Source organism: Parviterribacter kavangonensis, from assembly GCF_056863335.1.
Genome location: NZ_JBXPJA010000001.1, coordinates 2,265,607 through 2,321,349, shown reverse-complemented (window position 1 = coordinate 2,321,349; position 55,743 = coordinate 2,265,607). Strand labels below are relative to the sequence as shown.

Here is a 55,743-nt window from a genome sequence, read left to right as displayed (position 1 = left end):
AGAACTGGAAGACGAAGCCGAGCCGGTCGCGGCGCACGCGCGTGAGGCCCTTCTCGTCGAGGTCGTCGTAGCGCTCGCCGGCCACGGTGACGGTGCCGCCCGTCGGCGTCTCAAGCGCGCCGAGGATGTGCAGCAGAGTGGACTTGCCGGACCCGGACGGGCCCATGATCGCGACGAACTCGCCGGGCTCGACGGTGAGCGACACGCCGCCGAGTGCGACGACCTGCGTGCCTCCCTCGCCGTAGACCTTGCGGACGCCGGTTGCCTGGATCGCAGCGGTGCTCATGCACCGACTGTCCTCCCGGAGCCGCCCGGCGGCGTCCGTGGTCTGCCGCAGCTCAGCTTCCCACGAGCACGGACCCGGTGACGTAGGCGGCGTACAGGGCGCAGAGCCCGATCCCCTCGGCGCGGCCGAGCCGCCCGCGGGCGAGCAGCAGCAGCGCCAGCGCGGTGGTGCAGAGCAGCGCGGGCAGGTGCCAGTCGCGGACCGCGTCGGAGATCGGGAGCGGCCGGACGAGCGCGACGACGCCGAGCGAGCCGGTGCACAGGAAGACGAGCGTCCCGAGCGCGTTGCCGACGCTCAGCTCCGGGAAGCCGCGGTGCGCGGGCAGCATCTCGAGCACGAGCTCCTCGAACGAGACGGCCGCGGCGACGATGAGCAGGCCGAACGCGGTCTCCGAGACGCTCAGCTCGTTCACGACGCGCTCGGTGCCGAAGACGAGCAGCTCGGCGCCGACCACGAGGCCCGCGAGCGTCACGAGCAGGCGCGGCGCGAGGTGGCGCGGCGCCCCACGGTCTCCGGCGGCCGCCTCCGGGCCTTCCTCGGCTGTCCCCGCGAGGTCTCCGGCCCCGCCGCCCTCTCTCCGCGAGCGCCAGATCGTCCAGACGAGCGGCGGGAAGACGACGACGAGGATCGCGCCGTCGACGCGCGACAGCTCGCCGTCGAGGCACAGCACGGCCGGCAGGACGGCGGCGTACGCGGCGACCAGCAGGACCGGCGTCGGCGGCCGGACCGCGAAGGGCGCGACGACGGCGGCGAGCCCGAGCCCGAGCGTCATCAGCAGGATCGCCGCCCCGATCGACGTCCCCAGCGCGGTGCCGGGGAGGTCGTCGAGCGTCGCCGCGACGCCCGCCGCCGTCGACTCGACGTCGAACCCGAGCACGAGCGCCGCCAGCACGACCCCCGACATCCCGGCCGCACCGGCCCACCCGCGCAGCGCCCCGACCAGCCCCTCGACCGACTCGACGAGCAGCCACGCGCCGCCGCCGAACGCGACCAGACCGACGATCAGGGACACCCCTGCATCACACACCAGGGGGATCCCCGGTGTACGTCCGCCCGCGCGCGCCTACCGTCGCCGCCATGCTCCGAAAGCGACTCCCGCGGCGACCCTCCGCCGCACTGATCCTCGCCGCCATCGCGCTGTTCGTCGCGCTCGGCGGCACCTCCATGGCCGGCTCCGCCGTGCGGCTCGTCACCGGCAGCACGGTCAAGGACAGCTCCCTCACCGGGCGCGACCTCAAGGACGGCAGCGTCCAGGCGCGCGACCTCGCTCCCGCCGTGCTGACCGGCGTCCGCAGCAGCTCCGACTCCTCCAACGGCCCGGGGCCGGCGGGCCCGCAGGGTCCGGCCGGCAAGGACGGCGCCACCGGGCCGGCGGGCCCGCAGGGTCCCGCGGGCAAGGACGGAGCGACCGGCGTCGCGGGCAAGGACGGCGCCACCGGCCCGGCCGGCCCGGCCGGCAAGGACGGCGATGACGGCGCCGCCGGCCCGGCCGGTCCCGCCGGTCCGCAGGGGCCCGCCGGCAAGGACGGCAAGGACGGCGCGGCCGGTCCCGCGGGCCCCACCGGTCCGCAGGGCGAGCGCGGCCCCTCGAACGTACGGTTCACGCGGTTCGGCACGCAGTTCCAGCCGGGCGGCGTGACGGAGGTCGAGGTCGGCTCGCTCAGCCTTCCCGCCGGCAAGTACCTGGTCCAGGCGTCGGCGACCGTCGCCGTGCTGAACACCCCGTGGACGAACACGGTCTCGATCACCGAGTGCACGCTCAAGGGCTTCGGCCAGACGTACACGGCGAACGGGACGACGCTCAACTACGCCGACCACTCCATGCAGATCGCCGGCGAGCTCGCCGCGCCGGGCACCGTGAAGGTCTACTGCTGGGGCACCGAGCGCCAGTGGGCGGTCTACGCGGGCGCCATCTCGGCGACGCAGGTGGCCAGCGTCAACTAGACCTCTCGCTCGTGGCCCGGCGAGCGAGCAGACGAGGTGGGCGGCGCCGCGAGGCGCCGCCCACCGTCGTTGAGGTGCGGACGGTGCACGCGCTCGCGCGCGTGGAACCGGACCCGCGACGACCGGGCGGGCGGCTGCTGACGCTCGACGACCACGAGACGTCGTACGTCGACCTCGACGATCCCTCGCACCTCGAGTGGGCCTACGTCCGGCGGATCGGGGACGTCATCGACCTGTTCCGCCCGCAGGGGACGGCGATCGACGCCGTGCACCTCGGTGGCGGGGCCTGCACGCTCGCGCGGTACGTGCTCGCGACGCGGCCGCGGTCGACCAACGAGGTCCACGAGCTCGACCCCGGCGTGCTGGATCTCGCCCGGATGCACCTCGGGCTGCGGACGTCGCCGCGGCTGCGGGTGCGGATCGGGCGCGCGGAGGAGCTGCTGCCGCGCCGGCCGGACGCGACCGTCGACCTCGTCGTCGGCGACGCCTTCGAAGGCCAGGACATCCCGGCCGGCCTGACCACGCCGGCGTTCGCCGCCGAGCTGCACCGCGTGCTCCGGCCCGCCGGCGTCTTCGTCCTCAACGTCGTCGACGACCGCGGCTTGCCGATCGCCCGGGAGCACGCGGTGACGCTGCACGAGCGGTTCCCGCACGTCCTGGCGATCGCGCCGCGCAGCATCGTCCGCCGCCGGGCGGGCGGGAACGTCGTGCTCGTCGCGGGGAAGCTGCCGCTGCCGGCCGCGGCGCTGACCGAGCGGACGGCCGCATCGCTCGATCGCGAGGAGGTCATCGCGCTGTGAGCGGAACGCCTCGGGTACTTGGCGCGAAAAGACTGGGGTGGACGTCAGTCACCGATCGGCCGATGGTTGGGTCCGACTCGCCGTCCCACCCGGAAGGACTCCAGGTTGCCCGTTTCCCGTCGCCTCGTCGCGCTGCTCGCAGCGCTCGTCGCCCTGCTCGCGGCCGGCCCCGCCGCAGCGAACACGCAGACCACCACGGACCCCGACGACGGCGTCCCCGAGTCCTTCGCCGGCAAGGCCCTGGACGTGCGGGCGGTCGAGATCTCGCAGGGCGGCGGCGACACGTGGGTCGACGTGACGATCGAGCACGACGCCAACCGCTCCGAGCAGGACGCGATCTGGGTCGCGTTCGACACGAACTTCAACGGCGTCGCCGACTACGTCGCGCGGCTGCGCGGCTTCAGCGACGGCGACCCGTCCTCGATCCTGACGCTCCACCCGACGGCCAACGCGACCGCCACGTGCCAGGAGATCGCCGACTTCACGCATGACGCGACGTGGACGGCGCCCGGCCCGGACGGCGGCGGCATGCAGAAGCTCGAGCTGCACTTCCCGACGGCGTGGATCGGCGGCGCGGCGAGCTACCGCTGGGCGATCTACGCCCAGAACGACTCGCTGACACGGTCCTCGTTCGACGTCGTGCCGGACGCGGCGAACCCGTCTCCGAGCCGCCCGAACCCGGCGCCGCAGAACCTCGACGGCTGCGACGACGACGGCGACGGGACGTACGGCAACGGCAGCGACCGGACCACGAGCGGGAGCCACCCGGCGGTGCCGCTCGCGATGGCGAAGGGCGTCGCGTACCCGGCCGAGCCGGCCACGGGCGGCACCGGCGGCGAGAAGCCCGCCGACCCGCAGCCGCAGCCCCAGCCGCAGCCCGGGCCGTCCTACAGCCCGCTGCTGCCGGCCGGGCTGGCCGAGGCGATCGCCGCCGCGCTCGCCGCCGAGAAGACGGCGACGCTGAAGAACTGGGTCCTCAGCTGCACGAAGGAGAAGAGCGACGGGACGTGCTCGAGCTCCTCGCGGTTCGACCGCAGCGACAACGACGCCGGCGACGTCGAGCACTTCTTCGAGAAGCGGATCATCCCGGTCAAGCTCGTCGTGCGGCCGGTCAAGCTCGCCGAGATCGCGTCCAAGCGCGGCAAGGCGGCCGCGGCGTTCATGGAGGACAAGGGCGAGGGGATGGACCTCGTCTACCAGCAGCCCGCGCCGGGGACGACGATCAAGTCGTCGATCCTCAAGCCGCAGCGGGTCGTCATCGAGTACTGGGACCCCGAGGAAGCCGCGGCCATCGAGCTGAAGAAGCGCAAGGGCTGCCGGTACGACGAGGGCTACAAGCGCAAGCGCGTGCAGGACGACCGCCTGCGCGACCACTTCCACGGCACGCCGCCGGACATCGCGCAGGAGATGCTGATCGAGGCCGACTGCCCCTTCCGCGTCGAGGTGAAGAAGGCCGCCGGCACCGACCGCGCGCAGGTCGTCGATGCGCACTGGGACGGCAAGGTCGTGGTGCTCGAGGTCCACCGGCCGGTGGGCACCGACCTCGTCCTGACCGTGCGCGAGGACCCGGCGAAGGTCAAGGACGCCAACGACCCGGGCATCGGCGAGGACGGCGCGATGCCGAAGGGCCAGTACGCGTACCTCACGGTTCAGGTGACGGAGCGGGCGACGGGCCGGCTCGTCGCGGGCGCGGACGTGTTCTGGAACGGCCAGCGCAAGCGCACCGACGGCAACGGCGAGGCGACCTTCCGCAGCAAGGCGCCGGACGACGGCCGGTTCCTGCTCTACGCCTCGTATGGCAAGGACCTCACGGTCGAGGGCTTCCGCGAGCTGCGCGTCGTGTCGCGTGCGAAGAAGGCGTTCCGCACGCTCAGCGGGCGGCTGATCACGTGGTCGGCGTCGAAGAAGGACTACACCGGGACGGCCGCCGATCTGGCCCGTGCGCGGAAGCTCGGCGTCGTGCCGGCGCTGATGGGGTCGGGCCTGACGGGGCCGGCGATCGGCATCCCGACGGTGCAGCAGTCCGCGGTCATCGGGTTCGTCGGCACCACCCCGGTGACGGGGCAGCACAACACGGTGAAGGTCGACAACCGCAACGTGCTGGTCGCCGCGGCGCCGGGGCTGATCCTGCTCGCGGGCGGCGAGGTCGGCCAGATCTCGACGGCGACGACTCCGTACGGCCAGGCGGGCAACTACCTCGGCGCGGTCGTCGGTCCGCTCGCGTTGGCGATCCAGCACAAGTCCGGCACCGTCGCACAGCTCCTGAAGCCCGACGCGCAGGCGAAGATCGCCTCGACCGCGTTGCAGCTGAAGAGCGACGGCGTCGTCCTCTCGCTGGCGTCGCTCATCTCCGACAAGGGGCTCGGCGTCATCGCAACGGGCGGCGGGAACGTCATCTCCACGGGCGGCGGGAACGTCATCTCGACCGGCGGCGGCAACGTCATCTCGACCGGCGGCGGCAACTTCGGGCCGCAGTCGCTCGGAAGTCTGATCGGGCCGGCTGGCGGCAACCTCGCGCTCCACGAGGGGCGGATGACGGTGGAGAACGGCTCGTCGATCCTCTCGCGCGACGGCGCCGGCGTCATCGCCACCGGCGGCGGGAACGTCATCTCGACCGGCGGCGGGAACATGTCGGTCTACGGCGGCGCTCCGCTCATCGGCCAGGCGGGCGGCAACTGAGACCGGTCTGACACTGACGCCGTCCTCCCGATCGGGGAGGGTCGCGCCATGACGATCTCCAAGATGCTCATCGTGGTGCTCGCGGCCGGGGCGCTCGGCGCCGCCGGCTGCGGGGACGACAGCACCGACAAGCTCAAGCAGCAGGGCGAGGAGCTGCGCCAGCAGGGCGAGGACCTCCAGAAAAAGGCCGAGCAGGCCCGAGAGGACGTGGCCTCCGGCAAGAAGAGCGCCGAGGACGCGGCCAAGGAGCTGCAGGACGACGCGAACGAGATCACGGAGAAGGCGAAGACCACCGCGTCCGACGCCCTCGACGAGGTAAAGGACAACGCCGACATCCCCGACGATGCCAAGGAGCAGATCGAGGAGGCCCAGAAGCAGCTCGAGGACGTCGACACCTCGACGCCGTAGGGCCGCTCTGGCAGAGTCGCTCCGTGACCCGGAGCATCGCTCTCGCCGCTGCCCTCTTCGCGCTCGCCGCCGCGCCGGCGGCGGGCGCGGCCCCGAAGCCCGACCTCCGCGTCTCCTCGATCGCGCCGGCCGTGACGACGATCATCGCGGGCCAGGCGCTCTCGGTCGCCACTCGGACCGTCAACGCCGGCCGCGGGCGGGCGGCGCCGTCGCGCACTGCGCTGTTCCTCTCCGGCGACGCGAAGCGCGACGCCCGCGACCGGCGCCTCGTGTCGCGGCGGCTCGGCACGCTGCGCGCCGGGCGGTCGGTTCGCGCAGTGGTCCTCGTCCGGATCCCGCCCGCGACGGCCGCGGGCACGTACCGCCTGATCGCCTGCGCGGACGTCCTGCGCCGGGTGCGCGAGCGGTCGGAGGCCAACAACTGCCGCGTCGCCTCGCGCGCGCTGACCGTCACGGTCCCCGCGCCCGCCGGCGGCACGACGACGCCGCAGCCCGGGTCGCAGACGACGACGCCGGGGAGCACCACGCCTGCCCCCGGCGAGACGACGACGCCCACCGCGCCCGCTCCGGCCGTGCCGCCGGCCGAGCAGATCGCGTCGGCGCGCGCCGCGGCCGACGGGACGACGTCGCTGCCCGTGGGCGGCGCGGTCGTCACTTACGTCAAGCCCGAGGACGGCGACCCCGCCGGGTTCTTCGTCCAGGCGCTGCAGACGGGCCCCGCGCTCTTCGTCGCGGTCGACCCGGCGGGCGCCGCCGCCGCCGGCGACCGGGTCTCCTTCACGATCACCGAGATGGCGACCGTCGCGTCGCAGCGCCGCGCGACCGCCGTCACCGCCCTGACGAAGACCGAGAGCGGCGTCGCCACCGCGCCGCTCATGCAGCCGCTGTCGACCGCAACCGACGTCGTCACGAACCTCGGCGCCTACGAGAGCGAGCTCGTCGGGGCGCAGGGCACGATCGCCACGGCGTTCGGCGCGGCGGGGCTCGGCCACCTGTCGGCGCGGCTCGACACCACCGGCATCAGCGGCGACGCCAACCTCCAGCTGCGGCTGCCGTCGACGGTCGTCGCGGCGATCGGCCTCCGGCAGGGCTGCGTCATCACGCTGCAGCGCGGCTTCGTCTGGCGGTTCAACGCGGTCGCCCAGCTCAGCGCGGCGTTCGCGGCCGACGTCGTGCCGGCGAGCTGCCCGGCGCCGCGGGTCGTCTCCGCCAACGCGGCGTCGCCGACGACGGTGGTCGTCACCTTCGACCGCCAGATCAGCGCGGCGAGCGTGAACCCGAACGGCTCGCAGTTCACCGTCGACAACGGGCTCGCCGTCACCCACGCGACCGTCTCGGGCACGCAGGTGACGCTGACCACGACGGCGCAGACGGCGTCGGTCGGCTACACGGTGACGGTCGCGCAGTCGGTCCAGGACACCCTCGGCGCCGGGGTCGACCCGGCGAACGACACCGCCTCGTTCAACGGCCACGTCCAGCAGGCCGTCCTGCGGATCAACGAGGTCGCTCCGAACATCAGCTCGTCGAAGGACCTCATCGAGCTCGTCGCGACCGCGGGCGGAACCCTCGACGGGATCACGGTCCGCCAGAAGGGCGGCGCGACCGACGACGTTCTGGCCACGCTGCCGAACGTCGTGGTCGCGAACGGCGACCTCGTCGTCGTCCACCTGAACCCGGCGACGACGACCTGCCCGAACACGGAAGCGCTCGCGAAGAACCAGTACTCCGCGGCGACCAACGCCGACTGCTACGACGGCGCCTGGGACGTCGCCGGGAACGCGATCGGCATCACCTACAACGCGCGCGTCTTGAGCGTCAAGACGCCGGTCGATGGCTTCCAGGACGCCGTTGCCTTCGCGCTGCCCGCCGGCACGCCGGCGGCGGGCTACGCGACCGCGGTGCAGGAGATCCAGGCGGCGGCGCAGTGGCTCCCCGCGAACTGCGGCGGCGCTCTCTGCACGACGTCGAGCACGCCGAGCGTCCTCGACGTCTCGGCCGACTGGACCGCGGCCGGGACGTCGAAGACCGGCGACACCGTGCGCCGGGTGTCGGGCACCGACACGAACGCGAAGGGCGATTGGGCGGTCGGCGCCCAGACGCTCGGCGCGGCGAACTCCTAGCGCGCGGCCGCCTTCCGGTACTTCGCGACCGCGACGGGCGCGAAGAGGGCGATGATCACGAGGCACCACACGACGGCGAGCCAGACGTCGTTGCCCGCCGGCGCGCCGAGCCACAGCGACCGCATCGCGTCGACGACCGTCGAGACGGGGTTCGCGGCGGCGACCTGCTCGAGGCCATCGGGCATCGACGACACCGGCACGAACGCCGACGAGATGAACGTGATCGGGAAGATCAGCGTGAAGCCGATCCCGTTCGCGGCCTCGGGCGAGCTGACGGACAGCCCGATCACCGCGAACACCCACGAGAACGCGAACCCGAAGAGCAGCAGGAGGCCGATCCCCGCGAGGACCTCGAGGACGCTCGCGTCGAACCCGAAGCCGATGATCAGCCCGGTCGCCAGCAGGACGACGATCGACACGACGTTCGTGACGACGTCGGCGACGGCGCGGCTGGCGAGCACCGAGGCGCGCGCGGTGGGCAGCGACCGGAAGCGATCGATGAGCCCCTTCGTCATGTCCTCGGCCAGGCCGAGCGCGGTGACGAACCCGCCGAACGCGATGTTCTGCGTGATGATCCCCGGGATCAGGAAGTCGATGTAGTCGTCGAACCCCGGCGTCTCGATCGCGCCGCCGAACACGTAGGCGAACAGCAGCACGAACATGATCGGCTGGACCGTGAAGCCGATCAGCAGGTCGGGGGAGCGGGGGAGGCGGACGAGGTTGCGCTCCGCCAGCGTGAGCGTGTCGGGCACCAGTCGGGTCAGGCTGCTCATGCCGCCACCTCCACGGGCTCGTGGTCCTCCACTTCGTCCTCCGTCGTCTCCGCGGCATGGCCGGTCAGCGACAGGAAGACGTCGTCCAGCGTCGGCCGCCGCACCGCGATGTCGTCGACGCGGACGCCCTCGTCGCGCAGCCGCGCCGCCGCATCGAGCAGCGCCCGGCCGCGGTCTTCGACGGCGAGCGAGACGACCGTGCCGTCGACGCGCGGCTCCGCGGCGACCATCCCGCGTAGCGCGGACACCGCGGCGTACGCCGACTCCGGGTGCACGAGCGTCACCTCGAGCCGCTGGCCGCCCACGCGGCCCTTCAGCTCGTCCGCCGTGCCCTCGGCGATCACGCGGCCGTGGTCGATGACCGCGATGCGGTCGGCGAGCCGGTCGGCCTCGTCGAGGTACTGCGTCGTCAGCAGGACGGTGGTGCCGTCGGCGACGAGGTGCTCGATCGTCTCCCAGAGATCGAGCCGGCTGCGCGGGTCCAGGCCGGTCGTCGGCTCGTCGAGGAACAGCACGGGCGGCTGCGCGACGAGCGCGGCCGCGAGGTCGAGCCGCCGCCGCATCCCGCCCGAGTACGTGCGCACGATCCGGTCGCCCGCGTCGTCCAGCGCGAAGCGGCCGAGCAGCTCCTCGGCCCGGCGGCGCGCCGCGCGGCGGCGCTCGCCGTAGAGCCGTCCGACCATCACCAGGTTCTCCAGCCCGGTCAGGTTCTCGTCGACCGCCGCGTACTGGCCGGCCAGGCCGATGCGCGACCGCAGCGCGTCCGCGTCCTCGACGACGTCGAGCCCGGCGACGCGCGCCGTGCCCGCGTCCGCGCGCAGCAGCGTCGTCAGGACGCGCACCGTCGTCGTCTTGCCGGCGCCGTTCGGCCCGAGCACGCCGAGCACACTTCCCGGCGCCGCCTCGAGGCTCACCCCGTCGAGCGCCCGGACCTCGCCGAACGTCTTGACGAGGCCCTCGGCGCGGATCGCCGGTCCCCCTGCATCCCCTCGGATCTCTCGCATGCCCGAGATGCTCCGGCACGTTGCGGTCAGTTTCTGTCCTCAATTGACAACATGCTTCCGGCATGGGTGAAGCGACCACCTCGAGCCGCCTGCTGACGCTCCTTTCCCTGCTGCAGCGGCGGCGCGACTGGCCGGGCCGCGAGCTGGCCGACCGGCTCGACGTCTCGCCGCGCACCATCCGCCGCGACGTCGACCGGCTGCGGGAGCTGGGCTATCCGGTCGAGTCGCTCACCGGTCCGGCGGGCGGCTACCGGCTGGCGGCGGGCGCGGCGATGCCGCCGCTGCTGCTCGACGACGACGAGGCGATCGCGATCGCCGTCGGGTTGCGGACCGCCGCCTCGGCGTCGGTGACGGGCATCGAGGAGACGGCGGTGCGGGCGCTCGTCAAGCTCGAGCAGGTCCTGCCCAAGCACCTGCGCGGCCGCGTGAGCGCGCTGCAGCAGGCGACCACGACGCTCGCTCCCCCTTCGAGCGGGCCGAGCGCCGATCCGCAGTGCCTCACGCTGCTCGCCGCCGCGTCGCGCGACCACGAGCGCGTCCGCTTCGCCTACACCGCCCGCGACCGCACCGCGACGCAGCGCGAGGCGGAGCCGCACTCGCTCGTCAACGCCGGCCGCCGCTGGTACCTCGTCGCGTGGGACTGCGATCGCATCGACTGGCGCACCTTCCGCGTCGACCGGATCAGCGACGCGGCCACGACACGCACCCGGTTCCACCCGCGGACGCTGCCCGCCGACGACGCCGCGTCGTTCGTGCGCCGGTCGCTGTCCGAGGCGACGTATCGCTACGAGGCGGTCGTCACGCTCCACGCGCCGGTCGAGGAGATGCGGCAGCGGCGCTGGCTCGGCGGAGCGGTGGAGCCGCTCGACGACCAGTCGTGCACGTTCCGCGCGAGCGACGACAACCTCGAGTGGCTCGCGATGCGGATCACGATGCTCGGCGTCGACTTCGAGGCTCACGAGCCGGCCGAGCTCGTGGACGCGCTGCGGGCGATGCGCGACCGCATCGCCCGCGCGATCCCCTAGCCGTTGACCGCCGTCGTCGTCGCCCCGGTCACCGGGATGGCGATGAGGCGCGCGTTGAAACCGTTGATCTGGGTCGCCCCGCCGCCGAGGTAGACGTAGCGGCACTGCAGGACCGCGTTGCCGGGGTTCGCGAGGGTCGTGGCGATCGCGTACGAAACCGGCTGACCCGTGTTGGTGGTCACCCACATGGTCTCGGTGTCGGTCACCCCGCCCGCCGTGAGCTGGCAGTCGCCATTGGCGATGTTGATGGTCGAGCCGAACGTCGCCACCGCGCTGATGACGTACGCGCCGGCCGGGAGGTTCGACATCGTCGCGACCGGCGTGTAGCCGGGAGTGCTCACCCCGAAGCTGCCGCGCGTGACGCTGCGTGCCGCCGCGATGCCGGGCGGCCCCTGGATGCCCTGCTCACCCTGCGCTCCCGCCGGTCCCGTCTGGCCCTGCGCGCCGGGTGCGCCGGCGGCGCCTTGCGCGCCGGCCGGTCCCGTCTTGCCGCGCAGCGAGGTCCGCGCGGCGCGGGAGAGCTCCTTCGCACCGAGCGATCCATCGCGCACCTGCGCCGGCCCGACGCTGTTCTTCGGCAGCTTGAGCGCGGCATACGCTCCTCCGCCGAGTGCCAGGAAGACCGCGATCGTCGCCATGACGTTCGCGTAGCTGAGGTGCCTGCGGAGCGTGTCCATGGCACACCCTACGTGCGATGCGCCACGAAATGGAAGGGCCCGGCGCACGCGCCGGGCCCCTTCGCGATGCCTACTTGATGAAGAGCATCTCCGCGTACTTGGGCAGCGGCCACAGGTCGTCGGCGACGAGCTTCTCGAGCTCGTCGGCGACGTCGCGGCACTCGTTCATCGCCGCGACGACCGTGTCTCGCATGTACTCGGCATGCTCGAGGGTCTCGCAGTTCTCCGGATGCTCGAGGTTCGCCTTCTCGAGCGCCTGGATCGACGCGACGAAGCGCTCGACGACCGGCTTGAGCTCGTCCTCGAGGACGTCGAGGTCGGCCTTGTCGAGCTCGCGCAGGTAGCGCACCGCGGCCGGGAGGATCAGCGTGCGCGCGATCGACGCCGCCGTCTCCGCCTCGATGTTCAGCTTCGTCACGTACTGCTCGAGCAGCACCTCGTAGCGCGACTCGAGCTCGCGCTCCGAGAGGACGTTGTAGTTGCTGAACGCCGTGACCGTCTGGTCGTTGACGATCCACGGCAGCGCGTCCGGCGTGGTGCGGAGGTTCATCAGCCCCCGCTGCTCGGCCTCGGCGTGCCATTCGTCCGAGTAGCCGTCGCCGTCGAAGCAGACCTGCTTGTTGGCCTCGTAGGTCCGCGTGACGACCTGCGACACCGCGTCCTCGAGCGAGGCGCCGCCGTTGATCGCGTTCTCGAGGTCCTCCGACAGCGAGTCGATGGCCTCGGCGACGATCGTGTTCAGCACCGTGTTCGGGAACGCGAGCGACATGCTCGACCCGAGCGCGCGGAACTCGAACTTGTTGCCGGTGAACGCGAACGGCGACGTGCGGTTGCGGTCGCCGCCGTGCTTCGGCAGCTGGGGCAGCACCGGCGAGCCCAGCTCGAGGTGCTCCTTGTCGAGCCCCTTGCCCTCGAACGCCTGCTCGAGCTCGTGGCCGAGGAAGATCGAGATGATCGCCGGGGGCGCCTCGTTCGCGCCGAGCCGGTGGTCCTGGCCCGCGTTTGCGACCGACGCGCGCAGGAGCGCCTGGTGCTTGTTCACCGCCGCGATGACGGCGGCGCAGAAGAACAGGAAGCGCAGGTTGGACTTCGGATCGTCGCCGGGCTCGAGCAGGTTCGAGCCGGTGTCGGTCCCCATCGACCAGTTGTTGTGCTTGCCCGAGCCGTTGACGCCGGCGAACGGCTTCTCGTGCAGCAGGCAGACGAGCCCGTAGCGGCGGGCCACGTTCTGCAGGATCTGCATCGTGATCTGCTGGTGGTCCGAGCCGACGTTCGAGTTCTCGAAGATCGGGGCCAGCTCGTACTGGTTCGGCGCGACCTCGTTGTGGCGCGTCTTGACCGGCACGCCGAGCATCTGCAGCTCGCGCTCAGCCTCGAGCATGCACGCGAGCACGCGCTCGGGAATCGACCCGAAGTAGTGGTCGTCGAGCTCGTGGCCCTTGGGCGGCTTGGCGCCGAAGAGCGTGCGGCCCGTGTTGATGAGGTCGGGGCGCTCGTAGAAGTACTGCTCGTCGATGAGGAAGTACTCCTGCTCGGCGCCGACCGTCGTGAACACGCGCTGGGCGCTGAGGTCGCCGAACAGGCGCAGGGCGCGGATCGCCGACTTCGACAGCGCGTCCATCGAGCGCAGGAGCGGGATCTTCTGGTCGAGCGCCTCGCCCGTCCACGACGCGAACGCGGTCGGGATACAGAGCAGCGCGCCGTTCGGGTTCTCGAGGATGAACGCCGGCGAGCTCGGGTCCCACGCGGTGTAGCCGCGCGCCTCGAACGTCGCGCGGATGCCGCCGGTCGGGAACGAGGAGGCGTCCGGCTCGCCCTGGATGAGCTCCTTGCCGCTGAACTCGGCAAGCGCCGTGCCCTCGCCGGTCGGGTTGTAGAAGGAGTCGTGCTTCTCCGCGGTCAGCCCGGTCAGCGGCTGGAACCAGTGCGTGTAGTGCGTCGCGCCCTTCTCCATCGCCCAGTCCTTCATGGCCGCGGCGACGGCATCGGCGAGCGTGGGGTCGAGCGGCTCGCCGTTGTCGAGCGTCTTCTGGAGGCGCTTGTACACGTCCTTCGGCAGTCGCGCGCGCTGCTCGGCGGGCGTGAAGACGTTGGCCCCGAAGATCTGGTTCGCGGGCGAGGTCAGGTCGGAGGTCCCCAGGGCGCCGCCGTTCGCGCTCCACTGCGCGGCGGTGACGTTGGGCGACCGGAGTCGGGTCGGAGGCATGAACGGCAGCCTATGGCCGCGCGTGCGAGGGGACCTTGTACGCGTGGCGAAAGAGCGTCGCGCCGGTTTCGCCCTGATGGCAGGGGACTCGACCGGTTGGAGAAACGGGCCGGTCGATCTTTCGACAGCGGGATGAGGAACCGTGGCGGCGCCAAGCCAAGACTGCTGCCATGCGCTCAACACGTACTCGCAGAGCGGCGCTCCTCGCGCTGCTCGCGCTTCTGATCCTGCCCACCGCGGCGTTCGGCCAGGACGAGCCGACCGTCGAAGACGCCCTGTCCCGGGTCGACACGACCTGGGTCATCGTCGCCGCCCTGCTCGTGATGTTCATGCAGGCCGGCTTCGCGTTCCTCGAGATCGGCTTCTCCCGCGGCAAGAACGTGGGAACGGTCGTCGGGAAGATCCTCACGAACTTCTCGATCGCCACGCTCGCGTGGTGGGCCGTCGGCTTCGCCATCGCGTTCGGTGGTGGAGCGAAGTTCGCCGGCGACTCCGGGTTCTTCTTCCACTTCGACCAGGCCATCAACCCGAGCTTCTTCACGGAGCTCTACGGCACCGAGACGGTGAACGGGCCCTTCGCCTCGTTCTTCTTCTTCCAGTTCGTCTTCTGCGCCGTCTCGCTGGCGATCGTCTGGGGCACGACGCTCGAGCGCATCAAGTTCATCGCGTACCCGATCTACGGCATCGTCTTCTCGGCGATCATCTACCCGCTGATCGCGCACTGGATCTTCGGCGGCGGCCTGCTGTCGACGGTCGGCTCCGGCGTGCAGGACTTCGCCGGCTCGACGGTCGTCCACCTCACCGGTGCGACGGGCGCGCTCGCCGCGCTGCTGCTCCTCGGGCCGCGCAAGGGCAAGTACGACGCGAACGGCAAGCCGCGGGCGATCCCCGGCCACAACATGCCGCTGTTCGGCCTCGGCGTGCTGATCCTGTGGCTCGGCTGGTTCGGGTTCAACCCGGGCTCCACCCTGGGCACCGCCGACGGGCGCTTCGCCGAGGTCGTCATCGTGACGAACCTCGCCGCCGCCGCCGGCGTGCTGGGCGCGCTGCTCACCTCGCGCCTGAAGCAGAAGACGCTGGACGTCGGCATGATCGGCAACGGCGCGATCGCCGCGCTCGTCGCGATCACCGCTCCGTCCGGCTACGTCGAGTTCTGGGCCGCGCCGATCATCGGCTTCATCGCCGGCGTGATCGTGGTCTACGGCGTGTTCTTCTTCGAGCGCATCCGCCTGGACGACCCGGTCGGCGCGCTGTCGGCGCACGGCCTCGCGGGCATCTGGGGCACGATCTCCTGCGGCCTGTTCACGAGCGACCGGCTGGCGGCCTACAACGGGATCGGCAAGGCCGGCCTGTTCGAGGGCGGCGGCCTGGAGCAGCTCGGCGTGCAGATCGTCGGCGTCGGCCTGGCGTTCGCGGTGGTGTTCGTGCTCTCGTACATCACGTTCGCGGCCATCAAGGCGGTCTTCGGCCTGCGGGTCGAGGAGGAGGACGAGCTCGCCGGCCTCGACATCTCCGAGCACGGCATGTACGGCTACCCCGAGCAGTTCATCCCGCAGTCCGAGCTGGAGGGATACGGTGCGGCCCCGGCGGCCCGTCCCGTGATGGCGGGAGCCAGCTACTCCGCCCCGAGCACCAGCCAGGAGGTCCCTGCGACATGAAGCTGATCAGCGCCTACATCCGGCACGAGTCGTTCGAGCCCATCCGGGCCGAGCTCCTCGAGCTCGGCTTCCCCTCGCTGTCGATCAGCGAGGTGAAGGGATCCGGCCGTCAGAAGGGCATCACCGAGCGCTACCGCGGCGCCGAGGTGACGAACTACCTGCGGCCCAAGATCAAGCTCGAGTGCGTCGTGGCCACCCGTGACGTGCAGACGATCGTCGACTGCATCCTCAAGCACGCCCGCACGGGCGCAGTGGGGGACGGCAAGGTGTTCGTCATGCCCGTGGAGGAGGCCTACCGCGTCCGGACCGGCGAGTCCGGCGAGGAGGTCCTCCAGGCCCACCCGGACGCCGCGACGGCCGCGGCGACCGGCTAGCTCCGTTGTTCGGCGGGGCGATGCCGGAAGGTGAGGGGACTCACCGCCATGAAGTCGCCCCGCTCGGCCTCGTCGAGCGCCTGCGCGGCGTCCACCTCGAGATGGTGGACGCCGTGCTCGGCGGGGAGGGCCTCGGGCGGGTGGCCGAGCTGGCGGCGGCGGCCGTCGACGGCCCGGTGGCCATCGTCGTCCCGCGGCACGACGTCGCGGTGGCGGCGCCGGCTGGTGGACCTGCGGCCTCCGCGCTGCCGGCGCTGCGCCGGTACGTGGGGGAGCGGGCGCGCGGGCGGCCGACGCCCGTGCCCGACCTCGTGCTGGCCGAGGCTCCGATCGAGCAGGGCGACGAGATGCTGGGCGTCGTCGCCCTCATCGGGTCCGGCGCTGCTTCACCGGAGGCGCGGGAGTTCCTGCACCTCGCGGCCGTCGCCGCGCTCACCGACGTCGCGGTCGAGATGGCCCGCGAGCAGGTCGAGCAGGAGGTCCGCGGCTCGTTCCTCGAGGACCTGCGCACGCGGCCGGACATCGAGCCGCGCGACATCGTCCGGCGCGCCGCACGGCTCGGCTGCGATCTGTCGCGAGGCGCGGTGATCCTCTGCGCCGAGCTGACGACCGACCGGCCGCGCCACGTCGTGGCGACGATCGCCGGCGAGGTGCCCGGCGCGCTCGCCCAGCACATGGACGGCCGCGTGTACGCGCTGCTGCCGGGTGCGGGCGGCGACGACGCGCCGGAGGAGACGCTGGCGCTGGCGCGCCGGCTGGCGGGCAAGCTGCAGCGCCACGGCGTCGTCGGCGTGTCGTCGTTCTACGCCGACCCGGCAGAGCTCCCGCGGGCGATCCAGGAGGCCGAGCTGGTGCTCGACGTCCTGCGCCAGTCCGACGGCGACGGCGGGATCGGGTCCGAGGACATCGGCACCGGCACGTACCGGCTGCTCTTCCGCGTGCTCGCGTCGCACCCGGAGGAGGTCCGGTCGTTCTACGAGGACACGGTCGCGCCGATCGTCCGCTACGACGACCAGTACCGGACGGACCTCGTCGGGACGCTCGAGGCGTACCTGGAGCAGAACTGCAACATGAACGCGACCGCGGCGGCGATCTACGCGCACCGCCACACCGTCGCGTACCGGCTCGATCGCGTGAAGGAGCTGACCGGGCTGGACCCCATGCAGTCCGAGGACCGCGAGCGGCTCGGCCTCGGGCTGAAGGCCTACCGGATCATCGCGCCCCGCCTGCCGCGCTGAGAGGGGCGGTCAGACGGGGCCGAGGCCCAGGAAGATCAGGACGAGCCAGAGGAAGAGGACGAGCAGCGCCCCGCCGACGGCGATGCGCGCGGGCGTCAGCGAGGCGGGGATCCGCTCCTCGAGCGACGCCCACCACGGCCGCGTCGCGATCTCGGTCGAGGGCTCGTCCTCGGGTTCGTCGTCCGAGGCGCCCCAGATCAGCCGGGCCTCGCGGTCGTCCGGCGTCTCGACGACCTCGGTGGCGACGGTCTCGGCCGCCGCGACCGTCTCCGCACCCTCCGTCTCCGGCCGCGCAGTGACCGTGCGGGTCTCGCGCGCGGTCTCGAGGGCGCCGCGGAGGTCGTAGGCCTGCGCCTCGGCGGCCTCGGCGCGGGCCAGCGCATCGGCGAGCTCGTTCTCCACCTCGTGCGCGCGCTCCTGGAGCGCGGCGAGCTCCGCCTCGGCGGCCTCCGCGCGCGTGCGCGTCTCGATGACCTCCGCCTCGGCGGCCTCCGCGCGCGTGCGCGTCTCGATGACCTCGGTCGTCGCGACGTCGGCGCGCTCGGCCACGTCGGTCAGCTGCGTGCGGACGTCGAAGAGCTCGGACTCGAGGATCTCGATGCGTGTGTGCGCGTCGTCGCGCTCGGCGATCGCGTTCGTCAGCGCTCCGTCGAGCTCGCGGAGCTCGGCCTCGGCGGTCTCCGCGCGCTCGGCCATCGCGGCGAGGCGGTGGCGCAGCTCGTTCGCCGTGCGGGCCATCCGGACGTAGCGGTCGCCGTCGCCCTCGGCCACCACGTCGGGCGTGGGGAGGGCGATGAGCGGGCCGCGGTCGGGGACGAGCGCGAACGTCGTGCCCTCGTCCTCGAGGACGTCGAGCGGGACGGCGAACGTCGCGGACCACGGGTCGAAGCGAACGCAGACGGCGGGCAGCTCGCGGCGCACGACCGACTCGACGAGCAGGTGCGGCCGGGCGGCCGGGCGGCCGGTGAAGCGGCCGTCGAGCTCGAGCACCGCGACCCCGCCGGCGACGGGAGCGGCCTCGAAGCGGAGGACCTCGAAGGGGGCGACGGTGGTCGTCATCGGATCTGCTCCATGTTCCAGTTCATCATGGCCGGCCGGATGCCGGCGGGTCGTCGGGCGGGTCCACCGGCGCGAACGCCTCGGTCGGCCGGTCCTCGGTGACCGGCCGCGCCGGCGCGGCCGGCGGGGCGGTGTCGGAGCGCCGGTCCACGGACGCGACGCGCGAGCGGGTCTCCCGCTCGCCGACGTTGACGGTCACCGACACGCGGGAGGTGCGCAGCAGGCCGCCGAGGAGGATCGCGAGCGCCGCGGCGAGGGCGAGCCACACGCCGGCGCCGCGATCGGTGTCGAGCACGGCGGGCGGCGGCTCGGCGATCTGCACGACGACGATCACGAGCGCGAGCGCGCCGAGCGGCGCCACGAACCGCGGGCCGAACCCGTCGCCCGTGCCGAGCAGCGCGGCGATCACCGCGAGGGCCAGCAGCGCCAGCACCAGGTCCAGGACCTCGAACGCCTCCCATGCGTTCAGGTCGCCGAACCAGGTGAAGAACGTCGCCACGAGCAGCAGGACCGCACCGAGTCCGGCCAGCACATCCCCTGCGTCAAGTCTCCGTGGCACGTCGCAGTCAGGTTCGACCCCGGTAGAGCGGGGCCTTCAGCTGCAACGCGGCTGGCGTCAGCGGCGGATGACCTCGCCCGTGTCCGGGTATACCCGGGCCTGGGCGGGCTCGCGCGAGATCGAGACGTCGAACTTCCCCTGGGGGCGGCCGCCGCCCGTCAGCTCGGCCTTCGCCTTGCCGTCGAGGCCGGCGGCGACGCGGTAGGTGATGTCGTAGGAGCCGGCCTTCACGGGCGTGACCTTCCACTCGAAGGTCTTAGTCTGGCCGGGCTCGATCCGCCCGAGCGCCCAAGTGTTCGTGTAGGCGGTCGTGCCGCCGCGCGGCTGGTCGTCGACGACCCAGACGGGGCGGTTCGCGTCGGCGAGGTTCGCCTGCTCGGACCGCGCGGAGAACGAGTCGACGGTGATGGCGACGTTCGGCAGCGCGCGGTCGTCGGCGTTGCGCACGCGGATGCGCATCGTCTCGGGCTTCGCGACGTGCTGCGACTTCGGGAACGCGGCCTCGACGACGTCGACCTTCCACGTGCCGCTCGGCTCGTCGGCGTCCTGGCGCTCGCCACCGCCGCCGCATCCCGCGGCGATCAACACGACGCTTCCCAGTACCAGGCTCCGGCCCCTCATCGCGGCGCGAAGGTACCAAGAGAACGGGCATCGCGCGCAGGTTCCCCCTCGGCCGCCGCGGGTGACGGTTCCCATTTGTCACCCAGACGGACGTTTGCGTACGCTGCCGGAGTGTGCGGGCCATCACGGTCCGCCGCTGTCCGCGAGGGAGAAGGGGAGAGGGTTGGTCCGAAGCGTCGCCGATCGCGGGTTCCTTCCGATGAAGAACCTGCTCGAAGAGGTCGGGGACATGATGATCCTCACGGGGAAGACGATCATGTCTGCCCTGCGTCCGCCGTACCCCTACGGCGGCGAGTTCATCGGCCAGTTCCTCTTCGCGCTCAAGCTGTGCTGGTTCCCCCTGCTCGTGAGCACGGTGGCCTTCGGCTACGGCGCCCCAGGGCTGCAGGCCGCGAACTTCCTCGTGCTGTTCGGCGCCCTGGATCGCCTCGGCGGCTTCTTCGTGCTCGCGTCGATCCGCGAGTTCGCGCCGTTCGTGACGGCGATCATCGTCGCCGGCGTCGCCGGCACGGCGATCACCGCCGACCTCGGCGCGCGCAAGATCCGCGAGGAGCTCGACGCGCTGCAGGTGCTCGGAGTCGACCCGGTCAAGAACCTCGTGGTCCCGCGCTTCCTCGCGCTCATGCTCATCACGGGCCTGTTCGACATCTACGCGCTGCTGTTCGGCATCTTCGGCGGCGTCATCGCGACGCTCGTCAACGGCGCGCCACTTGGCCCGTTCTGGGCGACCTTCTTCACGAACGCCTCGACGACGGACCTCTGGGGGTCGGTCCTCAAGTGCACGGGCTTCGGCGCCATCGTCGCCATCGTCTGCTGCTACAAGGGCATGACCGCGTCCGGCGGCGCCGAGGGCGTGGGCCGCGCCGTCAACCAGGCGGTCGTCATCGCCTTCCTCGGCGTCTTCGCGTTCAACTACGTCTTCACCCAGACGCTGCTGGCGACGCACCCCGAGATCCAGGTGATCCGGTGAGCTGGCTCGCGGTCCCGCGCGACTGGCTCGCGTCGTTCGGCGAGATCGCGAAGTTCTGCGGGCGGATCGTCGGGCTCGTCCTCACGCTGCGCGTCCTGAAGTTCTTCGGCGAGGCGCTGCGTCAGGCGGGCGTGCTGATCCTCTCCTCGACGCTCGTCATCTGGGGCCTGATCTTCATCATCGGCCTGCAGTGCGGCATCGAAGGCGCGTACTTCAACCGCGCCGTCGGCTCGCCCGCCTACGCCGGCGTCTTCGCCGCGTGGTGCGACCTGCGCGAGCTCGTGCCGTACGCGTTCGGCTACATGATGTCCGCGAAGATCGGCACCGGCATCGTCGCCGAGCTCGGCTCGATGCGGATCTCGGACGAGATCGACGCGCTCGAGGTCATGGGCATCGACTCGATCCTCTTCCTCTGCGCGACCCGTCTGCTCGCCGCCTGGCTGGTGCTGCCGTTCATGTACATCGCGGGCGTCGGCGCCGGCTTCTTCGCCAGCTACCTGGCGGTGGTCGAGCAGATAGGCGAGGTCTCCTCCGGCGGGTTCTTCCTGATCTTCTGGATGTTCCAGAACCCACCAGACCTCCTGTACTCCGTGATCAAGGGCATGGCGATGGCCACGGTCATCGTGCTGGTCGGGTGCTACTACGGCTACAACGCCTCGGGAGGCCCCGTAGGGGTGGGAACCGCCACCGCGAAGTCCATGGTGTTGAACATCGTGCTCGTGCACCTCATCGGGATGCTCGGCACGCAGCTCTTCTGGGGCGCCAACCCGCGCGCACCCATCGGAGGTTGACGAGAGACATGCCGCGTATTCCATCCGAGCGCCGGGGCGGCGGCGACGACCTGCCGCACGACGAGCAGGCGAGCCGCCCCTACGACCCGAACAGCGCGGAGGGCCAGGAGGCGTCCCGCGCCGAGGCGGATCGCCAGGCCGACGACCGCCCCTCCTTCACGCGCGAGCCCACCGGCTCGGTCAGCGCGTCGGAGCAGGAGACCGGCCGCGTGTCGGTCGTCGACGAGCGCGACGGCCGCGCCGACGACGACGAGTACCGCTGGCACACCGGCAAGCAGCGCCCGACCGGCGCGCCGGACGCCGTCGAGTTCATCGACGTGCACAAGGCGTTCGGCCGCAACCGCATCCTGCGCGGCCTGAACATGGGCCTGCCCGAGGGCAAGATCTCGATGATCCTCGGCCCGTCCGGCACCGGCAAGTCCGTGTGCATCAAGCACATGGTCGGCCTGCTGTACCCCGACGACGGCGACGTCCTGGTCCACGGCGAGTCCGTGCCGAACATGCAGGACGACGAGCTGTTCGAGATGCGCAAGAAGTTCGGCGTCCTCTTCCAGGACGGCGCGCTCTTCGGCTCGATGAACGTCTTCGACAACACCGCGTTCCCGCTGCGCCAGCACACGGACAAGGGCGAGGACGAGATCACGGAGATCGTCACGCGGCGCCTGACCGAGGTCGGCCTGGGCGACGCGGGCGACAAGATGCCGAACGAGCTCTCGGGCGGCATGCGCAAGCGCGCCGGCTTCGCGCGCGCGCTCGTGCTCGACCCGAGCATCGTCCTCTTCGACGAGCCCGACTCGGGCCTCGATCCCGTCCGCACCGCGCTCCTGGGCGAGCTCATCCAGGAGATCCACGCGGAGATGATGGAGGACTTCGGCAGCCGCGGTGAGGAGCACCCGCCCGCCTTCACCCTCATCACCCACGACATCATGACCGCCCGCCGCGTGGCCGAGCACATCTCCGTGCTGTGGAAGGGCCGCATCGTCGAGTCCGGCCCGGCGGAGGAGCTCTTCGAGTCCGACAACCCGTTCGTCCGCCAGTTCCTGAGTGGCGAGTCGCAGGGGCCCCTCGGCATGGAATAGCCGCTGCCCTAACAGCAAGTCAACATCCGGCGGGCAGCATCGGCCCGCCCGAAGAACCATCTTCCGGAAGCATCCCCCTGTCCCACCTTCCCGACCACCCGAACAACTGCCATAGGTGCCCTGCGTGAACGCCGGACGCGTGATCGCACTCGCCGCCCTTGCGCTCGCCGCCGTGCTCGTCGCGGTGGTGCTGCTCGGTGGCGACAAGGGGACGACGTACCGCTTGGAGTTCCAGAACGCGGGCCAGCTCGTGAAGGACGACGACGTCCAGGTGGGCGGGCGGCGCATCGGCTCGATCCGCAAGATCGAGCTCACCAACGACAACCGGGCCCGGATCGAGATCGCGGTCTCGAAGGAGTTCTCGCCCCTGCGCGAGGGCACGCGCGCGGTCATCCGCGCGACCTCGCTGTCGGGCATCGCGAACCGCTACATCCAGCTGACGCCGGGCCCGAACAACGCGAAGGCGCTCGACGACGGCGCCCTGCTCGACACGTCCAAGACGCAGGACATCGTCGACCTCGACCAGCTCTTCAACACGCTCGACCCGAAGGCGCGCGCCGACCTGCAGAAGGTCATCCAGGGCTCGGCGCAGCAGTACGAGGGCAAGGGCAAGCAGGCCAACGAGGCGGCGAAGTACTTCAACCCGGCGATCTCCACGACGCGCGAGCTCGTCAACGAGCTGACCTACGACTCGAAGACGCTGCAGCAGTTCATCATCGACGCCGCGAAGACGATGACCGCGATCGCCGCCAAGCGCGACACCGTCACCGACCTCGTCTCGAACGCGAACAACGCCGCGCAGGGCATCGCCGACGAGAACGCCGCGTTCTCCCAGACGCTGCAGCAGCTGCCGAACACGCTGCGCCGCGCCAACTCGACGTTCGTGAACCTGCGCGGCACGCTGGACGACCTCGACGTGCTCGTCGCCGAGTCCAAGCCGGCCACGAAGGACCTCGCCCGCTTCCTGCGCGAGCTGCGCCCGCTGGTCAAGGACGCGCGCCCGACGATCAGCGACCTCCGCGCGGCGATCAAGTCGCCCGGCCCGAACAACGACCTGATCGACCTCAACAACAAGGCGCCGCGCCTCGCGCAGGTCGCCTCGCCGTCGCTGCAGAACACGGTCAAGGCGGTCAAGCGGTCGATCCCGGTGCTCGACTTCATCCGGCCCTACACGCCGGACCTCGTCGGCTGGTTCCGCGACTTCGGCAGCTCGGCGGCGCCGTACGACGCCAACGGCCACATCGCGCGCATCCAGCCGATCTTCAACTCGTTCTCGTTCGCCGACAACGCGGCCGGCGGCCTGCTGACGCCGCAGGACCCGGACGACCGGCTCGCCGGCCTGCAGACGGGCATGTTCCGCCGCTGCCCGGGCGCCGCGGTGCAGCCGGCGCCGGACGGCTCGAACCCGTTCACCGACGACGGCACCCTCGACTGCGACGCGCGGCAGGTGATCCCGGGGCCGTGAAGCGCCTGATCGCCATCGGAGCGGTGCTGATCGCCGCCGGCGTGGTGCTCGTCCTCGGGACGGGCGCCGACGGCGACGACGGCGACTACCGCCTGCGCATCATCTTCGACAACGCGTTCTCGCTCATCGAGGGCGAGGACGTCCGCGTCGCGGGCGTGAACGTCGGCAAGATCGACGCGCTCGACGTGACGAAGGACAACAAGGCCGCCGTCACGGTGAAGATCACGCGTCCCGAGTTCGCGGACTTCCGCCGGGACGCGAAGTGCACGATCCGCCCGCAGTCGCTCATCGGCGAGAAGTACGTCGAGTGCTCGCTGACCGAGCCGCGGACGAACGGCGCGCAGCCGCCGCCCGCGCTCGGCGTCATCCCGGACGGCGAGGACGGCGAGGGGGCGCACCTTCTGCCCGTCGACCGCACCTCCAAGCCGGTCGACACCGACCTGATCAACAACATCAACCGCCTGCCCCAGCGCCAGCGGCTGTCGATCATCCTCAACGAGCTCGGCGCCGCCGTCGGCGGCCGCGCGGAGGACCTCAACGAGACGATCCGCCGCGCGAACCCGGCGCTCGGCGCGGTCAACCAGGTCCTCAAGATCCTCGGCGAGCAGAACCAGGTGCTGCGCCAGCTCGCGCGCAACTCGGACACCGTGCTCGCCCCGCTGGCGCGCGACCGCCGCCGCCTGACGAGCTTCATCGAGAACGCCGACGACGTGAACCGCGCGACCGCCGAGCGGCGCGCGCAGTTCGAGCGCAACCTGGAGCTGCTGCCGCAGTTCCTCGCCGAGCTCAAGCCGACGATGCAGCGCCTCGGCAGCTTCTCCGACGAGTTCCGCCCGGTGCTGAGCGACCTCGACGCCGCCGCGCCCTCCATCAACCGCCTCTTCAAGGAGCAGGGCCCGTTCGCGCAGGCGAGCATCCCGGCGCTGAAGTCGCTGGGCGAGACCGCGGACGTCGGCCGGCCGGCGCTGCTGGCGAGCAAGCCGATCATCGACGACCTGCGGCGGCTGACCGACGAGGCGGCGCCGCTCGCCAAGGACCTCGGCGACCTCACGCAGAGCCTGCGCGAGACCGGCGGCCTGGAGCGCCTGCTCGACTACATCTTCTACCAAGTGGGTGCCATCAACGGCTACGACCAGTTCGGCCACTACCTGCGCGCCGGCCTGATCGTCAACACCTGCTCGCAGTACTCGACCGACCAGCAGCCGGGCTGCGGCGCGCGCTTCACGCGCGGCGAGTCCGCGGCGGCCCGCGCGGCGAGCGTCGACCGCTCGAACATCCTCAGCGCGTTCGGCGTCGACAAGCTCCGTGAGAGCCAGTCGGCGTCCAAGCAGGCCTCCGATGCGCAGCGCCGCCAGACCGACGCGGCGAAGCAGCGCGGGGCCGCCACCGACGCGAAGGCGCTCAAGCTGCCGGCGCTCCTGCCCGGCCAGGACACGCAGGCCGCGGCGCCCACGACCGAGGCCGCGCCCGCGCAGTCCTCCGGCTCGGGCACGCAGAGCACGACCGACGCCACGCAGGAAGGGCTGCTCGACTACCTGCTCGGAGGGGACTCGTGAGGCGGCGCGGCGCGGCGTCCATCGCGGCGAACCCCGTGCTCATCGGCGCGGCGACGACGCTCGTCGTCATCGTCGCCGTGTTCCTCGCGTACAACGCGAACAACGGGCTGCCGTTCGTGCCCACGTACGAGCTGAAGGCCGACGTCCCGAACGCCGCGAACCTCGTGCGCGGCAACGAGGTGCGCATCGGCGGCACGCGCGTCGGCGTCATCAACGAGATCACGCCCAAGCGCCTGCGCGACGGCCGCACGATCGCCGAGCTGTCGCTGAAGCTCGAGACCGCGGTGCAGCCGCTGCCGAACGACTCGTCGGTCATCGTCCGGCCGCGGTCGGCGCTCGGCCTGAAGTACCTCGAGATCACGAAGGGCACGTCGCGCGAGGGCTTCGAGACGGGGTCGACGATCCCGCTGCGCAACGCCACGCCGGCGCCCGTCGAGATCGACGAGTTCTTCTCCACCTTCGACGAGCCCACGCGCGCGGGCATGCGCGCGAACACGAACGAGTTCGGCGGCGCGCTGGCCGGCCGCGGCCAGTCGCTCAACGCCGCCCTCGGGGTGCTGCCGAGCGTGCTCAAGAACCTCGAGCCGGTCATGAAGAACCTCGCCGACCCGCGCGCCGATCTGCGCGGGTTCTTCCGCGGGCTCGGCCAGGCGGCGGCGGAGACCGCGCCGGTCGCCGAGGAGCAGGCGTCGCTCTTCCGCGGGCTCGACACGACGTTCCGCGCGCTGTCCGACGTCCGCGGCGACATCCAGGAGTCGATCGAGACCGGGCCGGCGGCGCTCGAGGCGGCGATCGAGGGCTTCCCGACCCAGCGCGCGTTCCTCGCGAACAACGAGGAGCTCTTCCGGCTCCTGCGCCCGGGCATCCGCCAGCTGCGCCTCGCCGCGCCGGACCTCGCCGACGCGTTCGTGGTCGGCCAGAAGGTCCTGCCGCGCACGATCCAGCTCAACGAGGAGCTCAAGCCGACGTTCCGCGCGCTGCAGGACTTCGCCGAGGACCCGATGACGACGCTCGGCATCAACGGCCTGCGGACGGCCACGAAGATCCTGCGCCCGACGGTCGCGGACCTCGCGCCGACGCAGACCGTCTGCAACTACGCGTCGATCTGGTTCCGCAACGTCGCCTCGCTGCTGTCCGAGGGCGACAACAACGGCACGTGGCAGCGGTTCATCATCATCTCCGCGCCGCTCGGCGTGAACAACGAGGGCGGCCCGTCGAGCGCGCCGGCCAACGGCAAGACCGGCAACGGCGACGGCGGCTCGACCGAGGCGAACTTCCTGCATACGAACGCGCTCCCGAACACCCCCGGCGGCGACCGCATCACCGAGTGCGAGGCCGGCAACGAGCCGTGGCTCAAGGGCCGCACCGTCATCGGCAACGTGCCGGGCAACCAGGGCACGACGACCGAGAAGACGAAGATCATCCGCGACAGCGAGGGCAGCCTCCCGTCGCAGGACAAGCCCGCTGACCAGGTGGGAGGCGGCTGATGCGCAACCCGTTCCGGCGCGGTGGCGGCGACGACGAGGCGCGGATCCCGCGCAAGGACCGCCGCGGCGCGAGCCCGGTCACCGTCGCGATCGTGACGCTCGTCGTCGCGGGCGTCCTCATCTTCCTCGGCTTCACGAAGGACATCCCCTTCACCAAGGGCTTCCGGATGAAGGCGGTCTTCGAGACGTCGAACTCGATCCGCGCGAACTCGCCCGTCCGCATCGCGGGCGTCGAGGTCGGGCGCGTGAAGAAGATCACGCGCTACAAGGACACGAACATGTCCATGGTGGAGATGGAGATCCAGGACAAGGGCCTCCCGATCCACAAGGACGCGACGCTCAAGATCCGCCCGCGCATCTTCCTCGAGGGCAACTTCTTCGTCGACCTCTCGCCCGGCTCGCCGCAGGCGCCGACGATCGACGACGGCGACACCATCCGCGTCACGCAGACGAGCGCGCCGGTCCAGCTGGACGAGGTGCTCTCGGCGCTGCAGAACAACACGCGCGAGGACCTCAAGACGCTGCTCGCCGAGTACGGCACGGCGCTCGTCGGCGACCCGAAGGACTCCGACGCCCTCATGGCCGACGAGGACGACTCGACGAAGGGCGAGACGGGCGCGAAGTCCCTCAACGACACGGCGGACGACGCGGGTCCGGCGCTGAAGGGCGCGTCGATCGTCAACCAGGCCTTCCTCGGCACGGAGAAGCACGACCTGTCGAAGACGCTCGCCGGCCTGCAGAAGGTCAGCGCCGCGCTCGGCCGCAACGAGTCGCTGCTGCAGGACTTCCTCGAGAACTTCAACACGACGCTCGCGATCTTCGGCGACGAGAAGAGCAACGTCAGCGCCTCGATCCGCCAGTTGCCCGGCGTCCTGTCGACCGCCGACCGCACGCTCGCCGACCTCAACAGCTCGTTCCCGTCGGTGCGCGCCTTCGCGCGCGAGATCCTGCCGGGCGTCCGCGAGACGGCGCCGACGATCAACGCGGCGTTCCCGTGGATCGCGCAGGCGCGCGCGCTCATGCGGCCGTCCGAGCTGCAGGGCCTCGCGAAGGAGCTCAAGCCGACCGCGCACGACCTCGCCGTCGCCACCGACGCGGCCGTCACGTTCTTCCCGCTGCAGAACCTCTTCGCGCGGTGCCTGAACGAGGTCATCCTCCCGACCGGCGACATCAAGATCGTCGAGCCGGCGAGCCGCAAGGTGTTCGAGACCGGCGTCGAGAACTACAAGGAGTTCTGGTACACGATGGTCGGGCTCGCCGGCGAGTCGCAGAACTTCGACGGCAACGGCCAGTACGTCCGCTTCCAGCCGGGCGGCGGCACGCAGACGCTGTCGACCGGCACGTCGAACTCGAGCAACACGCAGCTGTTCGGCAACCCGGCCGCCACGCCGATCGGCGTGCGCCCGGTGTGGCAGGGCAAGCGCCCCGCCTACCGCCCGGACGTCGACTGCTACAAGAACGAGATCCCGGACATCAACTCCGCGCGCACCGGCCCGCCCAACTGGGGCCAGGGCCCGTCGGCGGGCAGCGCCGGTGACGGCACGCCCAGCGGCAGCCCGAGCACGCCGGTCGGCCCGACGCCCGCGCTGCCGCAGCTCACCGACCTGCCGTCGCTCGTGCCGGTGACCGGCGTGACCGCCGGCGCCCGCGCCCGCGCGGCGTCGAAGAGCGGCACGACCGCCCGCGCGGCGTCGAGCTCCTCGGTGACGTCCGAGCTGCTGAGCCGGCTCAACCCGTTCCGCGGCAAGGGGTCGAACGGATGAAGACCGCGATCCGCAAGCACCTCGGCGACTTCGCGGCGCTGATCGTCCTCGGGATCATCGCGGCCGGCGTCGCGGGCTACATCCTCTCCAACCAGCGCTTCTACCTGCCGCCGAGCGTGCCGCTGCTCGGCACCGACTTCTTCACGCTGAAGGGCGAGTTCTCGACGGCCAAGGCGGTCACGCCGGGCCAGGGCCAGACCGTGACGATCGCCGGCGTCAACGTCGGCGAGATCCAGAAGGTCGAGCTGAACGACGGCCGCGCGATCGTGACGATGAAGATCCGGCGCAAGTACGCGTCGCGGATCAAGAGCGACGCGACGCTGCTGCTGCGCCCGAAGACCGGTCTCGAGGACATGGTCATCGAGATGTCGCCGGGCAGCCCGAACCTGAAGTCGGTCGCCGAGGGCACGACGATCCCGGTCCAGAACACGCTGCCGGACGTCAAGTTCGACCAGATCCTGTCGGCGCTCGACCGCGACACGCGCGACTACCTGAAGCTGCTCGTCAACGGCGCCGGCGGCGGCCTGCGCGGCGCGGGCAACGACCTCGCGGCGACGTTCAAGCGCTTCGAGCCCGGCGCGCGCGAGCTGCGCCGCGTCTCGACCGCGCTGCAGGATCGCCGCCAGAACATCTCGCGATCGATCCACAACCTCCGGCTGCTCGTCGAGGCGATCGGCGAGAAGGACGACCAGCTCGCGCAGTTCGTGGACTCATCGAACGCGGTCTTCAAGTCGTTCGCGGCCCAGGACCGCAACCTCCGCTCGGCGCTCCAGCAGCTGCCGTCGACGCTGCAGGCGACGCAGACCGGCCTGTCGAAGGCCGACCAGCTCGCCCGCGTGCTCGGCCCGACGCTCGAGGACCTCCGCCCGACGGCCCGCGCGCTCGGCCCGACGCTGCGCCAGACGCGGCCGTTCCTGCGCGAGACGACGCCGGTCATCCGCGACCAGCTGCGCCCGTTCGCGCGCGACGTCCAGCCGGTGGTCAAGGCGCTGCGCCCGGCGGCCCGCGGCCTGTCGAAGCTGACGCCCGACCTCGTCCGCACGTTCGACGTCGTCAACTACTTCTTCAACGAGCTGGCCTACAACCCGCCCGGCGCGAGCGACGAGGGCTTCCTCTTCTGGGCGTCGTGGGCCAACCACCTCGGCGCGCTGCTGTTCGGCACGCAGGACGCGCACGGGCCGATCCGCCACGGCGTCGTCGTGCTCTCCTGCTCGACCGCCCGCGTGCTCGACTCGATCATCGCCGCCGACCCGCGGCTGGGTCTCATCACCCAGCTGTCCGGCGTGCCGACGAGCTCGACGGCGTGCCCGACCTCGACGCAGGCCGGCGGCTCGGGGACGAACGTGCCGGGGTCGAACCCGAGCGGCGCGTCCGGGCTGCCGTCGCTACCGGTGGGGGGCAAGTAGTGCAGAAGCAGGCACCCACCCTCGGTCGGATGCTCGTCATGGTCGGCTTCGCGCTGTCGTGCTTCGGGCTGCTGCTGTTCCTCTGGCTCGCGTTCGGCGGCCCGATCCCGCTGAAGCCGAAGGGCTACCAGTTCAAGGTCTCGTTCGCCGAGGGCACGCAGCTCGCGGTCGAGGCCGACGTCCGCATCTCCGGCGTGCCGGTCGGCAAGGTCAAGACGATCGAGACCGACAAGGCGACTGGCCGCAGCACGGCGACGGTGCAGATGGAGGAGAAGTACGCGCCGATCTCCAAGGACACGAAGGCGATCCTGCGGCAGAAGACGCTGCTCGGCGAGACGTACGTCGAGCTGACGCCGGGCAACCCGAAGACCGCCGGCCTCGTGCCGGAGGGCGGGGCGCTGCGCACGTCGCAGGTGTCTCCGACGGTCGAGCTCGACGAGATCTTCCGCGCGTTCGACAAGAAGACGCGCGACGCGTTCGGGACGTGGATGCAGACGCAGGCGGTCGCCACGAAGGGCCGCGCGCGCGACATCTCCGACGCGCTCGGCAACCTCGAGCCGTTCGCGCAGGACGCCGACGTGCTGCTGAAGATCCTCAACTCGCAGGCGCCCGCCGTCCGCCAGGTCACGCGCAACACGGGTGCCGTGTTCGACGCGCTGAGCGAGCGCCGCGGCCAGCTGCAGGGCGCGATCTCCAACGCCAACCAGGTCTTCACGACGACGGCGCAGCGCGACGCCGACCTGCAGGCGATCTTCCGGATCCTGCCGACGTTCAACCGCGAGTCGACCGAGACGGTCAACCGGCTGACGCAGTTCGCCAAGGACACGAACCCGCTCGTCAACCAGCTCAAGCCGGCGGCGCGCGAGTTCTCGCCGACGCTCGAGCAGCTGCGCCTGCTCGCGCCGGACCTCAAGGGCCTGTTCACCGACCTCGATCCGCTGATCACGGCGTCGAAGAGGGGCTTGCCGGCGACACGGCAGTTCCTCGCCGACCTGCGCCCCGCGCTGGGCGAGTTCGACCCGCTGCTCAAGCAGCTGAACCCGATCCTGAACTACCTGAGCGAGTACCGCGACGAGATCCGCTCGTTCTTCTCGAACGTGCCGGCGGTGACCCAGGCGACCACGCCGGACGGCGTGCACTACCTGCGCACGGAGAACCCGGTCAACCCGGAGAACCTCGCCGTGTACCCGCGGCGGCTCGGCTCGAACAGGACGAACCCGTACATGACTCCGCGCGGCTACGAGAACCTCAAGTCGGGTGGCCTGTTCAGCTTCGAGACGCGCCACTGCGGCAACGGCAACCCCGTCACGGGCGCCACGGAGGACCTCGCGAACGCGCTGCAGGCCGTGCTGCCGATCCTCCAGTCCGTCACGCAGCCGGACGACAACCCGCTGACGCCCGACCCGCCGACGCCGAACTCGCTGGCCACCAACATCCTGTCCTACGCGTTCAACAACGCCGGCCGCGAGACCCCGGCGCCGCCGTGCCGCCAGCAGCCGAAGTTCCAGGTCAGGGAAGGCAAGTTCGTGAGCTCCGGCGGCGAGGTCACGCAGTACCCGCACGTGCGCGAGGCGGCCTCGAGCACGCGCGTGCCGAGCGGCTGATCGGGATCGCCTGATGCTGCGTCGCGTCGTCGGCTTCGCGGCGCGCCGGCCGGTGCCGGTGCTGCTGGTGACGATCGCGCTCACGCTGCTGGGCGCGGGCCTGGCGCTGCGCCTGGAGCCGAGCACGGGCATCGACGCGCTCGTCGGCAAGAGCAGCGCGAGCGCGAAGGCGACCGACCGCTACCACCAGAAGTTCGGCGAGGACGCGGTCATCATCCTCGTCCGCGAGAAGCTGACCGACCTCACGCTGACGTCGGACCTCGCGCGCGTGCTCGGGCTCGAGGGCTGCCTGTCGGGCAACGTGCCGGCGAACGTCGTGCCGCGCGGCGGGCGGAACGGGCCGTGTGCCGAGCTGGGTCGGACGAAGCCGGTCAAGGTCGTCTTCGGCCCCGGCACGTTCATCAACGAGTCGGTCCGGCAGCTCAGCGAGGAGTTCATCCGCCAGAACCGCGACGCGGCGCAGCGCGCCGACCGCGCGGCCGAGGCGGCGCGCAAGCTCGCGAAGGCGAACGGGCGCAGCGACGCGGAGGCCAAGCGGCTCGCCGACCAGGCGCGCCAGCTGGTCAACGCGGAGTTCACGCGCAACGTCGTGCGGCTGGCGCTGAAGTACGGGCTGCGCAGCGAGCCGCGCCTCGATGACCCCAACTTCGTGTCGCGGCTCGTCTTCGACTCGGCGAAGGAGGCGGGGACGCCGAAGGCGCGCTTCGCGTACCTGTTCCCGAACAAGGACTCGGCGCTCGTCCAGGTGCGGCTGAAGTCCGGCCTCTCGGACGCGCAGCGCACGCACGCGCTCGAGCTGGTGCGCCGCGCGGTGGCGATGCCGGACTGGAAGCTCGAACGCGGCGGGCAGTACGTGGTGACCGGCGCGCCGGTCGTCCTCGTCGAGTTGGCCGCCGAGGTCCAGAGCTCGATCGTCGTGCTGCTGATCGCGGCGTTGCTCGTGATGGCGGCGACGCTGGCGCTCGTGTTCCGCGCGTCCCTGCGGCTGCTGCCGCTGGTCGTCGCGCTCGCCGCCACGGCGCTGACGTTCGGCGCGCTGTCGCTGGCGGGCGCGTCGCTGACGATGGGCTCGATCGCGGTGCTGCCGGTGCTCATCGGGTTGGCGGTGGACTACGCGATCCAGTGGCAGTCGCGCGTGGGTGAGGCGGGCGGCGACCTCGACCGGGCGGCGCGGTTCGGAGCCCCGACGCTGGTCACCGCCGCGGCGGCCACGATGGCGGGGTTCCTCGTGCTCGTGCTGTCGCCGGTGCCGTTGGTGCGCGGCTTCGGCCTCCTGCTCGTCGTCGGCATCGTGCTGGCGCTGGCGGTCGCGCTCGTCGCGGGGACGGCCGCGCTGGTGGCGGCGCGGCGCGGCATCGCCGCGCCCGAGGCGCTGGCGTCCGCGGGCCGCGGAGCGCGCGACCTCGTCGCCGCGCCGGTGCGGGGCGCCGGGCGGGCGATCGGGCGGTCGGCGCCGTGGCGCGGCGTGCGGTCCGGCGCGGGGCGCGTGGCGGGCGGCGCCGTGGGGGTCGCGCAGCGCCACCCGTCGCGGCTGCTGGCGGTGGCGGCCGCGCTGGCCCTCGGCGGCTGGGTGCTCGACACGCAGACGCGCGTGGAGTCCGACGTGCAGAAGCTCGTCCCGCAGGACCTGCCAGCGCTCGTGAACCTCGAGGCGCTGCAGAAGTCGACGGGAGTCGGGTCGAACCTCGACGTCATCGTCGACGCCGACGACGTCGCCGATCCGAAGGTCATCACGTGGATGACGACCTACCAGCGCGACGTGCTCAAGCGCTTCGGGTACTCGGCCAAGCGCGGCTGCGGGCAGGCCGAGCTGTGCCCGGCGTTCTCGCTGCCCGACCTCTTCAGCACGGCGCCGTCGTCGGAGTCGTCGGTCAAGGCGCTACTGGACGCGGTGCCGCCGTACTTCTCGCAGAGCGTCGTGTCGCCGGACCGGCGCACGGCGACGATGGCATTCGGCATCAAGCTCATGCCGCTCGAGCGCCAGCAGGAGCTGATCGAGACGATGCGGCGCGAGCTCGACCCGCCCGCGGGCGTGCGCGCGCAGCTCGCCGGCCTTCCGGTGCTGGCCGCCGAGGCGAACGAGCGGATCTCGTCGCACTGGCGCCGGCTGCTGCAGGTGCTCGTCGGGCTGCTCGCCGTGTTCGTCGTGCTGCGACTGGCGCTGAAGGAGACGCGGCGCGCGATTATCCCGCTCGTGCCGATCGTGCTCGCGACCGGGTGGTCGGCGCTCATCCTGTTCCTGACCCGCATCCCGCTCAACCCGATGTCGGTGACGCTCGCCGCGCTCGTGATCGCGATCTCCACGGAGTTCAGCGTGCTGCTGTCCGAGCGCTACCGGCAGGAGCGCGCCGACGGGCACGAGCCTTCGGAGGCGCTGCGGCGGACGTACTCGTCGACCGGCGCCGCGGTGCTCGCGTCGGGCGCGACGGCGATCGCGGGGTTCGCGGTGCTGATCGTGTCGGAGATCCGGATGCTGCGCGACTTCGGCCTCGTGACCGTGCTCGACCTGACGGTCTCGCTGCTGGGCGTGCTGGTGGTGCTGCCGGCCGTGCTCGTGCTCGCCGAGCGCGGCGTCGCGCTGTCGCTGCCCCGGTTGCGGAGGAGAACCGGTTTCGCCCTCCCGTCCTCGCAAGCTCGGACGTCCGGTCGACGTCACGGATGAGCGCCCCCTCGCCGCCGCCCGCGAAGCCGCCGGGTGCCAGCCGGTACACGTGGTTCCTCGGCGTCGTGGCGTTCCTGCTCGTCGTCCTCGTCACCGTCAACTCGTTCCGCACGGAGGGCGTGTCGCCGGGCGGGCCGAACGCGGGGGCGGAGCTCGCTCCCTTCGCCGTCCCGCTCGCCGCCTCCGACCTCGAGGGGGACGCGAACGTCGCGCGCGAGGACGGCCAGGACGACGCCGGCGAGATCGCGGCGTGCAAGGTGCGGCGGCCCGACGTGCTCAACGTCTGCCAGCTCGCCGAGCGCGGCCCCGTCGTCCTCGCGATCTTCCCGACGGAGGCCGAGCGCTGCCGCGGGATCCTGCGCCAGTTCGCCCGCGTCGCCCCCGCCGTCGACGGCGTCCAGTTCGCGGCCGTCGGCTCGCGCGGCAACCGCGACGACCTGAGCGGGAACTGGCCCTTCCCCGTCGGCTACGACGCCGACGGCGCGGTCGCGAGCATCTACGGCCTCGTCGGCTGCCCCCAGGTGACCTTCGCGCGCAAGGGCGGCAAGGTCGTCCGCACGACCCGCCAGTCGCTGCCCGACGAGGAGATCGCGAGGCTCGCGAGGTCGCTCCGGTGAGCGGCCCCGACGGCGACCCTCAGCCCGGCTGGGTCTCCCCGGACGTCGCGGAGGAGCTGCCGGACCTCCGCCTGTGGTCCCTCCGGGTGGAGGCGCGGCCGGGACGGTCGTCGGCGGGGATGAAGGAGCGGCTGCGGGTGCTCTCGAACCGCTTCGGCGGCGCACGGGCGATCGCGCTGCGCACCGATCCGATCCCGCACGCCTACCGCGTGTTCTTCCGCCACATCGGGCTCGATCCGGACGTCGAGCGGACGCCGGTCGAGAAGGCGGTCCTCGAGCGGCTCGTGCACGGCGGGTTCGAGGCGACGAACCGCGTCGACGACGCGCTGCTGGTGGCGGTCGTCGAGACCGGCGTGCCGGTGTGGGCGTTCGACGCGTCGAAGGTCGACGGGCCGCTCGGGATCCGGCTGACCGGCCCGCGGGAGTCGCTGGGGCGCGACGCGGAGGCGCCGCCGCTGCGCGAGGGGCGCCTCGTGGTGGCCGACGCCGCCTCACCGCTGGCCGAGCTGTTCGGCGATCCGGCGCCCGGTCATGGCGTCCACGACGACACCGAGGCGATGCTCCTCTTCACGGTCCAGCCCGGCGGCGTGCCCGCGATCCACGTCGAGGAGGCCTTGTGGCTGGCCGCCGAATCCTTGTCAGAAGGTCCCGGATAGCGCTACCGTTCAGGCATGGCCGCGCTTCCGGAGCAGATCGGGCTCCATCGCGTCGAGACCGTCGGGGTGGACGAGGCGGCTGCGCGTCGCACGCTGCGCCGCCAGATCGCCGACCTCGAGCGCAAGCTGGGCGAGACGTTCGTCTCCGCCTTCCCGCGCATGGCCCTCGAGGTCCGCGTCGGGCACGCCGAGCCGGGCCCGCGGATGCTGTCCCTCGGGGAGCTCGAGGCGCATCGCGACGCCCTGCAGGCGCGGCTGTCGGATGCGCGCCGGCACCTCGAAGTCCGGGGTTCGTACGAAGAGCGCAACCGCGCTCTCCTCGAGCGGATGCTGCTCGAGCCCGGCCGGTACAAGTTCGCCCGCCTCCGCAACGCGGACCTCGGCGAGGGCGGCTGCGGCGTCTGGCAGGTGCGCCCGCGGCTGGGCATCATCGGGATGCTCGCCGGCTGGTGGCACGTGAAGCTGTCCTCCGGCTGTCCGTTAGCCACCTGACATCCCGCCGGTCGCTGCGCTCGACGCGTCTCGTTGCCGTGCTCGAGCGCCCAAGAAGAAGCGGCGCGGAGGCGCGGCGGGAAGGGTGTCACGCGGCGGTTTCGCGGTCATCGATCGCGCCGGAAACCGACGGTGCCGCGTGAGGCGTTCCCGCGGGAACGCGCCGGAGCGTGTGGCTCGGCGACGCCGGGTGTCGGGGTAGGCTGCGGTCGCATGGGTCGGCGGAGCCGCAAGCGGACGACGGTGCCTCGCGCCGCGGCGACGCCGTCGCCGGCGGCGCCCGCTCCGGTGCCCGCGACCCCGCGGCCGAAGGCGCGGCTGGACGAGGCTCCGAAGGCGCCGTGGCATCCGTTCCCTCTGGTCGAGCTGGCGATCTTCTGCGGGCTGGTGCTCGTCATCGCAGCGTTCGCGGTGGGCGGGAGCGCGCGGCCGGTGCTGCTGTTCGGCGGGCTCGCGCTGGTGTCGATCGCCGCGCTGGAGCTGGCGATCCGCGAGCACTTCGCGGGCTACCGCTCGCACAGCGCGCTGCTGGCGGGGCTGACCGCGATCGGCGTCGCGATGCCGCTGTGGTGGACGCCGGTGCCGCAGGAGGCGATCCTCGTGGTCGCGCTCATCGCCGGAGGGTTCGCGTTCCGGGCACTGCGAAATGGCTTCGCCAAGAAGGCGGGAGGGCTGAAGTGGCGGGCATGAGTCCGGAGAGCGGCTGGAGCGGCGAGAGCGGCGCAGTGAGCGGCGCCGGTGGCACGAGCGGCGCCGAGAGTGGCGCGGGCGGCGCGGTGAGCGGATACGGCGGCGACGAGCCGCGGCGGATGCGGCTGACGGGCCTGCACCACCTCACCGCGGTCGTGCGCGACCTCGAGCGGACGACGGCGTTCTACCGCGACGTGCTGGGGCTCTCGCTCGTCCGCCAGGGCGTCAGCGACGACGACCCGAACGCGCGGCACTTCTGGTTCGCGCTCGGCGACGGCGGCCCGGGCAGGCTCATCTCGTTCCTCGAGTACCCCTCGCTGCCGACCGGGACGGTCGGGACGGGATCGGTGCAGCACTTCGCGTTCGCCGTCGGGTCCGCGGAGGAGCAGGACGCCTGGCGCGACTACCTCCGTGAGCGCGGCGTGCAGACGACGGACGTCTTCGACCGCGGCGGCCTGCGCTCGATCTACGTGCGCGACCCCGACGGCCACGTGGTCGAGATAGCAGTCGACGGGCCGGGGATCCTCCCCGGCCCGCCGCCACCACACGCCTCCTGAAGCCGGCCGCCCGGACGCCGGGACGGCCTCGGGGCCCCCTTACTCGCGGATGCTCCGCCCGGTCGTTCCGAGCAGCGCCGCCAGCGCCAAGCGCTGGCGTTCCGTCAGTGAGCCGATCGTCTTCGTCTCCGAGACGGGAAGCTGGCCGAGCACTCGGCGGCACCGCTGATGACCCCAGCGCCGCTGGCTCATGAGCAGGTCTGCTACGGCCATGCTCTCCGCCTCCCACGGTGACTCCAGGATGACGTCGCCCGCGGTGATCTCCCCCAGTGCCACGCGTCGCTTGAGCTCCGCGCGAGCCAGCCGCACCTCGTTGGCGCGGTTGAGCGCACGTAGGTGCTGCGGCGCAGGGGCGATCGTCGCTGTCGCGTTCATTCCCGTGTGTTCCTCCCCGCCGGCCAGCCGGGCCGGCTCCCTCATGTGTGAATTGCCTCTCGGCGCCGAGCGACGACGCGGGTCCCCGGGAGGTCGACCGGTCGGCACGGGATGCCCCCTCCCGTACTGCTCACCCGGCCGGCCGAAGCCTCCGTCCCACGTCTCGTCGACGCGATCGCGAAGGTACGCAGACGGTCACAACTCGTCAACATGACCTGGACCGGGACTTGTGCACAGAGCGGGCTTTTCGTGCGAAGTCTCCACCCCCGGTCGAGATGTCGAGGCTGGCGCCCCGACGGTCACGATCCGAAAACCGGTCTTAGCTATGAGGGAGCGGCCCGTGCTCCGCCTCGAAGGCCGCCTTGACGTCGGCGAACGTCTCGAGCGCGCGGTCCAGCGTGGCCGGGTCGTGGGTCGCCATGACGCTCGTGCGCAGCAGCGCCCCGCCGGGCGGCACGGCGGGGTGGATGGCGACGTTCGCGTAGACGCCGGCGTCGTAGAGCGCCTTCCACAGCAGCACCGCCTTCCAGTCGTCCTCGACGAGGACGGGGACGATCGGCGTGACGACGTCGTGCTCGATGACCTTGTAGCCCAGCCCGCGCAGCCCGTCGCGCAGGTGCGTCGCGTTGGCCAGCACCTGCTCCATGAGCGCGACGCCCTCCGGCGACCGGATGACGCGCAGCGCGGCCAGCGCGGAGCCGAGCGACGCCGGCACGTTCGAGGCGGTGAAGAGGAACGACCGCGCGTTGATCCGCAGGTACTCGAGGACCTCGGACGGCCCGGCGAGGAACCCGCCGCAGGAGGCGAGCGACTTGGAGAACGTCCCCATGCGCAGGTCGACGCGGTCCTCGACGCCGAGCAGCTCCGCCGCCCCCGCGCCCCGCGCGCCGAGCACGCCGGCGCCGTGCGCCTCGTCGACCATCAGCCGCGCGCCGTGCCTGCTCGCCAGGTCGGCGATCTCGGCGAGCGGGGCGACGTCGCCCTCCATCGAGAACACGCCGTCAACGACGACGAGCACGCCGCCGCCGTCGCCCTCCGCGCGCTCGAGCTGCTTCTCGAGCTTGTCGAGGCGCCCATGGCGGAACGGCCGCAGCTTCGCGCGCGAGAGCAGGCAGCCGTCGAGGATCGACGCGTGGTCGGCCGAGTCGGCGATGACGGTGTCGCCCGGCGCGAGGATCGTGCCGAGCGTCCCGAGGTTCGCCTGGTGGCCCGTGGAGAACACGATCGCGTCCTCGGTGCCCATCCACTCGGCGATCTCCCGCTCGAGGTCGAGGTGCAGCGGCGTCGTGCCGTTCAGCAGGCGCGACCCGGTCAGCCCCGTGCCGTACCGCTCCACGGCGTCGAGCGCGCCCTGCTTGACGCGCGCGTCGCCCGTCAGGCCGAGGTAGTTGTTCGACCCGAGCATGATCCGCTGCCGCCCCTCGACCTCCATGACCGGCATGGCGGGCGACTCGATGAGCCGGAAGTACGGGAGGAGGTCCGCCTCGCGCGCCGCGCGAAGCTGCTCCTCGCGCTCATGACCTCGGACCTTGGCGAAGACGTCGACCTGCGTGGGCATTCGGATAGGGTCGCACGCCCTGTGGCCGTCACGGTCGAACCAGTCACCTCGCGCGCCGGGCTGAACGAGTTCATCGAGCTCCCGTTCCGGCTGCACGGCGACCATCCGGCGTGGGTCCCGCCGCTCCGGCTGGAGCGCCACCAGTTCCTCTCGCGGCGGATGAACCCGTTCTTCAAGCACGGCGAGGCGCGGTACTTCCTCGCCCGCCGCGACGGGCGCGTGGTCGGGCGGATCTCCGCGCAGGTGGACCACGCGTTCAACGCGTACCACGGGTCGCACTGGGGCTGGTTCGGGTTCATCGAGCTCGAGGACGACCCGGAGGCGTTCGCGGGCCTCATCGGGGCGGCGGAGGCATGGCTGCGGGCACGCGGCTGCGACAAGCTCGTCGGGCCGGCCGACTTCACGATGAACGACGAGAGCGGCATCGTGATCGAGGGCAACGACCTCGAGCCCTACATCCGCCAGCCGTGGCACCCGCCGTACTACCAGCGGCTGTGCGAGGACGCGGGCCTGACGAAGGCCGTCGACCTCCTCATGTGGCACCTGCACATCGGCGACCGCGGCAAGATCCTGCCGATCATCCACGACCTCGACCGCGCGGCCCGCGAGGAGCACGGGATCACGATCCGGCGGATGACGCGGCGCACGCTGCGGCGCGACATGGACGCGTTCGCCGAGGTCTACAACGCGGCGTGGTCGCGCAACTGGGGCTTCGTGCCGTACTCGAAGGAGGACCTCGACGCCTACGCGGCCGAGCTGCAGCTCGTCTTCGACCCGAACTGGTTCATGATCGCCGAGACCCGCGACGGCGAGGTGGCCGGCGTGGCGATGAGCCCGCTCGACGTCAACCAGGTGCTCAAGAAGACGAACGGGCGGCTGCTGCCGTTCGGCTGGTGGCACTTCCTCAACCGAGCGCGCCTCATCGACCGCGTCCGAGTGGGGTTCCTCGGCGTCCACCCCGCGCATCAGCACACCGGCGTGGCGGCGTGCTTCTACATCGAGCACTTCGACACCGCCGAACGGCGCCCCCAGAGGGAGGGCGAGCTCGGCTGGATCCTCGAGGACAACCCGATCAACCAGGGGATGGCGGCGCTGGGCGGGCGCGTCGTCAAGCGCTACCGGGTCTACGAACGACCCATCGCGGCGACCGACTAAGCTCCGCCGGACGTGAGCGACGTCGAGCACATCGAGACCGCCGAGGTCGTCGCCTCGGAGCCGCGGCCGGTCGTCGCGGCCAAGCCCGTGGGCACGGTCGTCAAGCAGGCCGCCGCCCTCGGCGCGACGACCTTCGTGGCCGGGGCCGGGATCGCCGCCCTGCTGCGCGGCCGCAGCAGCCGCAAGGCGATGCGCCGCTTCAGGCGCGGCCGCCGCGACCTGCCGGTCGTCGCCACGCGGTCGTTCCTCGTCGACGTGCACCTGCTCGACCCGCGCCGCTAGACGGCGGCGGGACCGGCCGTTCGGCCGTCAAGGCGCGCGCGCAGCGTCCGACCACACGGGGTGCGCATGTCCCCCCGCGTCCTCAACCGCGCCCTCGTGGTGCTGGCCATCTTCGCCGTGTCCGGAACCGTCTGGCTCGTCGGCCGCACGCAGCGCGAGACCGTCTCGCAGTCGTTCGCTCAGACGCAGGCGGCCGAGGGGATGCTCACCGCGATGCTCGACCAGGAGACCGGCCTGCGCGGCTACCTGCTGAACGCCAAGCAGGAGGAGTTCCTCGAGCCCTTCAACAACGGGATCGAGCACTACGACGACGCGCTCCTGCGTCTGCGCCGCCTGACCGATCCCGAGGACCGCCGGACGCACGCGCTCATCGACGACACCGACGTCGCAGCGCGGGCCTGGACGGCGAAGGCCGAGCGCCTTCTCGCCGACGTGCGGGCCGGCGTCGAGCCGGAGGCGCCGCTGACCGAGTCGATCTCGCGCAAGGCGGTCATGGACGGCTTCCGGCGCGCCGACGCCACGCTGTTGGGACGGCTGGCGGAGCGCCGGCAGAGCGCGCTCGACAGCGCCACGCGCTCGTCCGCCTTCCTCGTGCTGCTGCTGGGCGGCGTGTTCGGCTTCGTGGGCTGGCTCGTGTTCGGCCGCCGCGCGTCCGCCCGGGCCCGTTACGACCGCGCCGAGTCGCGCCGCCGGGAGGCGCAGGCCTCCTTCGCCCGCGCGCTGCAGTTCATGGACAGCGAGTCCGACGCGCACGATCTCGTCAAGCGCCACCTCGAGCGCACGCTGGACGGCACCGACGTCGTAGTGCTGCAGCGCAACAACAGCGCCGACCGGCTCGAGGCCGTGACCGCCGTCGGGGCCGGCTCCGCGCTGGCGGCCGAGCTCGTCGACGCGGCGCCGCGCGACTGCCTCGCCGTGCGGCTGGGCCAGACGTTCTCGAGCGCGGAGAACCAGCTGCTCGAGTGCTCGCTGTGCGGCAAGGCGGCGGCCGAGCTGACGACGTGCACGCCGCTGCTCGTCCAGGGCGAGGTCATCGGCGCGATGCAGGTCAGCCACGACGAGCCGCTCGACGACATCTCCCTGCAGGTCCTCGACGACACGGTCGCCCAGGCAGCGCCGGTGCTGGCGAACATGCGCAACCTCGCGATCGCGGAGCGGCGCGCGGCGACGGACGCGCTGACCGGGCTGCCGAACCGGCGCGCGATCGCCGACACGCTGCGGCGCATGGTCGCGCAGGCGGCGCGGTCCGGCCTGCCGATGGCCGTCATCGCCGTCGACCTCGACCACTTCAAGCGCATCAACGACCACTTCGGCCACGACAAGGGCGACGACGTCCTGTCGGCGGCGGCGCGGACGTTCGCCGCGACGCTGCGCGCGAGCGACTTCGTGGGCCGTCAGGGCGGCGAGGAGTTCATCGCGCTGCTGCCCGACACCGACCTGGCCGGCGCGGTGCAGGCGGCCGAGCACCTGCGTGCCGCGACCGAGGCGATCGCGGTCGACGGGGTCGGCGTCCCGATCACCGCGAGCTTCGGCGTCGCGTCGCTCCCCGGCGACGGCGGCGACGCCGACCAGCTCATGCGGCGCGCCGACCGCGCGCTCTACGCGGCGAAGGAGCGGGGGCGCAACCGCGTCGAGACCGCCGCCGCCGTCGCGGCCGAGTTGCCGCAAACTGCGGCCTGATCGCACGCCTCGTTGCCGTCCCGCCGGTCACGGCCGTAGGTTGCGGGCCGATGGTCGAGCAGCGCATCGAGGTGGAGCCGAGGTGGGCGTTCCGGATGCCGGTGATGAACGGCGCGGACGGCGTCGTCGTGCGCCGCGGCGGGGCCATCATGCGGCTGCTGCACGTCGAGGGCGAGCCGGTCGTCGTGCGCGCCGCGCAGACCGGCGTGAAGCGGGTCCTGCTCGGCGCCGAGGCGGAGACGGCGGACCTGTGCGACGAGGGGCTCGCGCGGATGCGCTTCGCGCTCGGGCTCGACGACGACCTGCGCGAGTTCCACGAGCGCTTCCGTTTCGACCCGCTCATCGGGCCCGTCGTGCGCCGGACGCCGTGGCTGCGCGCGATGCGCCGCGCCGAGCCGTTCGAGGCGCTCGCCTGGGCGGTCACCGAGCAGCTGATCGACTTCCCGCGCGCGGCGCGGATCCAGCGGCGGATCGTGCGGCGGCTCGGGCGCCGCTGCGAGCGCACCGGGCTCCTCGACCTGCCGTCGGCGGCGACGCTGGGCGGCCAGTCGCCGGCGCTGCTCGAGTCGTTCGACCTCGCCGCGCGGCGCTCGATCGCGATGGTCCGCGTCGCTCGCGAGGTCGCGGCGGGCCGCGTCGACCTGCGCGACCCCGACCACGAGCGCGGGTGGCGGCGGCTGCGGACGATCCCGAACATCGGGCCGTGGACGACGGAGATCCTCGCCCTGCACGGGCAGGGCCGCCACGACGTCGTCCCGGCGGGGGACCTCAACTTCATCAAGCTCGTCGGCCGCCTGCAGACGGGCAGCCCGCACGCCCGCGCCACCGAGGACGAGGTGCGGGAGTTCTTCGCGCCCTACGGCGAATGGCAGGGGCTGGCCGCGACCTACGCGGTCAGGAGTCCGGTGTCGGGCCCTCTCCGGGCAGGAACTCGTTCGTCAGCGCGCCCGACTGGTCGCGTCGTTGCTGCGTGAGCAGCTGGTTGTCGCGCATCCAGCGCGCGTAGGCCGCCCACTCGCCCGGGTCCTGCCAGCCGTACGGCTTGCCGTCGTCCTCGGGGAAGAAGACGGGCAGCGTCGCCTTCAGCTGCGCCTCCTGCAGCTTGCGGTCCAGGTCGGGGTTGGCCTTGACGAGCGGGTCGATGCCCGCGTTCGGGTCGTCCTGCAGCGCGGCCGCTCCGCGTGACAGCGCGTAGAGGAACCGGCGCAGGACGGCGCCCCGGTCGCGGGCGTCGGCGCGGCGGGCGACGATGACGAGCTCGTCGTAGGGCGGCACGCCGAGCTTCTCGAGCCGCAGGATCGAGGGGTCCTTCTTGCGGCGCTCGAGGTCGACGCCCTCGATGTTCCAGAACGCGCCGAGCGTCGCATCGACGCGGTCGTTGAGCATCGCCGGGACGAGGTTGAAGCCCACGTTGACCGTCTTCACGCGCGCGGGGTCGACGCCGGCCTCGTCGAGGATCGCCTTGAGGTAGGCGTCCTGATACGGGATGCCGGCGGTGCCGACCGTCTTGCCGTCGAGGTCGCGCGCGCTCTTGACCGCGTCCTTGCCGACCGACATGACGGAGGTCAGTGGGCTCTGCACGAGCGCGCCGATCGAGACGACGTCCGCGCCCTTGTCGCGCGCGAGCAGCACCTCGGGCTCGTAGGAGATCGCGAGGTCGACCTTGCCGGCCGCCAGCAGCCGCAGCGGCGCGGCCGGGTCGGCGGGGGTCTGGAACTTGACGTCGAGATGGGCGTCGCCGAACGCGCCCGTCCCCTGCGCCGCGTACAGCCCGGCGTGGTCGACGTTCGGCAGGTAGTCGAGCGCGAGCGTCAACCGGTCGGTCGCCGGCGTACCGGTCTGTTCGGGCTGCTCGCGCTCCCCGCAGGCGGCCAGGGCGAGCGCGAGGACGGCGAGCAGGACGGCAGGGACGGTGCGGTTCAAGGGACGGGTCCTCCGGAGGGTCGATCCAGCCACGGCGTGAGCCGGCGCTGGAGCAGGTGCAATGCGGCGAAGAGGGCGACGGCGAAGACCGCCAGGACGACGACGGCGGCGTAGGCCCGTGCGACCTCGAGCTGCGGCAGCGCCTGCAGCATGAGGTGGCCGAGGCCCTCGCTGGAGCCGGCGTACTCGGCGAAGACGGCGCCGATGACCGCCACGGCGACGGCGACCTTCGCGCCGCTGAGCGCGGCGGGCAGCGCGGCGGGCGCCTCGGCCCAGCGGAACGCCTGCCAGCGGCTCGCGTCGAGCGTGCGCAGCAGCTTGAGCTGGTCGGCCTCGACGCGGCCGAGCGCGTCGAGCGTCGTGACGACGATGGGGAAGAAGCAGACGAGCGCGATGATCGCGAGCTTCGGCGCGATCCCGAACCCCCACCACGTGACGAGCAGCGGGGCGATGATCACGATCGGGACGGCCTGGGAGGCAACGAGCAGCGGGTACATCGCGCCGCGCGCGGTGCGCGAGAAGTGCAGCAGCACCGCGAGGCCGAACCCGACGACGAGCGCCACGAGGATCCCCAGGCCGACCTCCGCCGCGGTGACGAGGAAGTTGTCCCACAGCAGCCCGCGGTCGTCGGCCAGCGTCTCGGCGATCGTCGTCGGCGCGGGGAGGACCAGCTCGAAGTCGGCGCCCTTCGCGCGCGCGTAGATCTCCCACACGGCGAGGAGGGCGAGGAAGAGCACTACTGCGGGGACTCTCCTCAAGTGACCATCTCCAGCGCCCGCTCACGAAGGGACACGACCTCCGAGTCGGTGCGGCGACGGGGACGGGGGGTGGTCACCGCGAGCTCTCCGACGATCCGGCCGGGCCGGGGGGAGACGATGACGACGCGGTCAGCGAGGAGCAATGCTTCCTCGACGTCGTGGGTCACGAGGATGACGGTTCTCGGTTCGCGCGCGAGCGCGCCTGCGAGCCAGCCCTGCATCTCCGCGCGCGTCATCGCGTCGAGCGCGCCGAAGGGCTCGTCGAGGCACAGGACCGGCTTGCCGGCGAGCAGCGTCCGCAGGAAGGCGACGCGCTGGCGCATGCCGCCGCTCAGCTCGTTCGGCCGCGCGCGCTCGAAGCCGGCGAGGCCGAACTCGGCGAAGAGGGGACGGGCGGCGGCGCGCGCGTCCTCGCGGCCGCGGCCGTGGATGCGCAGCGGCAGCGCGGCGTTGTCGAGCGCGGTCAGCCACGGCAACAGCGAGTCGCGCTGCGGCATGAGCACCGCGTCGTCGGCGCGGACGGCGCCGGCGGACGGCTCGCCCAGCCCGCAGACGAGCTCGAGCAGCGTCGTCTTGCCGCAGCCGCTCGGGCCGACGACCGCGACGACCTCGCCGCGCGCGACGGCCAGCGACACGCCCGCGAGCGCCTCGACCGCGCCGAAGCGCTTGTCCACCGCATCCAGCCGCACGGCCACCTCGCGGCTGCGCGGCGCGTCGTCGACGGCGGATGTCGTGATGGCTCCCTCCGCGGGCATTACCCCACAGGTTCGAAGGGTCGGCGCGGGTCGTCGCGCCCTCTCAGCCGGCCGTCTCCCGCCAGCCCCCCGTATCGCCTACAGGTGGTCAGACTACCGGCCCATGGCCTCGCCCATCACCGTTCCGCCGTACGACGTCGCCGACGACGTCCCGGTCGACCCTGACCGCACGGCGCTGATCGTCGTCGACATGCAGAACGACTTCGTCGACTCGCGCGGCTCGCTGCACGTGCCCGACGCGGCCGGCACCGTCCCGGCGATCGCGGGCCTCGTCGAGCAGGCCCGCGAGGCGGGGATCCGCCGCGTCTTCACGCGCGACACGCACGACGAGGGCGACCCGGAATGGCGCATCTGGCCCGAGCACGCCCGGCGCGGCTCGTGGGGCTGGCAGATCGTCGACGCCCTGACCCCGCGCGACGACGAGCTCGTCATCGACAAGGTCCGCTACGACGCGTTCTACGGCACGCACCTCGACCACCACCTGCGGCTGTGGGGCGTCTCACGGGTGATCGTCTGCGGCACCGTCGCGAACATCTGCGTCCACTACACGGCCGCCAGCGCGGCGCTGCGCTGGTACGACGTCGTCGTCCCGCGAGACGCGATCTCGGCGCTCGAGCCGTTCGACATCGAGTCCTCGCTGCGCCAGACCGCGTTCCTCTTCGCCGGCACGGTCACGACCGCCGGCGCGATCCGGGTGGCCGCGTGAGCGAGGCGGCCGAGGATCGCGAGGACCTCAAGGAGGTCCTCGACCGGCGTGCGCTGACGCTCGACGAGGCGCGGCCCGACGCGGTCGAGAAGCGCCATGCGACCGGCGGGCGGACGGCGCGGGAGAACGTCGCGGACCTCGTTGATCCGGGCTCGTTCGTCGAGTACGGGCGCTTCGCGATCGCGCCGCAGCGCCAGCGGCGGGAGCTCGACGACCTCATCCGCCGTACGCCGGCGGACGGGATGCTCGCCGGCACCGCGCGGATCAACGGCGAGCTCTTCGGCGAGCGGGCGGCGTGCGCGGTGCTCGCGTACGACTACACGGTCCTGGCCGGCACGCAGGGCGCGCTCGGCCACAAGAAGAAGGACCGCATGTTCGAGCTGATCGAGCGCATGCGGTTGCCGACGGTCTTCTTCGCCGAGGGCGGCGGCGGGCGGCCGGGGGACACCGACGTCCCGGTGGTGTCGGCGCTCGACACGCGCGCGTTCGCGCTGTGGGCGAAGCTCTCCGGGCTCGTGCCGCGGATCAGCGTCGTGCACGGGCGCTGCTTCGCGGGCAACGCGGTGATCGCCGGCTGCTCGGACCTCATCGTCGCGACGAAGGACGTCTCGCTCGGCATGGGCGGGCCGGCGATGATCGAGGGCGGCGGGCTCGGCAAGGTGCACCCGGACGAGGTCGGCCCGGCCGACGTCATGGTCCGCAACGGCGTCATCGACGTGCTCGTCGACGACGAGGCCGAGGCGACCGCGGTGACGAAGACGCTGCTCGCGTACTTCCAGGGCGTCACACCGCCGGGCGAGGCGCCCGACCAGACGCGCCTGCGCGACCTCGTTCCCGAGCGTCAGCGCCGCGCCTACAACGTCAAGCCGATCATCGAGACGCTCGCCGACGCCGGGTCGGCGACGTTCCTGCGCGAGAAGTTCGCGCCCGAGATGGCGACGGCGTTCATCCGGCTCGCGGGGCGGCCGGTCGGCGTGATCGCCAACGACACGCGCTACATGGCGGGCGCGATCACCGCGGAGGCGGCCGACAAGGCGGCGCGCTTCATGCAGCTGTGCGACGCGTTCGGCCTGCCGATCCTCTCGCTCGTCGACACGCCGGGGATGATGGTCGGGCCGAAGGCGGAGGCGACCGGCCTCGTGCGGCACACGTCGCGGCTGCTCGTCACCGGCGCCGCGCTGCAGGTGCCGTTCGTCGCGGTGATCCTGCGCCGCGGGTACGGCCTCGGCGCCCAGGCGATGGTCGCCGGGTCGCTGCACGAGCCGCTCCTGACCCTGGCGTGGCCGACCGCCCACCTCGGCCCGATGGGCCTCGAGGGAGCGGTGAAGCTCGGCTTCCGGAAGGAGCTCGAGGCGATCGCCGACGATGAGGAGCGCGCCCAGCGGATCAAGGACCTCGTCGCCCTCGCCGAGCGCAACGCCCGCGCGCTCAACGCCGCGACGCTCTTCGAGCTCGACGACGTCATCGACCCGGCCGAGACGCGCGACCTGATCGCGGCGACGTTCGCGGCCGCCGCGCTGCCCGAGCGGCCGACGCACGGCCACCGCTTCGTCGACACCTGGTGACTCAGCGCGCGGCCCACGCGGCCGCGCCGTCGCGGAGCATCGCGGGGTAGACGATCCGGTGGCGGAACGGCCGGATCGCGGCCATGTACGCGTCGCCGAGCAGCCCGTTCGGCTTGACGAGCACCGCCATCTGGGCCCGGTACGCGCCGGCGCCGTCCGGCACCCAGCCGAGATGGAGCACGCCGTGCATGGTCCGGTTGGCGATCTCGGCGGCCCACTCGTCGTCGAGGAGGTAGAGGGAGCGGAACGGCAGGCCGTCGACGTCCGGCCCGCGCTTCGCGGTGCGGAGGTCGTCCGGCAGCCGGTCGTGCAGCGTCGCGACACGCCCGCCGAGGCCGCCCTTGTCGTCGTCGAGCCCGAGCATCCCACCGACCTTCCACCGCACGGCCCACAGGAGCCGGGCGAGACGGGAGGAGCTCTCCTGACCGCCGCGTCGCGCGAACAGCTCCACCAGGCGGGGGAACTCGTCCTCGCCGCCGCTCATCGGGAGCTGCCAGACGTCCTCCAGCCGGAAGTCGCGCGTGAGCTCGTGGATCCGCCACGGCCGCGACGTGTGGGCGCTGTCGGGGAGCTGCATCGGAACGCCTCCTTCGGTCGCCTCCATCGTCCCGCCCGTGAGCCGGCCCGGGTGTGCGATGCGTCGCTTTCCGGATCGTCAGCGCGCGAGCGCGCCGAGGCGCGTCACGAGGTCGTCGACGACCTCGCCGTCGAGGTGCGCGACGCCCGCGCTGCGGCCCGAGCTGACGCCGACCCCGACGCTCGCGAGGTTCGCCCGCCGCTGGAACGGCGACTGGCTCGACCGCACGAGCTGGACGCGGCGCGCGTCGGCGAGCAGCGTCATCCGCGCGAGCCGCCGCGACCGCATCACGACCCGATCACCCGAGAGGCGCCACCCCGCCGCCGACCACCGGAGGAACCCGACGAGCGCGCCAGCGAGGGGCAGGACGAGGACGAGCAGCGCGACCGCATCGCCCACGACCGCCAGCACGACGGCCGCGGGCACCGCCCCGAGGAGCAGCGGAGGCAGGACGAACCGACGCGCTGCGCGCCGCGGCGGCCGGGAGAGATCGTGGGCCGCCGCACCGCCGAGCTCGGGCAGGAGGGTCTCGAGGATCCTCGGGATCTCTCCGCGACGAGCGAGGGGGACGAGGGTTCGGGTCGTGGCCGCCTCGGTGCCGTAGCCGGCCGTCTCGAGGCGGACGGCGGCGAGGCCGAACGGCTCGCGAAGGAGGCCCTCGACGATCGTGACCGCGTGGACGCGGGCGACGGGGACCGACTGGTCGCGGCGCTCGACGATCCCCCGGCGGATCAACAGGCGCTCGCCGTCGCGGCGCACCGCGAAGCCGGCGAACGCGGCGATCGTGCCGGCGATTGACAGCGCCCACGCGACGAGCAGGACGCCGCCGACGAGCAGGGCGGCGGCGCCGGCGGAGTGGGGGATGAGCCGTCCGGCCTCGTCCTCGCCGAGGACATCGTCGCTCATCTGCGCCGCGGCGGCGAGGACGGGGACGAGCACGGCGAGCGATCCGGAGGTGAGCGCGGCGACGACGAGGCGCCGCATGCCGAGCGACCACGCCGGCCCGCCCGCGCTTGCATGGGGTCTGACCCCTGTCATGCGTGCCGCGGTGCGGAGCGCTTCCGCGTCCTCCACCGTCACCGCCTGGAGGACCAGCTCGCCCTCGCGCCCGCCGCCGGCGGCCTGGACGTGCAGGGCGACGACGCCGAACAGCCGCTGGACCGGGCCGCGGACGGTGTCGATCGCCTGGATGCGCTCGAACGCGATCGTGGTCTCGGTCCGCGTGAACACGCCGCGCCGGAGGTGGACGGCGCCGTCGGCGACCCACCAGCGCGCCGACTCCCAGCGGGCGAACGCGACGAGGACGGCCAGCGCGGCGCCGGCGACGCCGAACAGCAGCGCGCGGCCGGGCGCGTCGCGGCCGCCGAGGACCGCGGCGATGAGGATCGGGACGAGCAGGCCGCGGAGCTGGTCGAGCGCCTCGGCGCCGACCGCGGCGGGATGCAGGCGGCGCTCCTCAGACGTCATCGAGCGTCCGCGCGAGCTCGGCGACGCGGCGGCGCAGCGCGTCGGCGTCCGGCGCGCGCAGCGCCGGGATCGCCACGCCGCCGGCCGCGGTGTGGAACGTGACGGTCGCGAGGCCGAACTGGCTCTGCAGCGGCCCCTGCTCGGTGTCGACGTGCTGGACGCGCCGGATCGGGAGCAGCGTGCGCCGGACCACGACGACGCCGTGGCGCAGCTCGATCTCCTCGTCGCCGACCGCGAACGCCCAGCGGCGCCAGCGCACCTCGGGCACCGCCAGGACCGCGCCGAGCGCCGCCACGACCAGCGCGAGCACGATGAGCCCGCGCGGCAGGTCGGCCCCGTCGGTCGCGGCCATGACGAGGACCACCGCACCGAGCGCCTGCAAGGCGAGCTTGGCCCGCCAGTAGCTGCGCGCGGCGGTGGGCAGGCGCGTCACTGGTGCATGGGGCGCGTGAGCGCCTTGACGAAGTCCTCGAGCTGGGTGGTGGTCCAGCACTCGAAGGCCTCGCAGTGCTCCTCGTAGGAGGAGATGACCGAGTCGCCGTAGTTCCAGTAGAGGCGCGGTTCGGGGTTCAGCCAGAAGGTGCGCCCGGCCTTCGCGGCGATCTGGGCGAACGTGTCGGCGCGCGGGTCGCGGCCGTTCGTGCGCGCGTCGCCGAGGACGATGACCGTCGCGCGCGGGTGGAGGTCGTCCTCGACGAGGCCGCGGAACTCGCTCCACACGCGGCCGTAGTCGGTGTAGCCCGAGATGTCGGCGACGCCGGCGTCGCGGCCGATCGCGTCGGACACGGCGGCGAAGTCGCGCTCCTTCTCGAACACCTCGGTGACCTCGCTGACGCGCTCGATGAAGACGAACGAGCGCATCTTGCGGAACGCGTCGTGCAGCGCGTGCAGGACGCTGAGGAAGAACACGGAGGCGCTCGTGACGCTCGTCGAGACGTCGCAGAGCACGAAGATCTCGGGCCGCCGCGGGCGCATCGGCTTCGTCTTGATGACGACCGGGACGCCGCCGGTCTCCAGCGACGCGCGCATCGTGCGGCGCACGTCGACGTGGACGCGGCGCTTGCGGCCGCGGTGCTCCTGGCCCTGCGTCTTCAGCCGCCGCTTGAGCTGGAAGACGACGCGGTGCACGGCGGCGAGGTCCTGCAGCGGTCCGGTCGGCAGCGCGCGGTCGAGCTCGTTCAGGGGCCGCTTCGGCGGGAGGTGCTCCTGGCGCTCGATCTGCCCACGCTCGAGCTCGCGCCGCAGCATCGCCTCGAAGCGCCGCAGCTGGTCGCGGGGCAGCCCGTCGCGGCGCGGGTCGTCCTCGGGCAGGTCGGGCTGCGGGTCCGCGCGCAGCCCGAGCTGGCGGCGGATGCGCTGCACGTCGACGCCGATGACGCCCGACCCCGTCCCCTGCTGGCCGAATGCCGCGATCGCGAGCCGCGCCAGGTCGAGCATCCGGCTCTCGTCGGCGTCGCGCATCGCCGCGGCGATCTGCTGGCGCAGCTGCTCGAGATCGAGGCCGCCCTGGCCGTCCGGCTGGTCCATGTCTCCGCCGGCCTCGCGCTGCTCGCGCACGCCCGCGCGCAGCGCGGCCTCCTCGGCGGCGCGGAAGAAGAAGCGGTCGAAGACGAGGTCGAAGATGCGCCGGTCGTCCTGCGACTTGGCCATCGTCGCCGCCAGCGCCTCCTTGAACACCGCGGGATCCGTCCAGCCGATCTCCTCCAGGGCGGCGAACGCGTCCAGCAGCGCCGAGGTGCCGACGGGCATGCCCTCCGTGCGCAGCTCGTCGCCGAGCTCGACGATCCGCGCGGAGAAGCTGTCGTCCACGGCCTACGCCCCGAGCGGGTTCGTGAGCTTCACGCCCACGCGCTCGGCGACGACGTCGAGGTCGGTCCGGTGCTTGACGATGATCGACAGCGTGTCCCGGAACGTGGCCTCGTCGATGTCGGTGGCACCGAGGAGCAGCAGGGCGCGCGCCCAGTCGATCGACTCCGCGATCGACGGCGGCTTCTTGAGATCGAGGTCGCGGACCATGCCGATGACCTCGACGAGCTTGCGCGCCACCTGCGCGTCCAGCTCGGGCGCGTGCAGGCGGACGATCTCGAGCTCGTGGTCGAGCGACGGGTAGTCGAGCCAGAGGTAGAGGCACCGGCGCTTGAGCGCCTCGGTCAGCTCGCGCGTGTTGTTCGACGTGAGCAGGACGATCGGGCGGGTCTTCGCCTCGACGCGCCCGAGCTCGGGGATCGAGATCTGGAAGTCGGAGAGGACCTCGAGGAGCATGGCCTCGAACTCCTGGTCGGTCTTGTCGATCTCGTCGATCAGCAGGACGACCGGGTCGGGCGACGCGATCGCCGTCATCAGCGGGCGCTGGAGCAGGAACTCCTCGCCGAAGATGTCGTCCTGGACCTCCTGCCAGCCGGCGTCGCTGGCCTCGGTCTGGATGCGCAGGAGCTGCTTGCGGTAGTTCCACTCGTACAGCGCCTTGGCCTCGTCGAGGCCCTCGTAGCACTGCAGCCGCACGAGCGTGCGGTCGAGGTAGCGGCCGAGCGCCTTGGCCAGCTCGGTCTTGCCCACGCCGGCCGGGCCCTCGACGAGGACGGGCTTGCCCAGGCGGGCGGCGAGGAACGACACGAGCGAGACGGATTCGCTGGGCAGGTAGCCGACCGAGCGCAGCCCGCGGTCGACGTCTTCGACGGTGGTGGGGGCGGCGGCCATGCGGACCGAGCATGATACGGCGATGGTCCTCGCTGCCGACACGCTCCCCGCTGCGCCCGTCCTCGCGCTCATGGCCCTCGGGGTGCTCGTCGCCATCGCGGGGCACCTCTACGGCTCGCGCGGCATCGTCGCCGCCGGGCTGGCGATCCTCTTCCTCGCGACCGCCGCGATGGTGGTCGGCGGGTTCATCGCCTACAACAACGACGAGCCCGACGTCCGCAAGGAGCGCGACCCCCGCGAGCCGACGCTGTAGCGGTACCCGCTTGCTGCGAGACCGTTGAACTGGTGATGATGTCCCGATGTTCGCCGCTGCCGCCGCGACCGCGATGATCGCCGCCGCCCCGATGGTCACCACGCCGGATCCCGGTGGCGGGGCCGCCTGGACGGCCCAGCTCACGAAGGCCAGCGGCAAGCGCGAGTGCGCCGTCGTGGCGCAGGGCGGGGTCCGCAAGGACCGCTACTGCGCCCGCCTGGGCAGGAAGCAGCCGTTCCAGTACTCCGTCCGCTACGAGACCCCGCCGGAGACCGAGCGATGGCGCTCGGTCTACGTCGTCACGTTCACGAGCCTGGTCCAGCGCGCGACGCTCGAGACGCCCGACGGGACGGTGACCTACCGCAAGGGGCGAAGCCCGCGCGTGCTGCTCGCCGTCGTGACGGGCAAGGTCGAGCAGGGCGAGCTGCGCGCGACCGTCCGCGTCTCGTCGCGCACGTACGTCGCGACCGCCGGCCGCGCCCGCACCGCCGAGGTCGCCGATCCGCTCGGCGACACCGGCTGGCGCACCGCGGCCGACAACGTCACCGGAGCGAAGCGCGTGTGCGTCGCCTGGGAGCGCACGCCGCCGCGGTTCTCGAAGACCGAGCCCGCGAACCCGTTCGGCGACGAGCGCTGCGGCGCCGCCACCGCGACCGCGCCGGTCCGCGCCGTCGAGACGGTCGACGGGCGGCTCGTGGCCTACGGCCTCGTCAACGCGAAGGTCATGGGCGTGGCGCTGCGTGCGGGCGACCGCCCGCTCGACGTCGCGTTCGACCGCCGGTCGCGCTCGTACCTCGCCGTGCTGCCCGCCGGGGACGACCCGGCGTCGCTCGTCCTGCGCCTCACGACGGCGACCGGCACGAGCGAGATGCCCGCCGCCGGCGGCTGATCAGCCCTCGCCGCGGTAGCGGTGGGGCCGCGCGGCCGGCGTCGTCGGCGCGGTCGGCGGCTCCGCGGGAGGCTCGGCCGCCATCGGGTTGGCCGGCTCCGGGATGTGCGCGGCGCGCATCCGCAGGCCGGCGGCCGCGAGCGCCGCGGCGGCGAGGAAGGCGAAGAAGAAGCCCCAGGTGATGCCGACGGTCACCGCGTGGTCGCGGTCCGGCCGGTCGAAGACGCGCCAGAGCAGCAGCAGCGCGACCCACAGCCCGGCGCCGCAGATCACGGTGCCGTCCCCGCCGGGCAGGTGGAACGGCTTGCCCTCGCCGCGCTTGAAGAGCAGGTAGAGCACGCCGAGGGAGACGAGCAGGATCGCCGCCTCGACGAACGTGAAGACCTTGAAGGCGCTGAACGAGGGCGAGGTCGCCTTGCCGTTCTGGACGACGGTCGCGTCGTACCACGGCAGGAACATCGTCACCAGCAGCGCGAGCGCGGCGATGCCGGCCTGCCGCTGCTCGCGGTCGAGCGCCCTGGCGTCGCGCTGGATCCGGGTCAGCACGGCCTCACCCGGTGAGGTCGTCGAGCCCCGCGAGCCGCCGCTCGACGAGCTCCCGCACGCGCGGCTCGATCTCCGGGTCGCCGGCGAGGTCGCGCGCCTCCTCGAGCGCCTGGCGAGCGCGGCGGGCCCGGTCGGCCTCGTCGCCCGGGTTCTTCAGGACGTTGTCGGCGCGCAGGAGGAGCGTGCGGATGCGATCCGCCCTGTCCTGGCTCATGCCGCCGCGCCGGACGCCGCGCGCAGCCGGTCGAGCAGCAGGTCCGCGTCGTGATCGGAGATCGTCCGCAGCTGGCCCTGGAAGGCGAGCTTCCAGTGCTCCTCCGGCCACTTGCGGATGTGCTCGAGGTCGAGGCGGAGGTCCTCGGCGGGGATCCAGTCCTCCTCGGGAAGCGCGACCACCTTCTCGGTGGGGAAGCGCCACGGGTACGGATCGGCCTTGCCGGGCTTGCCGGGCCAGAGCTTCTCGCGGTCCTCGAACATGTCGCCGGTGACGCGGATCGCGCCCGCGAAGCGCATCACCTTCGTGAGGTACAGGACGATGACGTCGCCGGGCTCGATCTCGAGCGCGCGGTTGCGGTTGCGCTCCTTGACGCCGATGACGGAGAAGCCCCGCTCCTCGGTCACCGCATGGTTCTCCGGCGAGGCGGTCAGGATCCAGGTGGCCATGCCTCCACGATCGTACTTCCACACGTACGGCGACCACCCCGAGCAGGTCGCCGACCTCTTCTTGCCCGAGGTCGCCGAGGGCTCGCTGCTGCCGGTCGTCGTCCTCATCCACGGAGGCTTCTGGCGCGAGCGCTTCCGGCGCGATCTGATGGAGCCGCTGGCGCGCGACCTCTGCCGCCGCGGCGTGGCGGCGTGGAACATCGAGTACCGGCGCCTGGACTGCGACGGCGGCTGGCCGGAGACGGGGGAGGACGTCGGCGCCGCGATCGACCTCCTCGCCGACCTCGAGGCGCCGCTCGACCTCGACGACGTCTCGCTCGTCGGGCACTCGGCGGGCGGGCACCTCGCGCTGTGGGCGGCCGGGCGCCTCGCTTCGCGCATCGACCTGCGGGCCGTCGTCGGCGCGGCCGCGGTCACCGACGTGCAGGAGGCGATCCGCTGCGACCTCGGCGCGGGGGTCGTCGCGCGGTTCGCCGAGGGCGCCGAGTGGGACGAGATCTCGCCGATCTGCCGCGTGCCGACCGGCGTGGCGACGTTCCTGCAGCACGGGACCGAGGACGACACCGTCCCGGCGTCGATGAGCGAGCGCTACGCCGAGGCGGCCGGCGACGAGGTCACGCTGTCGCTGCGCGAGGGCGAGGGGCACTACGAGCCGATCGACCCCGGCT

General features: G+C 72.4%; 55 protein-coding genes (2 of these 55 cut by a window edge). 33 read left to right on the top strand and 22 right to left on the bottom strand.

Annotated elements, in window-relative coordinates; genetic code table 11:
* Window positions 1-286, bottom strand: partial view of an ABC transporter ATP-binding protein gene (locus tag AC1UE4_RS11860; protein ID WP_482917434.1) — the beginning only. Its footprint begins 479 nt before the window's first position; the window shows 286 of its 765 coding nt (coding positions 1-286); its start codon is at window positions 284-286; its stop codon lies beyond the left edge, outside the window.
* Window positions 287-338: 52 nt separating this feature from the next.
* Window positions 339-1,298, bottom strand: coding sequence for a sodium:calcium antiporter (locus tag AC1UE4_RS11855; RefSeq protein ID WP_482917433.1), 960 nt, complete (start codon window positions 1,296-1,298; stop codon window positions 339-341).
* Between the two features lie 65 nt (window positions 1,299-1,363).
* Between AC1UE4_RS11855 and AC1UE4_RS11850 the strand changes: the two genes are divergently transcribed.
* The 5 genes from AC1UE4_RS11850 to AC1UE4_RS11830 all read left to right on the top strand — a co-directional run bounded on the left by AC1UE4_RS11850 (window position 1,364) and on the right by AC1UE4_RS11830 (window position 8,237).
* Window positions 1,364-2,230, top strand: a complete 867-nt coding sequence (locus AC1UE4_RS11850) for a collagen-like domain-containing protein (protein WP_482917432.1) — start codon at window positions 1,364-1,366, stop codon at window positions 2,228-2,230.
* A 74-nt stretch (window positions 2,231-2,304) separates the two neighbouring features.
* A complete protein-coding gene (locus AC1UE4_RS11845; protein ID WP_482917431.1) occupies window positions 2,305-3,030 on the top strand; it encodes a spermidine synthase in 726 nt (241 codons plus the stop codon).
* 105 nt (window positions 3,031-3,135) lie between these two features.
* The gene (locus AC1UE4_RS11840) at window positions 3,136-5,709 is read left to right on the top strand and encodes a hypothetical protein (protein WP_482917430.1); all 2,574 of its coding nucleotides are present in this window, start codon (window positions 3,136-3,138) and stop codon (window positions 5,707-5,709) included.
* A gap of 48 nt (window positions 5,710-5,757) precedes the next feature.
* Window positions 5,758-6,117 (top strand): hypothetical protein, encoded by a 360-nt coding sequence (locus tag AC1UE4_RS11835; RefSeq protein WP_482917429.1) that lies wholly within the window; start codon window positions 5,758-5,760, stop codon window positions 6,115-6,117.
* 23 nt (window positions 6,118-6,140) lie between these two features.
* Window positions 6,141-8,237 (top strand): Ig-like domain-containing domain, encoded by a 2,097-nt coding sequence (locus AC1UE4_RS11830; protein WP_482917428.1) that lies wholly within the window; start codon window positions 6,141-6,143, stop codon window positions 8,235-8,237.
* Here the strand turns inward: AC1UE4_RS11830 and AC1UE4_RS11825 are convergent.
* Window positions 8,234-9,010 (bottom strand): ABC transporter permease, encoded by a 777-nt coding sequence (locus tag AC1UE4_RS11825; RefSeq protein WP_482917427.1) that lies wholly within the window; start codon window positions 9,008-9,010, stop codon window positions 8,234-8,236. The genes AC1UE4_RS11830 and AC1UE4_RS11825 overlap by 4 nt on opposite strands.
* The gene (locus AC1UE4_RS11820; RefSeq protein ID WP_482917426.1) at window positions 9,007-10,014 is read right to left on the bottom strand and encodes an ATP-binding cassette domain-containing protein; all 1,008 of its coding nucleotides are present in this window, start codon (window positions 10,012-10,014) and stop codon (window positions 9,007-9,009) included. The genes AC1UE4_RS11825 and AC1UE4_RS11820 overlap by 4 nt, the downstream gene beginning before the upstream one ends.
* Before the next feature lie 62 nt (window positions 10,015-10,076).
* Here AC1UE4_RS11820 and AC1UE4_RS11815 point away from each other — a divergent pair, with 62 nt between their 5' ends.
* Complete coding sequence (locus AC1UE4_RS11815; RefSeq protein ID WP_482917425.1) at window positions 10,077-11,039, top strand: helix-turn-helix transcriptional regulator; 963 nt, start codon at window positions 10,077-10,079, stop codon at window positions 11,037-11,039.
* Here AC1UE4_RS11815 and AC1UE4_RS11810 read toward each other — a convergent pair.
* Both AC1UE4_RS11810 and AC1UE4_RS11805 read right to left on the bottom strand, forming a co-directional pair.
* The gene (locus AC1UE4_RS11810; RefSeq protein ID WP_482917424.1) at window positions 11,036-11,716 is read right to left on the bottom strand and encodes a hypothetical protein; all 681 of its coding nucleotides are present in this window, start codon (window positions 11,714-11,716) and stop codon (window positions 11,036-11,038) included. The two genes, AC1UE4_RS11815 and AC1UE4_RS11810, sit on opposite strands and share 4 nt — an antisense overlap.
* Before the next feature lie 70 nt (window positions 11,717-11,786).
* Window positions 11,787-13,922 carry a glutamine synthetase III family protein gene (locus AC1UE4_RS11805; RefSeq protein WP_482917423.1) on the bottom strand — a complete coding sequence of 712 codons (2,136 nt, stop codon included), beginning with the start codon at window positions 13,920-13,922 and terminating at the stop codon, window positions 11,787-11,789.
* Window positions 13,923-14,092: 170 nt separating this feature from the next.
* Here AC1UE4_RS11805 and AC1UE4_RS11800 point away from each other — a divergent pair, with 170 nt between their 5' ends.
* The 3 genes from AC1UE4_RS11800 to AC1UE4_RS11790 are packed head-to-tail and all read left to right on the top strand — an operon-like array spanning window position 14,093 to window position 17,192.
* On the top strand, window positions 14,093-15,580 hold the full coding sequence (locus tag AC1UE4_RS11800; RefSeq protein ID WP_482917422.1) for an ammonium transporter: 1,488 nt from the start codon (window positions 14,093-14,095) through the stop codon (window positions 15,578-15,580).
* On the top strand, window positions 15,577-15,954 hold the full coding sequence (locus AC1UE4_RS11795; RefSeq protein WP_482917421.1) for a P-II family nitrogen regulator: 378 nt from the start codon (window positions 15,577-15,579) through the stop codon (window positions 15,952-15,954). Before AC1UE4_RS11800 ends, AC1UE4_RS11795 begins: the two co-directional genes overlap by 4 nt.
* 20 nt (window positions 15,955-15,974) lie before the next feature.
* Complete coding sequence (locus AC1UE4_RS11790) at window positions 15,975-17,192, top strand: PucR family transcriptional regulator (RefSeq protein ID WP_482917420.1); 1,218 nt, start codon at window positions 15,975-15,977, stop codon at window positions 17,190-17,192.
* A gap of 9 nt (window positions 17,193-17,201) precedes the next feature.
* On the opposite strand, the gene AC1UE4_RS11785 is transcribed toward AC1UE4_RS11790, so the two are convergent.
* The 3 genes from AC1UE4_RS11785 to AC1UE4_RS11775 form a co-directional block, all read right to left on the bottom strand.
* Window positions 17,202-18,251, bottom strand: coding sequence for a hypothetical protein (locus AC1UE4_RS11785; protein WP_482917419.1), 1,050 nt, complete (start codon window positions 18,249-18,251; stop codon window positions 17,202-17,204).
* A 25-nt stretch (window positions 18,252-18,276) separates the two neighbouring features.
* Window positions 18,277-18,783: a hypothetical protein gene (locus tag AC1UE4_RS11780; RefSeq protein ID WP_482917418.1), complete on the bottom strand. Its 507-nt coding sequence runs from the start codon at window positions 18,781-18,783 to the stop codon at window positions 18,277-18,279.
* Between the two features lie 84 nt (window positions 18,784-18,867).
* Window positions 18,868-19,398 (bottom strand): COG1361 family protein, encoded by a 531-nt coding sequence (locus tag AC1UE4_RS11775; protein ID WP_482917417.1) that lies wholly within the window; start codon window positions 19,396-19,398, stop codon window positions 18,868-18,870.
* Between the two features lie 232 nt (window positions 19,399-19,630).
* On the opposite strand from AC1UE4_RS11775, the gene AC1UE4_RS11770 reads away from it, so the two are divergent.
* From AC1UE4_RS11770 to AC1UE4_RS11700, 15 genes are all read left to right on the top strand, one after another.
* Window positions 19,631-20,401, top strand: coding sequence for an MlaE family ABC transporter permease (locus AC1UE4_RS11770; protein WP_482917416.1), 771 nt, complete (start codon window positions 19,631-19,633; stop codon window positions 20,399-20,401).
* On the top strand, window positions 20,398-21,192 hold the full coding sequence (locus tag AC1UE4_RS11765) for an ABC transporter permease (RefSeq protein ID WP_482917415.1): 795 nt from the start codon (window positions 20,398-20,400) through the stop codon (window positions 21,190-21,192). The genes AC1UE4_RS11770 and AC1UE4_RS11765 overlap by 4 nt, the downstream gene beginning before the upstream one ends.
* Before the next feature lie 8 nt (window positions 21,193-21,200).
* Window positions 21,201-22,271: an ABC transporter ATP-binding protein gene (locus AC1UE4_RS11760; protein WP_482917414.1), complete on the top strand. Its 1,071-nt coding sequence runs from the start codon at window positions 21,201-21,203 to the stop codon at window positions 22,269-22,271.
* A 124-nt stretch (window positions 22,272-22,395) separates the two neighbouring features.
* Entirely contained in the window at window positions 22,396-23,736 is a 1,341-nt protein-coding gene (locus tag AC1UE4_RS11755; RefSeq protein ID WP_482917413.1) for an MlaD family protein, read from the top strand.
* Window positions 23,733-25,292, top strand: a complete 1,560-nt coding sequence (locus AC1UE4_RS11750) for an MlaD family protein (protein WP_482917412.1) — start codon at window positions 23,733-23,735, stop codon at window positions 25,290-25,292. The genes AC1UE4_RS11755 and AC1UE4_RS11750 overlap by 4 nt, the downstream gene beginning before the upstream one ends.
* Window positions 25,289-26,779, top strand: a complete 1,491-nt coding sequence (locus AC1UE4_RS11745) for an MlaD family protein (RefSeq protein WP_482917411.1) — start codon at window positions 25,289-25,291, stop codon at window positions 26,777-26,779. Before AC1UE4_RS11750 ends, AC1UE4_RS11745 begins: the two co-directional genes overlap by 4 nt.
* On the top strand, window positions 26,779-28,542 hold the full coding sequence (locus AC1UE4_RS11740; RefSeq protein ID WP_482917410.1) for an MlaD family protein: 1,764 nt from the start codon (window positions 26,779-26,781) through the stop codon (window positions 28,540-28,542). The genes AC1UE4_RS11745 and AC1UE4_RS11740 overlap by 1 nt, the downstream gene beginning before the upstream one ends.
* Complete coding sequence (locus tag AC1UE4_RS11735) at window positions 28,539-29,948, top strand: MlaD family protein (RefSeq protein WP_482917409.1); 1,410 nt, start codon at window positions 28,539-28,541, stop codon at window positions 29,946-29,948. The genes AC1UE4_RS11740 and AC1UE4_RS11735 overlap by 4 nt, the downstream gene beginning before the upstream one ends.
* A gap of 29 nt (window positions 29,949-29,977) precedes the next feature.
* Entirely contained in the window at window positions 29,978-31,552 is a 1,575-nt protein-coding gene (locus AC1UE4_RS11730) for an MlaD family protein (protein WP_482917408.1), read from the top strand.
* Window positions 31,553-31,565: 13 nt separating this feature from the next.
* Window positions 31,566-34,214 (top strand): efflux RND transporter permease subunit, encoded by a 2,649-nt coding sequence (locus tag AC1UE4_RS11725; RefSeq protein ID WP_482917407.1) that lies wholly within the window; start codon window positions 31,566-31,568, stop codon window positions 34,212-34,214.
* Window positions 34,211-34,831 carry a TlpA family protein disulfide reductase gene (locus AC1UE4_RS11720; RefSeq protein ID WP_482917406.1) on the top strand — a complete coding sequence of 207 codons (621 nt, stop codon included), beginning with the start codon at window positions 34,211-34,213 and terminating at the stop codon, window positions 34,829-34,831. Before AC1UE4_RS11725 ends, AC1UE4_RS11720 begins: the two co-directional genes overlap by 4 nt.
* Window positions 34,828-35,487, top strand: coding sequence for a phenylalanine--tRNA ligase beta subunit-related protein (locus tag AC1UE4_RS11715; RefSeq protein WP_482917405.1), 660 nt, complete (start codon window positions 34,828-34,830; stop codon window positions 35,485-35,487). Before AC1UE4_RS11720 ends, AC1UE4_RS11715 begins: the two co-directional genes overlap by 4 nt.
* A 15-nt stretch (window positions 35,488-35,502) precedes the next feature.
* Window positions 35,503-35,979: a hypothetical protein gene (locus AC1UE4_RS11710; protein WP_482917404.1), complete on the top strand. Its 477-nt coding sequence runs from the start codon at window positions 35,503-35,505 to the stop codon at window positions 35,977-35,979.
* Window positions 35,980-36,192: 213 nt separating this feature from the next.
* Entirely contained in the window at window positions 36,193-36,669 is a 477-nt protein-coding gene (locus tag AC1UE4_RS11705) for a hypothetical protein (protein WP_482917403.1), read from the top strand.
* Entirely contained in the window at window positions 36,666-37,226 is a 561-nt protein-coding gene (locus AC1UE4_RS11700; RefSeq protein ID WP_482917402.1) for a VOC family protein, read from the top strand. Before AC1UE4_RS11705 ends, AC1UE4_RS11700 begins: the two co-directional genes overlap by 4 nt.
* Before the next feature lie 39 nt (window positions 37,227-37,265).
* On the opposite strand, the gene AC1UE4_RS11695 is transcribed toward AC1UE4_RS11700, so the two are convergent.
* Both AC1UE4_RS11695 and AC1UE4_RS11690 read right to left on the bottom strand, forming a co-directional pair.
* Entirely contained in the window at window positions 37,266-37,601 is a 336-nt protein-coding gene (locus AC1UE4_RS11695; RefSeq protein WP_482917401.1) for an integration host factor, actinobacterial type, read from the bottom strand.
* Between the two features lie 319 nt (window positions 37,602-37,920).
* The gene (locus tag AC1UE4_RS11690) at window positions 37,921-39,159 is read right to left on the bottom strand and encodes an aminotransferase class I/II-fold pyridoxal phosphate-dependent enzyme (protein WP_482917400.1); all 1,239 of its coding nucleotides are present in this window, start codon (window positions 39,157-39,159) and stop codon (window positions 37,921-37,923) included.
* 21 nt (window positions 39,160-39,180) lie between these two features.
* On the opposite strand from AC1UE4_RS11690, the gene AC1UE4_RS11685 reads away from it, so the two are divergent.
* From AC1UE4_RS11685 to AC1UE4_RS11670, 4 genes are all read left to right on the top strand, one after another.
* Complete coding sequence (locus AC1UE4_RS11685) at window positions 39,181-40,314, top strand: GNAT family N-acetyltransferase (RefSeq protein ID WP_482917399.1); 1,134 nt, start codon at window positions 39,181-39,183, stop codon at window positions 40,312-40,314.
* Window positions 40,315-40,326: 12 nt separating this feature from the next.
* The gene (locus AC1UE4_RS11680; protein WP_482917398.1) at window positions 40,327-40,596 is read left to right on the top strand and encodes a hypothetical protein; all 270 of its coding nucleotides are present in this window, start codon (window positions 40,327-40,329) and stop codon (window positions 40,594-40,596) included.
* 66 nt (window positions 40,597-40,662) lie between these two features.
* The gene (locus tag AC1UE4_RS11675) at window positions 40,663-42,276 is read left to right on the top strand and encodes a sensor domain-containing diguanylate cyclase (protein ID WP_482917397.1); all 1,614 of its coding nucleotides are present in this window, start codon (window positions 40,663-40,665) and stop codon (window positions 42,274-42,276) included.
* Window positions 42,277-42,326: 50 nt separating this feature from the next.
* Window positions 42,327-43,250, top strand: coding sequence for a DNA-3-methyladenine glycosylase family protein (locus AC1UE4_RS11670; RefSeq protein WP_482917396.1), 924 nt, complete (start codon window positions 42,327-42,329; stop codon window positions 43,248-43,250).
* On the opposite strand, the gene AC1UE4_RS11665 is transcribed toward AC1UE4_RS11670, so the two are convergent.
* From AC1UE4_RS11665 to AC1UE4_RS11655, 3 genes are read right to left on the bottom strand one after another with little or no spacing between them, the layout of a single operon-like run.
* Window positions 43,171-44,199 carry an ABC transporter substrate-binding protein gene (locus AC1UE4_RS11665; protein ID WP_482917395.1) on the bottom strand — a complete coding sequence of 343 codons (1,029 nt, stop codon included), beginning with the start codon at window positions 44,197-44,199 and terminating at the stop codon, window positions 43,171-43,173. The two genes, AC1UE4_RS11670 and AC1UE4_RS11665, sit on opposite strands and share 80 nt — an antisense overlap.
* Window positions 44,196-44,936: an ABC transporter permease gene (locus AC1UE4_RS11660; RefSeq protein ID WP_482917394.1), complete on the bottom strand. Its 741-nt coding sequence runs from the start codon at window positions 44,934-44,936 to the stop codon at window positions 44,196-44,198. The genes AC1UE4_RS11665 and AC1UE4_RS11660 overlap by 4 nt, the downstream gene beginning before the upstream one ends.
* A gap of 17 nt (window positions 44,937-44,953) precedes the next feature.
* A complete protein-coding gene (locus AC1UE4_RS11655; RefSeq protein ID WP_482917393.1) occupies window positions 44,954-45,712 on the bottom strand; it encodes an ABC transporter ATP-binding protein in 759 nt (252 codons plus the stop codon).
* A gap of 103 nt (window positions 45,713-45,815) precedes the next feature.
* Between AC1UE4_RS11655 and AC1UE4_RS11650 the strand changes: the two genes are divergently transcribed.
* Together AC1UE4_RS11650 and AC1UE4_RS11645 are read left to right on the top strand one after the other, a co-directional pair.
* Entirely contained in the window at window positions 45,816-46,418 is a 603-nt protein-coding gene (locus AC1UE4_RS11650) for a cysteine hydrolase family protein (protein WP_482917392.1), read from the top strand.
* Window positions 46,415-47,983, top strand: coding sequence for an acyl-CoA carboxylase subunit beta (locus AC1UE4_RS11645; protein WP_482917391.1), 1,569 nt, complete (start codon window positions 46,415-46,417; stop codon window positions 47,981-47,983). Before AC1UE4_RS11650 ends, AC1UE4_RS11645 begins: the two co-directional genes overlap by 4 nt.
* 1 nt (window position 47,984) lies before the next feature.
* Here the strand turns inward: AC1UE4_RS11645 and AC1UE4_RS11640 are convergent, their stop codons facing one another.
* From AC1UE4_RS11640 to AC1UE4_RS11620, 5 genes are all read right to left on the bottom strand, one after another.
* Window positions 47,985-48,560, bottom strand: a complete 576-nt coding sequence (locus AC1UE4_RS11640; RefSeq protein ID WP_482917390.1) for a DUF2867 domain-containing protein — start codon at window positions 48,558-48,560, stop codon at window positions 47,985-47,987.
* A gap of 78 nt (window positions 48,561-48,638) precedes the next feature.
* Entirely contained in the window at window positions 48,639-50,027 is a 1,389-nt protein-coding gene (locus AC1UE4_RS11635) for a PH domain-containing protein (protein WP_482917389.1), read from the bottom strand.
* Entirely contained in the window at window positions 50,017-50,460 is a 444-nt protein-coding gene (locus tag AC1UE4_RS11630) for a PH domain-containing protein (protein ID WP_482917388.1), read from the bottom strand. Before AC1UE4_RS11630 ends, AC1UE4_RS11635 begins: the two co-directional genes overlap by 11 nt.
* Window positions 50,457-51,836, bottom strand: coding sequence for a VWA domain-containing protein (locus AC1UE4_RS11625; RefSeq protein ID WP_482917387.1), 1,380 nt, complete (start codon window positions 51,834-51,836; stop codon window positions 50,457-50,459). The genes AC1UE4_RS11630 and AC1UE4_RS11625 overlap by 4 nt, the downstream gene beginning before the upstream one ends.
* A gap of 3 nt (window positions 51,837-51,839) precedes the next feature.
* Window positions 51,840-52,724 carry an AAA family ATPase gene (locus tag AC1UE4_RS11620; RefSeq protein ID WP_482917386.1) on the bottom strand — a complete coding sequence of 295 codons (885 nt, stop codon included), beginning with the start codon at window positions 52,722-52,724 and terminating at the stop codon, window positions 51,840-51,842.
* Window positions 52,725-52,746: 22 nt separating this feature from the next.
* Between AC1UE4_RS11620 and AC1UE4_RS11615 the strand changes: the two genes are divergently transcribed.
* Window positions 52,747-52,977, top strand: coding sequence for a hypothetical protein (locus tag AC1UE4_RS11615; protein WP_482917385.1), 231 nt, complete (start codon window positions 52,747-52,749; stop codon window positions 52,975-52,977).
* 46 nt (window positions 52,978-53,023) lie between these two features.
* A complete protein-coding gene (locus tag AC1UE4_RS11610; RefSeq protein WP_482917384.1) occupies window positions 53,024-53,866 on the top strand; it encodes a hypothetical protein in 843 nt (280 codons plus the stop codon).
* On the opposite strand, the gene AC1UE4_RS11605 is transcribed toward AC1UE4_RS11610, so the two are convergent.
* The 3 genes from AC1UE4_RS11605 to AC1UE4_RS11595 are packed head-to-tail and all read right to left on the bottom strand — an operon-like array spanning window position 53,867 to window position 55,075.
* A complete protein-coding gene (locus tag AC1UE4_RS11605; protein ID WP_482917383.1) occupies window positions 53,867-54,412 on the bottom strand; it encodes a hypothetical protein in 546 nt (181 codons plus the stop codon). It lies immediately after the preceding gene.
* Between the two features lie 4 nt (window positions 54,413-54,416).
* Window positions 54,417-54,626 carry a hypothetical protein gene (locus AC1UE4_RS11600; RefSeq protein WP_482917382.1) on the bottom strand — a complete coding sequence of 70 codons (210 nt, stop codon included), beginning with the start codon at window positions 54,624-54,626 and terminating at the stop codon, window positions 54,417-54,419.
* Window positions 54,623-55,075 (bottom strand): EVE domain-containing protein, encoded by a 453-nt coding sequence (locus AC1UE4_RS11595; protein ID WP_482917381.1) that lies wholly within the window; start codon window positions 55,073-55,075, stop codon window positions 54,623-54,625. The genes AC1UE4_RS11600 and AC1UE4_RS11595 overlap by 4 nt, the downstream gene beginning before the upstream one ends.
* On the opposite strand from AC1UE4_RS11595, the gene AC1UE4_RS11590 reads away from it, so the two are divergent.
* Window positions 55,074-55,743 carry the 5' portion of an alpha/beta hydrolase gene (locus AC1UE4_RS11590; RefSeq protein WP_482917380.1) on the top strand. 41 nt of this gene lie beyond the right edge of the window, so only the first 670 of its 711 coding nucleotides appear in the window; it begins with the start codon at window positions 55,074-55,076; its stop codon lies off the right edge, out of view. The genes AC1UE4_RS11595 and AC1UE4_RS11590 overlap by 2 nt on opposite strands.

Coding starts and splice junctions, on each gene's coding strand:
- AC1UE4_RS11850 (WP_482917432.1), top strand. CDS start 1,364: ATGCTCCGAAAGCGACTCCCGCGGCGACCCTCCGCCGCACTGATCCTC.
- AC1UE4_RS11835 (WP_482917429.1), top strand. CDS start 5,758: ATGACGATCTCCAAGATGCTCATCGTGGTGCTCGCGGCCGGGGCGCTC.
- AC1UE4_RS11825 (WP_482917427.1), bottom strand. CDS start 9,010: ATGAGCAGCCTGACCCGACTGGTGCCCGACACGCTCACGCTGGCGGAG.
- AC1UE4_RS11820 (WP_482917426.1), bottom strand. CDS start 10,014: ATGCGAGAGATCCGAGGGGATGCAGGGGGACCGGCGATCCGCGCCGAG.
- AC1UE4_RS11815 (WP_482917425.1), top strand. CDS start 10,077: ATGGGTGAAGCGACCACCTCGAGCCGCCTGCTGACGCTCCTTTCCCTG.
- AC1UE4_RS11810 (WP_482917424.1), bottom strand. CDS start 11,716: ATGGACACGCTCCGCAGGCACCTCAGCTACGCGAACGTCATGGCGACG.
- AC1UE4_RS11805 (WP_482917423.1), bottom strand. CDS start 13,922: ATGCCTCCGACCCGACTCCGGTCGCCCAACGTCACCGCCGCGCAGTGG.
- AC1UE4_RS11800 (WP_482917422.1), top strand. CDS start 14,093: ATGCGCTCAACACGTACTCGCAGAGCGGCGCTCCTCGCGCTGCTCGCG.
- AC1UE4_RS11795 (WP_482917421.1), top strand. CDS start 15,577: ATGAAGCTGATCAGCGCCTACATCCGGCACGAGTCGTTCGAGCCCATC.
- AC1UE4_RS11790 (WP_482917420.1), top strand. CDS start 15,975: ATGCCGGAAGGTGAGGGGACTCACCGCCATGAAGTCGCCCCGCTCGGC.
- AC1UE4_RS11785 (WP_482917419.1), bottom strand. CDS start 18,251: ATGACGACCACCGTCGCCCCCTTCGAGGTCCTCCGCTTCGAGGCCGCT.
- AC1UE4_RS11770 (WP_482917416.1), top strand. CDS start 19,631: ATGAAGAACCTGCTCGAAGAGGTCGGGGACATGATGATCCTCACGGGG.
- AC1UE4_RS11760 (WP_482917414.1), top strand. CDS start 21,201: ATGCCGCGTATTCCATCCGAGCGCCGGGGCGGCGGCGACGACCTGCCG.
- AC1UE4_RS11740 (WP_482917410.1), top strand. CDS start 26,779: ATGCGCAACCCGTTCCGGCGCGGTGGCGGCGACGACGAGGCGCGGATC.
- AC1UE4_RS11735 (WP_482917409.1), top strand. CDS start 28,539: ATGAAGACCGCGATCCGCAAGCACCTCGGCGACTTCGCGGCGCTGATC.
- AC1UE4_RS11730 (WP_482917408.1), top strand. CDS start 29,978: ATGCTCGTCATGGTCGGCTTCGCGCTGTCGTGCTTCGGGCTGCTGCTG.
- AC1UE4_RS11725 (WP_482917407.1), top strand. CDS start 31,566: ATGCTGCGTCGCGTCGTCGGCTTCGCGGCGCGCCGGCCGGTGCCGGTG.
- AC1UE4_RS11720 (WP_482917406.1), top strand. CDS start 34,211: ATGAGCGCCCCCTCGCCGCCGCCCGCGAAGCCGCCGGGTGCCAGCCGG.
- AC1UE4_RS11710 (WP_482917404.1), top strand. CDS start 35,503: ATGGCCGCGCTTCCGGAGCAGATCGGGCTCCATCGCGTCGAGACCGTC.
- AC1UE4_RS11705 (WP_482917403.1), top strand. CDS start 36,193: ATGGGTCGGCGGAGCCGCAAGCGGACGACGGTGCCTCGCGCCGCGGCG.
- AC1UE4_RS11700 (WP_482917402.1), top strand. CDS start 36,666: ATGAGTCCGGAGAGCGGCTGGAGCGGCGAGAGCGGCGCAGTGAGCGGC.
- AC1UE4_RS11695 (WP_482917401.1), bottom strand. CDS start 37,601: ATGAACGCGACAGCGACGATCGCCCCTGCGCCGCAGCACCTACGTGCG.
- AC1UE4_RS11690 (WP_482917400.1), bottom strand. CDS start 39,159: ATGCCCACGCAGGTCGACGTCTTCGCCAAGGTCCGAGGTCATGAGCGC.
- AC1UE4_RS11675 (WP_482917397.1), top strand. CDS start 40,663: ATGTCCCCCCGCGTCCTCAACCGCGCCCTCGTGGTGCTGGCCATCTTC.
- AC1UE4_RS11670 (WP_482917396.1), top strand. CDS start 42,327: ATGGTCGAGCAGCGCATCGAGGTGGAGCCGAGGTGGGCGTTCCGGATG.
- AC1UE4_RS11655 (WP_482917393.1), bottom strand. CDS start 45,712: ATGCCCGCGGAGGGAGCCATCACGACATCCGCCGTCGACGACGCGCCG.
- AC1UE4_RS11650 (WP_482917392.1), top strand. CDS start 45,816: ATGGCCTCGCCCATCACCGTTCCGCCGTACGACGTCGCCGACGACGTC.
- AC1UE4_RS11640 (WP_482917390.1), bottom strand. CDS start 48,560: ATGCAGCTCCCCGACAGCGCCCACACGTCGCGGCCGTGGCGGATCCAC.
- AC1UE4_RS11635 (WP_482917389.1), bottom strand. CDS start 50,027: ATGACGTCTGAGGAGCGCCGCCTGCATCCCGCCGCGGTCGGCGCCGAG.
- AC1UE4_RS11620 (WP_482917386.1), bottom strand. CDS start 52,724: ATGGCCGCCGCCCCCACCACCGTCGAAGACGTCGACCGCGGGCTGCGC.
- AC1UE4_RS11615 (WP_482917385.1), top strand. CDS start 52,747: ATGGTCCTCGCTGCCGACACGCTCCCCGCTGCGCCCGTCCTCGCGCTC.
- AC1UE4_RS11610 (WP_482917384.1), top strand. CDS start 53,024: ATGTTCGCCGCTGCCGCCGCGACCGCGATGATCGCCGCCGCCCCGATG.
- AC1UE4_RS11600 (WP_482917382.1), bottom strand. CDS start 54,626: ATGAGCCAGGACAGGGCGGATCGCATCCGCACGCTCCTCCTGCGCGCC.
- AC1UE4_RS11595 (WP_482917381.1), bottom strand. CDS start 55,075: ATGGCCACCTGGATCCTGACCGCCTCGCCGGAGAACCATGCGGTGACC.